At 69.7% G+C, this 53,068-nt stretch carries 60 protein-coding genes, 1 tRNA gene and 1 pseudogene (1 of these 62 cut by a window edge); 31 read left to right on the forward strand and 31 right to left on the reverse strand.

Annotation, left to right across the window (positions count from 1 at the left end; all coding sequences use genetic code 11):
* Window positions 1-938 (reverse strand): annotated as a pseudogene (locus ACHZD8_RS00785) (DNA-directed RNA polymerase subunit beta); the annotation flags it as partial.
* Window positions 939-1,676: 738 nt separating this feature from the next.
* The gene (locus tag ACHZD8_RS00790; RefSeq protein ID WP_394768180.1) at window positions 1,677-2,039 is read right to left on the reverse strand and encodes a group 1 truncated hemoglobin; all 363 of its coding nucleotides are present in this window, start codon (window positions 2,037-2,039) and stop codon (window positions 1,677-1,679) included.
* A 130-nt stretch (window positions 2,040-2,169) separates the two neighbouring features.
* Here ACHZD8_RS00790 and ACHZD8_RS00795 point away from each other — a divergent pair, with 130 nt between their 5' ends.
* Genes ACHZD8_RS00795 through ACHZD8_RS00810 form a run of 4 tightly spaced genes read left to right on the forward strand, consistent with a single transcriptional unit; the run spans window position 2,170 to window position 5,156 of the window.
* Window positions 2,170-3,036: a spermidine synthase gene (locus ACHZD8_RS00795; protein ID WP_394768181.1), complete on the forward strand. Its 867-nt coding sequence runs from the start codon at window positions 2,170-2,172 to the stop codon at window positions 3,034-3,036.
* A 3-nt stretch (window positions 3,037-3,039) separates the two neighbouring features.
* On the forward strand, window positions 3,040-4,167 hold the full coding sequence (locus tag ACHZD8_RS00800; protein ID WP_394768182.1) for a PQQ-dependent sugar dehydrogenase: 1,128 nt from the start codon (window positions 3,040-3,042) through the stop codon (window positions 4,165-4,167).
* A gap of 10 nt (window positions 4,168-4,177) precedes the next feature.
* The gene (locus ACHZD8_RS00805; RefSeq protein WP_394768183.1) at window positions 4,178-4,690 is read left to right on the forward strand and encodes a tetratricopeptide repeat protein; all 513 of its coding nucleotides are present in this window, start codon (window positions 4,178-4,180) and stop codon (window positions 4,688-4,690) included.
* Window positions 4,683-5,156 carry a SprT-like domain-containing protein gene (locus ACHZD8_RS00810; protein WP_394768184.1) on the forward strand — a complete coding sequence of 158 codons (474 nt, stop codon included), beginning with the start codon at window positions 4,683-4,685 and terminating at the stop codon, window positions 5,154-5,156. The genes ACHZD8_RS00805 and ACHZD8_RS00810 overlap by 8 nt, the downstream gene beginning before the upstream one ends.
* 10 nt (window positions 5,157-5,166) lie before the next feature.
* On the opposite strand, the gene ACHZD8_RS00815 is transcribed toward ACHZD8_RS00810, so the two are convergent.
* The gene (locus tag ACHZD8_RS00815; protein ID WP_394768185.1) at window positions 5,167-5,619 is read right to left on the reverse strand and encodes an SRPBCC domain-containing protein; all 453 of its coding nucleotides are present in this window, start codon (window positions 5,617-5,619) and stop codon (window positions 5,167-5,169) included.
* A 92-nt stretch (window positions 5,620-5,711) separates the two neighbouring features.
* Between ACHZD8_RS00815 and ACHZD8_RS00820 the strand changes: the two genes are divergently transcribed.
* On the forward strand, window positions 5,712-6,302 hold the full coding sequence (locus ACHZD8_RS00820) for a CGNR zinc finger domain-containing protein (RefSeq protein WP_394768186.1): 591 nt from the start codon (window positions 5,712-5,714) through the stop codon (window positions 6,300-6,302).
* Here the strand turns inward: ACHZD8_RS00820 and ACHZD8_RS00825 are convergent.
* Both ACHZD8_RS00825 and ACHZD8_RS00830 read right to left on the reverse strand, forming a co-directional pair.
* On the reverse strand, window positions 6,293-6,553 hold the full coding sequence (locus ACHZD8_RS00825) for a hypothetical protein (RefSeq protein ID WP_394768187.1): 261 nt from the start codon (window positions 6,551-6,553) through the stop codon (window positions 6,293-6,295). The genes ACHZD8_RS00820 and ACHZD8_RS00825 overlap by 10 nt on opposite strands.
* 203 nt (window positions 6,554-6,756) lie before the next feature.
* Window positions 6,757-7,059: a DUF427 domain-containing protein gene (locus ACHZD8_RS00830; protein WP_394768188.1), complete on the reverse strand. Its 303-nt coding sequence runs from the start codon at window positions 7,057-7,059 to the stop codon at window positions 6,757-6,759.
* 105 nt (window positions 7,060-7,164) lie between these two features.
* Between ACHZD8_RS00830 and ACHZD8_RS00835 the strand changes: the two genes are divergently transcribed.
* From ACHZD8_RS00835 to ACHZD8_RS00850, 4 genes are all read left to right on the forward strand, one after another.
* Window positions 7,165-7,632, forward strand: a complete 468-nt coding sequence (locus ACHZD8_RS00835; RefSeq protein ID WP_394768189.1) for a hypothetical protein — start codon at window positions 7,165-7,167, stop codon at window positions 7,630-7,632.
* 94 nt (window positions 7,633-7,726) lie between these two features.
* Window positions 7,727-8,563 (forward strand): SDR family NAD(P)-dependent oxidoreductase, encoded by an 837-nt coding sequence (locus ACHZD8_RS00840; protein ID WP_394768190.1) that lies wholly within the window; start codon window positions 7,727-7,729, stop codon window positions 8,561-8,563.
* Window positions 8,560-9,174 (forward strand): DUF1684 domain-containing protein, encoded by a 615-nt coding sequence (locus tag ACHZD8_RS00845; protein ID WP_394768191.1) that lies wholly within the window; start codon window positions 8,560-8,562, stop codon window positions 9,172-9,174. Before ACHZD8_RS00840 ends, ACHZD8_RS00845 begins: the two co-directional genes overlap by 4 nt.
* Window positions 9,175-9,421: 247 nt before the next feature.
* Entirely contained in the window at window positions 9,422-10,936 is a 1,515-nt protein-coding gene (locus ACHZD8_RS00850) for a DEAD/DEAH box helicase (RefSeq protein ID WP_394768193.1), read from the forward strand.
* A 501-nt stretch (window positions 10,937-11,437) separates the two neighbouring features.
* Here ACHZD8_RS00850 and ACHZD8_RS00855 read toward each other — a convergent pair.
* Window positions 11,438-11,977, reverse strand: a complete 540-nt coding sequence (locus ACHZD8_RS00855; protein ID WP_394768194.1) for an NUDIX hydrolase family protein — start codon at window positions 11,975-11,977, stop codon at window positions 11,438-11,440.
* 61 nt (window positions 11,978-12,038) lie between these two features.
* On the opposite strand from ACHZD8_RS00855, the gene ACHZD8_RS00860 reads away from it, so the two are divergent.
* The 4 genes from ACHZD8_RS00860 to ACHZD8_RS00875 all read left to right on the forward strand — a co-directional run bounded on the left by ACHZD8_RS00860 (window position 12,039) and on the right by ACHZD8_RS00875 (window position 18,277).
* On the forward strand, window positions 12,039-12,215 hold the full coding sequence (locus tag ACHZD8_RS00860) for a hypothetical protein (protein WP_394768195.1): 177 nt from the start codon (window positions 12,039-12,041) through the stop codon (window positions 12,213-12,215).
* Between the two features lie 75 nt (window positions 12,216-12,290).
* Complete coding sequence (locus ACHZD8_RS00865) at window positions 12,291-16,895, forward strand: ATP-dependent helicase (RefSeq protein WP_394768196.1); 4,605 nt, start codon at window positions 12,291-12,293, stop codon at window positions 16,893-16,895.
* Entirely contained in the window at window positions 16,888-17,664 is a 777-nt protein-coding gene (locus ACHZD8_RS00870; RefSeq protein WP_394768197.1) for a DNA-formamidopyrimidine glycosylase family protein, read from the forward strand. The genes ACHZD8_RS00865 and ACHZD8_RS00870 overlap by 8 nt, the downstream gene beginning before the upstream one ends.
* A gap of 58 nt (window positions 17,665-17,722) precedes the next feature.
* Entirely contained in the window at window positions 17,723-18,277 is a 555-nt protein-coding gene (locus tag ACHZD8_RS00875; protein ID WP_394768199.1) for a hypothetical protein, read from the forward strand.
* On the opposite strand, the gene ACHZD8_RS00880 is transcribed toward ACHZD8_RS00875, so the two are convergent.
* The gene (locus ACHZD8_RS00880; RefSeq protein WP_394768200.1) at window positions 18,274-18,741 is read right to left on the reverse strand and encodes a hypothetical protein; all 468 of its coding nucleotides are present in this window, start codon (window positions 18,739-18,741) and stop codon (window positions 18,274-18,276) included. The genes ACHZD8_RS00875 and ACHZD8_RS00880 overlap by 4 nt on opposite strands.
* Window positions 18,738-19,385 carry a Pr6Pr family membrane protein gene (locus tag ACHZD8_RS00885; protein WP_394768201.1) on the reverse strand — a complete coding sequence of 216 codons (648 nt, stop codon included), beginning with the start codon at window positions 19,383-19,385 and terminating at the stop codon, window positions 18,738-18,740. The genes ACHZD8_RS00880 and ACHZD8_RS00885 overlap by 4 nt, the downstream gene beginning before the upstream one ends.
* 223 nt (window positions 19,386-19,608) lie before the next feature.
* Between ACHZD8_RS00885 and ACHZD8_RS00890 the strand changes: the two genes are divergently transcribed.
* Complete coding sequence (locus tag ACHZD8_RS00890) at window positions 19,609-20,385, forward strand: hypothetical protein (protein ID WP_394768202.1); 777 nt, start codon at window positions 19,609-19,611, stop codon at window positions 20,383-20,385.
* 3 nt (window positions 20,386-20,388) lie between these two features.
* On the forward strand, window positions 20,389-21,021 hold the full coding sequence (locus tag ACHZD8_RS00895; protein ID WP_394768203.1) for a DedA family protein: 633 nt from the start codon (window positions 20,389-20,391) through the stop codon (window positions 21,019-21,021).
* 345 nt (window positions 21,022-21,366) lie between these two features.
* On the opposite strand, the gene ACHZD8_RS00900 is transcribed toward ACHZD8_RS00895, so the two are convergent.
* Window positions 21,367-22,065 (reverse strand): LysR family substrate-binding domain-containing protein, encoded by a 699-nt coding sequence (locus tag ACHZD8_RS00900; protein WP_394768204.1) that lies wholly within the window; start codon window positions 22,063-22,065, stop codon window positions 21,367-21,369.
* A 28-nt stretch (window positions 22,066-22,093) separates the two neighbouring features.
* On the opposite strand from ACHZD8_RS00900, the gene ACHZD8_RS00905 reads away from it, so the two are divergent.
* On the forward strand, window positions 22,094-22,552 hold the full coding sequence (locus tag ACHZD8_RS00905) for a DUF5997 family protein (RefSeq protein WP_394768205.1): 459 nt from the start codon (window positions 22,094-22,096) through the stop codon (window positions 22,550-22,552).
* Here ACHZD8_RS00905 and ACHZD8_RS00910 read toward each other — a convergent pair.
* The 5 genes from ACHZD8_RS00910 to ACHZD8_RS00930 form a co-directional block, all read right to left on the reverse strand.
* Window positions 22,549-22,911, reverse strand: a complete 363-nt coding sequence (locus ACHZD8_RS00910) for a hypothetical protein (RefSeq protein WP_394768206.1) — start codon at window positions 22,909-22,911, stop codon at window positions 22,549-22,551. The genes ACHZD8_RS00905 and ACHZD8_RS00910 overlap by 4 nt on opposite strands.
* Window positions 22,912-23,108: 197 nt before the next feature.
* The gene (locus ACHZD8_RS00915) at window positions 23,109-24,137 is read right to left on the reverse strand and encodes a sugar phosphate isomerase/epimerase family protein (protein WP_394768207.1); all 1,029 of its coding nucleotides are present in this window, start codon (window positions 24,135-24,137) and stop codon (window positions 23,109-23,111) included.
* Window positions 24,134-25,231 (reverse strand): Gfo/Idh/MocA family protein, encoded by a 1,098-nt coding sequence (locus ACHZD8_RS00920; protein ID WP_394768209.1) that lies wholly within the window; start codon window positions 25,229-25,231, stop codon window positions 24,134-24,136. Before ACHZD8_RS00920 ends, ACHZD8_RS00915 begins: the two co-directional genes overlap by 4 nt.
* Window positions 25,232-25,241: 10 nt before the next feature.
* Window positions 25,242-26,348: a Gfo/Idh/MocA family protein gene (locus ACHZD8_RS00925; protein WP_394768210.1), complete on the reverse strand. Its 1,107-nt coding sequence runs from the start codon at window positions 26,346-26,348 to the stop codon at window positions 25,242-25,244.
* Complete coding sequence (locus ACHZD8_RS00930) at window positions 26,345-27,091, reverse strand: sugar phosphate isomerase/epimerase family protein (protein ID WP_394768211.1); 747 nt, start codon at window positions 27,089-27,091, stop codon at window positions 26,345-26,347. Before ACHZD8_RS00930 ends, ACHZD8_RS00925 begins: the two co-directional genes overlap by 4 nt.
* A 163-nt stretch (window positions 27,092-27,254) precedes the next feature.
* On the opposite strand from ACHZD8_RS00930, the gene ACHZD8_RS00935 reads away from it, so the two are divergent.
* The gene (locus ACHZD8_RS00935) at window positions 27,255-28,442 is read left to right on the forward strand and encodes an ROK family protein (protein WP_394768212.1); all 1,188 of its coding nucleotides are present in this window, start codon (window positions 27,255-27,257) and stop codon (window positions 28,440-28,442) included.
* 302 nt (window positions 28,443-28,744) lie between these two features.
* On the opposite strand, the gene ACHZD8_RS00940 is transcribed toward ACHZD8_RS00935, so the two are convergent.
* Both ACHZD8_RS00940 and ACHZD8_RS00945 read right to left on the reverse strand, forming a co-directional pair.
* On the reverse strand, window positions 28,745-29,959 hold the full coding sequence (locus tag ACHZD8_RS00940; protein ID WP_394768213.1) for a trans-sulfuration enzyme family protein: 1,215 nt from the start codon (window positions 29,957-29,959) through the stop codon (window positions 28,745-28,747).
* Window positions 29,960-30,009: 50 nt separating this feature from the next.
* Window positions 30,010-30,489 (reverse strand): PPOX class F420-dependent oxidoreductase, encoded by a 480-nt coding sequence (locus ACHZD8_RS00945; RefSeq protein WP_394768214.1) that lies wholly within the window; start codon window positions 30,487-30,489, stop codon window positions 30,010-30,012.
* Between the two features lie 135 nt (window positions 30,490-30,624).
* Here ACHZD8_RS00945 and lhgO point away from each other — a divergent pair, with 135 nt between their 5' ends.
* Together lhgO and ACHZD8_RS00955 are read left to right on the forward strand one after the other, a co-directional pair.
* Entirely contained in the window at window positions 30,625-31,860 is a 1,236-nt protein-coding gene (gene lhgO / locus ACHZD8_RS00950; protein WP_394768215.1) for an L-2-hydroxyglutarate oxidase, read from the forward strand.
* Window positions 31,857-32,681: an MBL fold metallo-hydrolase gene (locus ACHZD8_RS00955; protein WP_394768216.1), complete on the forward strand. Its 825-nt coding sequence runs from the start codon at window positions 31,857-31,859 to the stop codon at window positions 32,679-32,681. Before lhgO ends, ACHZD8_RS00955 begins: the two co-directional genes overlap by 4 nt.
* Before the next feature lie 8 nt (window positions 32,682-32,689).
* Here the strand turns inward: ACHZD8_RS00955 and pdxH are convergent, their stop codons facing one another.
* From pdxH to ACHZD8_RS00980, 5 genes are all read right to left on the reverse strand, one after another.
* Window positions 32,690-33,334, reverse strand: a complete 645-nt coding sequence (gene pdxH / locus ACHZD8_RS00960; RefSeq protein WP_394768217.1) for a pyridoxamine 5'-phosphate oxidase — start codon at window positions 33,332-33,334, stop codon at window positions 32,690-32,692.
* 211 nt (window positions 33,335-33,545) lie between these two features.
* On the reverse strand, window positions 33,546-33,884 hold the full coding sequence (locus ACHZD8_RS00965; RefSeq protein ID WP_394768219.1) for a hypothetical protein: 339 nt from the start codon (window positions 33,882-33,884) through the stop codon (window positions 33,546-33,548).
* 129 nt (window positions 33,885-34,013) lie between these two features.
* Complete coding sequence (locus tag ACHZD8_RS00970; protein ID WP_394768220.1) at window positions 34,014-34,721, reverse strand: spermidine synthase; 708 nt, start codon at window positions 34,719-34,721, stop codon at window positions 34,014-34,016.
* A gap of 140 nt (window positions 34,722-34,861) precedes the next feature.
* Window positions 34,862-36,004: a glycosyltransferase gene (locus tag ACHZD8_RS00975; protein WP_394768221.1), complete on the reverse strand. Its 1,143-nt coding sequence runs from the start codon at window positions 36,002-36,004 to the stop codon at window positions 34,862-34,864.
* A gap of 1 nt (window position 36,005) precedes the next feature.
* Window positions 36,006-36,587 (reverse strand): TetR/AcrR family transcriptional regulator, encoded by a 582-nt coding sequence (locus ACHZD8_RS00980; protein WP_394768222.1) that lies wholly within the window; start codon window positions 36,585-36,587, stop codon window positions 36,006-36,008.
* 82 nt (window positions 36,588-36,669) lie between these two features.
* Between ACHZD8_RS00980 and ACHZD8_RS00985 the strand changes: the two genes are divergently transcribed.
* The 3 genes from ACHZD8_RS00985 to ACHZD8_RS00995 are packed head-to-tail and all read left to right on the forward strand — an operon-like array spanning window position 36,670 to window position 37,999.
* A complete protein-coding gene (locus tag ACHZD8_RS00985) occupies window positions 36,670-37,200 on the forward strand; it encodes a SixA phosphatase family protein (RefSeq protein WP_394768223.1) in 531 nt (176 codons plus the stop codon).
* On the forward strand, window positions 37,200-37,439 hold the full coding sequence (locus ACHZD8_RS00990; RefSeq protein ID WP_394768224.1) for a cupin domain-containing protein: 240 nt from the start codon (window positions 37,200-37,202) through the stop codon (window positions 37,437-37,439). Before ACHZD8_RS00985 ends, ACHZD8_RS00990 begins: the two co-directional genes overlap by 1 nt.
* Window positions 37,436-37,999, forward strand: coding sequence for a DUF2306 domain-containing protein (locus tag ACHZD8_RS00995; protein WP_394768225.1), 564 nt, complete (start codon window positions 37,436-37,438; stop codon window positions 37,997-37,999). The genes ACHZD8_RS00990 and ACHZD8_RS00995 overlap by 4 nt, the downstream gene beginning before the upstream one ends.
* 41 nt (window positions 38,000-38,040) lie before the next feature.
* Here the strand turns inward: ACHZD8_RS00995 and ACHZD8_RS01000 are convergent, their stop codons facing one another.
* The 6 genes from ACHZD8_RS01000 to ACHZD8_RS01025 all read right to left on the reverse strand — a co-directional run bounded on the left by ACHZD8_RS01000 (window position 38,041) and on the right by ACHZD8_RS01025 (window position 43,732).
* Window positions 38,041-38,448 carry a hypothetical protein gene (locus tag ACHZD8_RS01000; RefSeq protein ID WP_394768226.1) on the reverse strand — a complete coding sequence of 136 codons (408 nt, stop codon included), beginning with the start codon at window positions 38,446-38,448 and terminating at the stop codon, window positions 38,041-38,043.
* A gap of 47 nt (window positions 38,449-38,495) precedes the next feature.
* The gene (locus ACHZD8_RS01005) at window positions 38,496-38,762 is read right to left on the reverse strand and encodes an SAP domain-containing protein (protein WP_394768227.1); all 267 of its coding nucleotides are present in this window, start codon (window positions 38,760-38,762) and stop codon (window positions 38,496-38,498) included.
* A gap of 181 nt (window positions 38,763-38,943) precedes the next feature.
* Window positions 38,944-40,557, reverse strand: coding sequence for a phospholipase D family protein (locus ACHZD8_RS01010; RefSeq protein WP_394768228.1), 1,614 nt, complete (start codon window positions 40,555-40,557; stop codon window positions 38,944-38,946).
* Window positions 40,558-40,617: 60 nt separating this feature from the next.
* Window positions 40,618-41,349, reverse strand: a complete 732-nt coding sequence (locus tag ACHZD8_RS01015) for a glycosyltransferase (protein ID WP_394768229.1) — start codon at window positions 41,347-41,349, stop codon at window positions 40,618-40,620.
* Window positions 41,346-42,686 (reverse strand): PIG-L family deacetylase, encoded by a 1,341-nt coding sequence (locus tag ACHZD8_RS01020; protein ID WP_394768231.1) that lies wholly within the window; start codon window positions 42,684-42,686, stop codon window positions 41,346-41,348. The genes ACHZD8_RS01015 and ACHZD8_RS01020 overlap by 4 nt, the downstream gene beginning before the upstream one ends.
* Window positions 42,680-43,732 carry an acyl-CoA dehydrogenase gene (locus tag ACHZD8_RS01025; RefSeq protein WP_394768233.1) on the reverse strand — a complete coding sequence of 351 codons (1,053 nt, stop codon included), beginning with the start codon at window positions 43,730-43,732 and terminating at the stop codon, window positions 42,680-42,682. Before ACHZD8_RS01025 ends, ACHZD8_RS01020 begins: the two co-directional genes overlap by 7 nt.
* Before the next feature lie 201 nt (window positions 43,733-43,933).
* Here ACHZD8_RS01025 and ACHZD8_RS01030 point away from each other — a divergent pair, with 201 nt between their 5' ends.
* The 6 genes from ACHZD8_RS01030 to ACHZD8_RS01055 all read left to right on the forward strand — a co-directional run bounded on the left by ACHZD8_RS01030 (window position 43,934) and on the right by ACHZD8_RS01055 (window position 47,007).
* Entirely contained in the window at window positions 43,934-44,587 is a 654-nt protein-coding gene (locus ACHZD8_RS01030; RefSeq protein ID WP_394768235.1) for an HAD family hydrolase, read from the forward strand.
* Window positions 44,588-44,708: 121 nt separating this feature from the next.
* Complete coding sequence (locus ACHZD8_RS01035) at window positions 44,709-45,194, forward strand: pyridoxamine 5'-phosphate oxidase family protein (RefSeq protein WP_394768237.1); 486 nt, start codon at window positions 44,709-44,711, stop codon at window positions 45,192-45,194.
* A 53-nt stretch (window positions 45,195-45,247) separates the two neighbouring features.
* A complete protein-coding gene (locus ACHZD8_RS01040) occupies window positions 45,248-45,601 on the forward strand; it encodes a VOC family protein (protein ID WP_394768239.1) in 354 nt (117 codons plus the stop codon).
* Between the two features lie 134 nt (window positions 45,602-45,735).
* A complete protein-coding gene (locus tag ACHZD8_RS01045) occupies window positions 45,736-46,098 on the forward strand; it encodes an ArsR/SmtB family transcription factor (RefSeq protein WP_394768240.1) in 363 nt (120 codons plus the stop codon).
* Window positions 46,095-46,565: an SRPBCC domain-containing protein gene (locus ACHZD8_RS01050; protein WP_394768242.1), complete on the forward strand. Its 471-nt coding sequence runs from the start codon at window positions 46,095-46,097 to the stop codon at window positions 46,563-46,565. The genes ACHZD8_RS01045 and ACHZD8_RS01050 overlap by 4 nt, the downstream gene beginning before the upstream one ends.
* Before the next feature lie 4 nt (window positions 46,566-46,569).
* Window positions 46,570-47,007 (forward strand): VOC family protein, encoded by a 438-nt coding sequence (locus ACHZD8_RS01055; protein ID WP_394768243.1) that lies wholly within the window; start codon window positions 46,570-46,572, stop codon window positions 47,005-47,007.
* 100 nt (window positions 47,008-47,107) lie between these two features.
* On the opposite strand, the gene ACHZD8_RS01060 is transcribed toward ACHZD8_RS01055, so the two are convergent.
* Window positions 47,108-47,197: transfer RNA gene (locus ACHZD8_RS01060), tRNA-Ser, on the reverse strand.
* Between the two features lie 78 nt (window positions 47,198-47,275).
* On the opposite strand from ACHZD8_RS01060, the gene ACHZD8_RS01065 reads away from it, so the two are divergent.
* Together ACHZD8_RS01065 and radA are read left to right on the forward strand one after the other, a co-directional pair.
* Complete coding sequence (locus ACHZD8_RS01065) at window positions 47,276-48,040, forward strand: SGNH/GDSL hydrolase family protein (RefSeq protein WP_394768245.1); 765 nt, start codon at window positions 47,276-47,278, stop codon at window positions 48,038-48,040.
* A 25-nt stretch (window positions 48,041-48,065) separates the two neighbouring features.
* Window positions 48,066-49,430 carry a DNA repair protein RadA gene (gene radA, locus ACHZD8_RS01070; protein WP_394768246.1) on the forward strand — a complete coding sequence of 455 codons (1,365 nt, stop codon included), beginning with the start codon at window positions 48,066-48,068 and terminating at the stop codon, window positions 49,428-49,430.
* On the opposite strand, the gene mmuM is transcribed toward radA, so the two are convergent.
* On the reverse strand, window positions 49,427-50,335 hold the full coding sequence (mmuM, locus tag ACHZD8_RS01075; protein ID WP_394768248.1) for a homocysteine S-methyltransferase: 909 nt from the start codon (window positions 50,333-50,335) through the stop codon (window positions 49,427-49,429). The genes radA and mmuM overlap by 4 nt on opposite strands.
* 176 nt (window positions 50,336-50,511) lie before the next feature.
* Between mmuM and ACHZD8_RS01080 the strand changes: the two genes are divergently transcribed.
* Window positions 50,512-50,919 (forward strand): hypothetical protein, encoded by a 408-nt coding sequence (locus ACHZD8_RS01080; protein ID WP_394768250.1) that lies wholly within the window; start codon window positions 50,512-50,514, stop codon window positions 50,917-50,919.
* Between the two features lie 131 nt (window positions 50,920-51,050).
* On the opposite strand, the gene ACHZD8_RS01085 is transcribed toward ACHZD8_RS01080, so the two are convergent.
* Together ACHZD8_RS01085 and ACHZD8_RS01090 are read right to left on the reverse strand one after the other, a co-directional pair.
* Window positions 51,051-51,665, reverse strand: a complete 615-nt coding sequence (locus ACHZD8_RS01085) for a hypothetical protein (RefSeq protein WP_394768252.1) — start codon at window positions 51,663-51,665, stop codon at window positions 51,051-51,053.
* 87 nt (window positions 51,666-51,752) lie between these two features.
* Window positions 51,753-53,068 carry the 3' portion of an ExeM/NucH family extracellular endonuclease gene (locus tag ACHZD8_RS01090; RefSeq protein ID WP_394768254.1) on the reverse strand. It continues 1,219 nt past the right edge of the window, so 1,316 of the gene's 2,535 nt are visible here — the last part of the coding sequence; the start codon falls outside the window, past its right edge; the stop codon is at window positions 51,753-51,755.

The raw sequence follows: 53,068 nt of genomic DNA on the forward strand, positions 1-53,068 counted from the left end.
AGCTTGCGGTTGATCTTGTAACGACCAACCTTCGCGAGGTCGTAGCGCTTCGAGTTGAAGTAGAAGTTGTCGAGGAGCGCGCGGGCGGCCTCGGCGGCAACCTGCTCTCCCGGGCGGAGCTTGCGGTAGATGTCCTTGAGCGCCTCATCCTTGGTGAGGATGTTGTCCTTCTCGAGGGTGAGCTCGATCGAGGCGTAACCCTTGAACTCCTCGAGGATCTCCTCGCTGGTGAGTCCGAGTGCCTTGAGGAACACGGTCACCGACTGCTTGCGCTTGCGGTCGATGCGCACGCCGACCTGGTCGCGCTTGTCGATCTCGAACTCGAGCCACGCACCGCGACTCGGAATGATGCGGGCGGAGTAGATGTCCTTGTCGGAGGTCTTCTCCTGCTGGCGCTCGAAGTACACACCCGGGGAACGGACGAGCTGCGACACGACGACGCGCTCGGTTCCGTTGATGACGAACGTGCCCTTGGGGGTCATCAGGGGGAAGTCGCCCATGAACACCGTCTGGGTCTTGATCTCGCCCGTGAGGTGGTTCATGAACTCGGCCTCGACGTAGAGAGGAGCGGAGTAGGTCTTGCCCTTCTCCTTGCACTCGTCGATCGAGTACTTCTTCTCTTCGAGGAAGGGATTGGTGAACGACAGCTGCATCGTCGCGCCGAGGTCCTCGATGGGGGAGATCTCCTCGAAGATCTCCTCGAGGCCGGTGAGCGACGGAAGGTCCTGGCGGCCGGAGGCTTTGGCCTCTGCAGCGCGTTCCTTCCAGATGTCGTTTCCGACGAGCCAGTCGAAGCTCTCGGTCTGCAAAGCGAGCAGATCGGGAACTGTCAGGGTGTCCGTGATCTTCGCGAACGAGAGACGCTCAGCTGAGCGACCGTTCTTGGGAGATCCGTTTTTCGATGAGTTCGAGGTGGATGCGTTGCGCGCAACAGCCAAGGAAATAACCTCCGGTGGCCTTACAGGGGCCAGTTACAGTCGGTGATGGATCGCCCCAGAGAACCCGAAAGGGCTTGAGCCTCGGGCACGCGCAGCCGACCGCAATATGAAGGCAGAGAAATTCTGGGAGCGCAAAGAACAACTATAGTACGCAACTCGGCAAAATGTCCACTATGTTCTTGACCAGTTTCGAAGTTTCCTGTATAACCGGCGATTTCGGCCCGGAAGCGCCCGTAGCCGGCCGGTGGCTGCTCGTCGCGTCGGTGGCTTGGCGCGGTCGCGCGGTGGCTTGGCGCGCGGGCGCGGTGGCTTGGCGCGCGGGCGCGGTGGCGGCGCGCAACTGCGTGCCCGGGTGGTGCGGCGCTCCACCCCGCGGACGAGGTGCCGTGGCGCGCCGCGGTGTCGTGCCGCGGTGTCGTGCCGCAAACCGGGCGCTTGCGGCCAACAGGGCGTCTGCGGACAATCGGGGCCGGCGCGCTGGCCCCGATTGTCCGCGTTGGCCCCGGTTGAGCGCGGGCGGGGCGCGTCGTGCTGCCGTCCTCGCGGAGGGAGCTGTGTCCCTTCGCGGCGGGGAAACTGCATCGCGGAGGGAGGCGTAACCCCCGCCGCGATGCGGTTTCCCCGCCGCGAGGGTGCGCCGTGCGTGGGGCCGGGGCCGTAACTCCCGCCGCGACGTCGCAACTCCCGCCGTGAGCGAGCGCCCACGAGCTCCGGCGAGTTCCGGTGGCTCTGGCGGGCCTAGACGCCCGGCGGCGCAACCACGATGGCGCGAAGGGAGCGAAGCTGCTTGGTGACCTTGCGGGCCACATCGGGATCCGCCTCCACCGCGAGGAGCGCGGCGGAGAGATGGTCGATCACCGTGTCGAACGCCGCCCGCGAGATGCCCATGCCGCCGTGCACCGTGCGCAGGTCGCCGCCTCGGTACTCTTCCGGACCGCCGAGCGAGACGGCGAAGTAGGCCCGAAGCTGGGCGCGATACCTGGTGTGGTCCGCGTGGGCAAACCACCGGTCGAGCCCGGGGTCGGAGCTGATGCGGTCATAGAAGTCGGCGACAAGCCGCCTGATTCCGGGCTTGCCACCGAGCTGGTCGTACAAACTCATCTCGCCCCCGCGAACACTCAAATTTTCCTCAGCGTCGATTGTGCCCGAATGCGCGTTTCATGACAAATCCCCACTAAAGGGGCCACCCGTCCGGGGTGCCGGGCCCGGAGTTCTGTGGCAGGGTCGAAGGGTGACAGAACCGGCATCCGTGATCCTCGCGCTCAGCGGCTATCGCGCGGTCATCGAGGCCGACCGCTGGGTGCCCGGCAGCTACACCCTCGTCGTGGACGGTACACCCCAGTCCCACGTGAATCTCGATGACCCGAGCCAGCTGTTCTTCGAATACATCCAACGCATCGGCCACGTGATCGACCAGCTCGGGCTCCCGGGCGAGCCGATCACGGCTGTGCACCTCGGGGCGGGAGCCTTCACGCTGCCGCGCTACATCGAGGCGACGCGCCCCGGGTCGCGCCAGCAGGTGATCGAGATCGAGACCGACCTCGTCGACCTCGTTCGCGAGACCCTGCCGCTGCCCCGCGGCGCATCGATCCGCGTGCGCCACGGCGACGCGCGGGAGGTGCTTGGTCGCCTGCCCGGCGGCCTGCGCGGCCAGGTCGACCTCGTGGTGGTCGACGTCTTCAGCGGCGCCCGCACCCCGGCCCACGTGACGAGCCTCGAGTTCTACCGGGAGGCCGTGTCCCTCCTGAAGCCGGGCGGCGTGATCGTCGTCAACGTCGCCGACGGGCCCGGGCTCGCCTTTGCCCGAGGCCAGGCGGCCACGGTGCTCGCCGCGACCGGGCACGCCGCCGCACTCGCCGAGACGCAGATCCTCAAGGGTCGGCGGTTCGGAAACGTCGTGCTGGTGGGGTCGCGCGAGAAGCTCCCCCTCGAGTGGATGCCGCGCCTCCTCGCCGGCGGGCCGCATCCGTCAAAGGTCGTCGAGGGGTCTGAGCTGCGCAACTGGATCGCCGGCGCGGCGATCGTGACCGACGACACGGCCGTGCAGTCCCCTCCCCCCTCGAAGAACATCTTCCAGGTCGGCACCCGCGGGGACTAGCCGATGAGTCGCCGAGTGCCCCTGCTGGCCGCCGCGGCGGCCGGGTGCCTGGTGCTCGCCGCCTGCACGGCCCCGTCGCCCTCGCCGACTCCCCTGCCGCCCGCCCCCACGGCCACGAGCAGCGTCAAGACCGGGCCGGTACAGCCGGTGGGGGAACCGCGGATCCTCGCGCAGGGACTCGCCGCCCCGTGGTCGATCCTGAGACTCGGCGACTCCGACTCCACCCTGATCAGCGAGCGGGACAGCGGCACCGTGAGGGAGCTCACCGCCGCGGGCGAGCTGCGCGACGTCGGGGTCGTGGCCGGGGTGGTGCACCAGGGCGAGGGCGGCCTTCTCGGGCTCGAGGTGTTGCGCACCTCCGACCGCACCTGGCTCTACGCGTACCTCACCACGGCATCCGACAACCGCATCGAGAGGATGCCCCTCACCGGCTCGCCCGGCGGCTACGCGCTGGGCAGCCCCCAGACCGTGCTCGACGGACTCGCCAAGGCCGGCAACCACGACGGTGGGCGAATCAAGTTCGGGCCGGACGCCATGCTCTACGCCACTGTCGGCGACGCCGGACAGCCGTCGCGCGCGCAGGACCCGTCGTCGCTGAACGGCAAGATCCTGCGGATGACGGCCACCGGCGGCGTGCCGGCCGACAATCCCACGCGCGGTTCGCTCGTCTACTCGATGGGGCACCGCAATCCGCAGGGCCTCGCCTGGGACGCCTCCGGGCAACTCTGGGCGGCGGAGTTCGGGCAGAACACCTGGGACGAGCTCAACCGCATCGAGCCGGGGGCCAACTACGGCTGGCCCGTGGTGGAGGGCATCGGCGGGAGGTCGGGCTTCGTCGATCCGCTCTACCAGTGGCCCACCTCCGACGCGAGTCCGAGCGGACTCGCCTTCGTCGACGGCACCTTCTTCCTGGCCGCACTGCGCGGCGAGAGGCTCTGGGCGATCTCCCCCGCCACCGCCGCGCCGCCTGTGGCCTTTCTCGGTGGCACCTTCGGTCGCCTTCGGGATGCCGTGCCGGGTCCGAGCGGCACCCTCTGGCTACTCACCAACAACACCGACGGCCGGGGAACTCCGCACCAGGGTGACGACAAGCTCGTCGAGCTGCGCCTCGCACCGGTGTCCTCGGGTTAACCTCGAAGGGATGATCACCCCCTTTGACCCAGAAACCCTCCGCGAGATCGTGGACGAGAACGCCGCGCTCGCGCGGCTGAGCGAACTCGGCGACAGCCGCAGCACCGCTGCCCTGGGCGAGAAGGCCGAGCTCTACCGCCAGCTGGGTCGGCTCGACGAGGCGCTCCAGGCCGCTGAGCAGTGCTTTCGGCTCGCCCACTTCACCGGCGACCGCGAACAACTCACCCGGGCCAGGCTGCGCCGGGCGATCGTGTTCCAGTACCGCGGCGACCTCGAACGAGCGCTCGCCGAGATGGCGTCCTGCCGCGCGTCGTCCCGCATCGAGAGCTGGGATGCACTGGAGGCGACGGCCGCGCAGCACGAGGGCACCGTGCTGTTCGAGCTCGGCCGCTACGAGGAGGCCAAGGACTCCGTGGCGCACGCCCTCGACATCCGCCAGCGCACCGAGGCCCCGCGGGACCAGATCGAGGCCTCTCGTTTCGCCGTCGAGGTGATCATGCGCCGGAGCCTCAAGAATGGCTGACCTGGCCAGGGTGCGCACCTGGGCCAACGCCCTCATCGCCCTGCACCTCGACCCGAGCTGGTCGTTCGCCTTCGACTCGGCCAAGACGCGGGCTGGCCTCTGCAACTACACCTCGAAGAACATCTCGGTGTCGCGCTACCTCGCGTCACGGTACGACGACGACGAGGTGCACCAGGTGCTGCTGCACGAGGTTGCGCACGCGATGGCCGGCACGCGGGCCGGTCACGGCCCCCGCTGGAAGGCCGTCGCCGCCGACCTCGGCTACGAGGGCAAGAGACTGCACGACGGCGAGATCGCCAACGAACTCGCGCCCTGGGTGGGCCAGTGCCCCGCCGGGCACCTGCACTACCGCTACCGCAAGCCCACCCGAGCGCTCGCCTGCGGCCGGTGCTCGCGGCGATTCGACCCGGCCAACGCCATCAGCTGGACGCAGCGGGTGGTCGCCCGGCAGCGCCGCGCCGGGTAGGGCGCTCCGCTCAGGACAGGGTCGACGACTTCACGAACGGTGCGGTCAGCTGCCAGATCACGTTCTTCCAGTGGCCGAGCATCATGCGGCGCTCGTCGCGGTCGGCCAGCTGTTCGTGGTGGATGCCGATGGTGGTCCCGGTCGCCGCCTCGCGCACCGTCACCTGCAGCGTGGTTTCGTGCGGCCAGTCGTCGGGGCGCCAGGTGAGGCGGATCTTGGCGTTCGGCGTGTATGACCGCACCTCGCCGACCACGGCATCCCGCGTCTCGTACCGCGCACCCTTTTCCCGGGTGAGCGTGGTCTCGCCGAGCCAGACCGCGAGGCCATCGCCGAGCAGGTAGTCCCAGACGACCGCGAGGGGTGCGGTGACCGTCTCCCGAACACCCACCTCCCAGCCGGCATCCTTCGTCTTGCCGGTCGAGTCCTTGCCCTGGTCGCCCGTCGTGCCCTTGTCGCCTGTCATGCCTCAAGCCTCTCGCACTTTGCGCGCCCCGGTCGTCTGTGCAGGCAGAATTCGCCCCTCGCCGCTAGATGGTAACCGACTATATTGGTTACGTGAATACTGGTCAATGGTTCCTCTCGACCGACGGATCCCGGTGGTGGTTCGACTCTGGATCGCTCAGTCTCGACTTCGCGTACACCGGATCGATGGGCGCGAACCCCGAGTGGGAGAAGTTCCGGGCGCCGGGCGACCTCGGCGACTGGCTCGCCGGTCGGTTCGACCGGGTCACGGCCGAGGCGACCGAGGGCGACCTGGTTGACGCGCTCGCCCTCCGCTCCGCCATCGCGAACCTCGCGCACGCGGTGAGCGACGGTCGGCCGGCGAGCAGCGACGACATCGACACGGTCAATCTCTACGCGGCCACCCCCAACATCCCGCCCGCACTTGCCGGGGGCAGCCGACAGGCCGGGCGGAGCTCGGTGCGCGTCGGCCAGGCCCTGTCGAGCATCGCCCGCGATTCCGTCGAACTGTTCGGCGAGGTCGCCCACGGGCGCATTCGGCGGTGTGCGGCCGACGAGTGCGGGCTGATCTTCTTCGACGAGTCGAGATCCAACAACCGCCGCTGGTGCTCGATGCAGCGCTGCGGCAACCGTTCCAAGGTGCGCGCGCACCGGGCGCGGGCCGCGGCCGGCGACTATTCGTAGACCCGGATCAGCCGCCAGACCCGCGACTCGGGGTCGAGCCGCACGTCGAAGACGAGGGTTGTCCCCGTGTCGTCCGACCCCTGGAAGCGCCAGCCGTCGAGCGAGGGGGCCGGATGGGTGAGCGCGGAATAGTCCGGTTCCAGCCGCGTCGGGGTGTCGGTGACGCGACACCGGGTGCCGTTCCAGACCAGGCGCTGCGGGACTCCGCGCGGCGTGGTCCACACGGCCACCTCCTGCAGGGTGAATGCCATGGTCGCCTCCTCAGACCTTCGAACCTATGTTCGAATAATCTAACGCCGGCGACGGCGACACGCCAAGAGCCGTCTCCACGCATCCCTCCCGGAAGACGCAGGAGTTCCGGCTGAGAAACGACGTCACCACCCGAATTGGCGTACCGCGGCGCCGAATCTCCTGCGTTTTCAGCGACCGCGGCTGCGTTTCAGCAACCGGGGGGCTACTCGGTGACCCGCACTTCTTTCCAGAACGCCACGTAGTTGCTGTAGTCCTTGCCGACGCGCTCGAACGAGGTCGGATACGGGGTCGGGTAGCTCCAGGCGCGGTCCTGCAGAACCGTGTCGCCATCCTTCACTCCGAAGTACTGGCACTCGCCCTTCCACGGGCAGGTGTACGGGGTGGCGCTCTCCACGAGGTACTCGCTCTTCACGCTCTGCGGCGGAAAGTACCAGTTGCCCTCGATCTTGATCAGATCGTCCTGGGCCGCTTCGGCGATGACGATGTCTCCGAGTACTGCCTTCATGTGGTCCTCCAGTTGTGCGAAAACTTGCCTTTCGTGAGTAACGCGTCGCGTCGAATCTGCATTCCCGTGGCCGCGGATGTCCCCGGACGATGACAGACTGACGCGATGAGAGTGCTCCTCAAACTCGTTCTCGACTGCCCACCGGATGCCGCCTGGGCTGCCATCAGAAGCCCGCGAGGGCTGCGAGACGTGTCGGCCCCATTCACCACCTTCGAGTCGCTCGAGCCGGCCGGATTCCCCGACGCCTGGGAGGCGGGCGACCACCCGGTGCTCGTCAAGGCGTTCGGGCTCGTGCCGATCGGCGAGCAGATCATCGGGATCTCGTTCCCGGAACGCGAGGACGGGGTCCGCGTGATGCGCGACACCGGCCGGGGCCTCAGCGGGCCGCTCGCCCTCGTGACCTCGTGGCAGCATTCCATCGCGATCGCCCCGACCGCCGACGGGCGCACCCTGTACCGCGACCAACTCGTCTTCACCGCCGGCCCGGTCACCCCGCTGCTCTGGGTCGCGTATTGGGCGTTCTGGCAGTGGCGTGCCTTCGGCCTGCGCCGATTCGCCCCCACCTGGCGGTGAGAGCGGCCGGATCTGAGAACGGCCGGATCCGAACACGGCCGAACGTGAACACCGCGGGGTCGCGCCGTTCACCGAGCGGGGATATCCTCCGGGGATGACAATCACACTCATCACGGGAACCTCCACCGGCATCGGTTTGCAGGTGGCCGTTCAGGCCGCCCAGGCCGGCCACACGGTGGTCGCGACGATGCGCGACCTCGGCAAGGCCGACGCCCTGCGCTCCGCGGCGTCCGACGCGGGAGTGACCGTCGACATCCGCCAGCTTGATGTGACGGATGCCGCCTCGATCGCCTCCTGCATCGAGGCGACGGTCGCCACGCACGGGGCGATCGACGCCCTGATCAACAACGCCGGATCCGGTCATGTCGGCACGATCGAGCAGGAGGGCCTCGACGCCGTGCGGGACGTGATGGAGGTCAACTTCTTCGGCGTCGTCGCCACGACCAGGGCGGCGATGCCGCACCTGCGCGCGTCGAAGGGACGCGTGCTCACGGTGAGCAGCGTCGGCGGCATCGTCGGGCAGCCCTTCAACGAGGCGTACTGCGCCGCCAAGTTCGCCGTCGAGGGGTTCATGGAGGCTTTCGCCCCCGTGGCCGCGACCGTCGGCGTGCGGGTGAGCCTCGTGGAGCCGGGCGCCGTGAGCAGCGACTTCGTCGCCAACGTCGGTGTGGACGTGCCGGCGATGGTCGCCGCGGCGGGGGCCTACGGTCCGGCGCTGGCCAGCTACATCGCGCGAACTACCGCCGCCTTCTCCCCGGCAGCCGCCCAGACGCCGGCCGGTGCCGCCGCCGCCATCGTGGAGCTTCTGTTGGCCGAGACTCCGGCCGTGCGCATCCAGACCTCGGATGGGGCGCGCGCGTTCGTCGGACGCAAGCTCGCCGACCTCGACGGCTCGGCCGTGTTCAGCGAGACGATCGGATGGGTGTCATGACCCCCTTCGACGTCGCCGACTGGCGCCGACGGATCTTCGCCCTCTACGCCGAGGTGCGTTCCTCCACCGACCTGTTCGCCGCGCACGACCTGTGGCGGCGGGAACGGGACCGGATGTTCGCCGAGCATCCGGCCTCCCCGCTTCTGCCGGAGGACCTCGCCGCGTTCACCGGACTTCCAGTGACCCCGTACGACCCGGCCTGGCGGTTCGAGGTGGAGGTGCGCCCCGCGGAGCCGAAGCACATGGACTTCGAGACGGGAACCGACGGGATCGTGCCGTTCGACCTCATCGGCATCGCCGATGTGCCCGGCGTCGGCCCGCTCGACGTCTGGAAGCTCGGCAGCTATGGCGGCGGGATCTTCCTGCCGGTGAAGGACGCCCTCGCGGGCACGGTCGGCGGCACCTACGGCGGCGGTCGCTACCTCATCGACACGATCAAGGGCGCGGATCTCGGCCGCGGCGGCAGCCCGGACTCGCTCGTGCTCGACTTCAACTTCGCCTACAACCCGAGCTGTGCATACGACCCGGAGTGGGCCTGCCCGCTGGCCCAGGCCGGCAACCGCGTGCCCGTGGAGATTCCGGCCGGCGAGCGCTACAGCGGCAACTATTAGCCGCGCGGTGTCGCCTGAGGGCCCGAAATCACGTGGGTGCTATGCTGGGGATACCTGTGAAACCACGACGGTTTCCCTGCGTCGTTGAACGCTCCCTCTTCTCGTCCGCCTCGGCAGACTCGTAGATACTTCTCCGGCGAACGGATGTGGCCATCGCCACCTTCGCCATTCACACCGATGCGCCGTGCCAATCGACACGACCGCATCCCGGTGTGCACCGATGCCCGAAAGGCACCACACCATCACCATGTCTGAAACCATCACCTCCTTCGGCGCGCTCGGCGTGCCGCAGCCGCTCGTCGCGAAGCTCGCGGCGGCCGGAATCGAGTCCCCGTTCCCCATCCAGGTCGACACGCTTCCCGACACGCTCGCCGGTCGCGACGTGCTCGGCCGCGGCAAGACCGGCTCGGGCAAGACCCTCGCCTTCGCCCTGCCGATGATCGCCCGCCTCGGCGGCAAGCTCGCCGGCGGCCAGCGCCGCCCGGGCCGTCCGCTCGGCCTCATCCTCGCGCCGACCCGCGAGCTCGCCACCCAGATCACCACGGCCATGGAGCCGCTCGCCTCGGCGTACGGCCTCAAGCTCACCACGATCTTCGGCGGCGTCTCGCAGCAGCGACAGGTCGCCGCGCTCAAGGGCGGCATCGACATCGTCGTGGCCTGCCCCGGCCGCCTCGAGGACCTCATGAAGCAGGGCTTCGTCTCGCTCGACGCGATCGAGATCACCGTGCTCGACGAGGCCGACCACATGGCCGACCTCGGCTTCCTGCCGGTCGTCACGCGCATCATGGACAAGACCCCGAACAGTGGACAGCGGATGCTCTTCAGCGCCACGCTGGACAACGGCGTCGACCGCCTCGTGAAGAAGTACCTCCACAACGAGGTGCTGCACTCCGTGGACGAGGCCACCTCCCACGTCTCCGCGATGACCCATCACGTGTTCGAGGTCGACTCGGTGGAGGCCAAGCGCCTGCTCATCGAGAAGCTCGCCTCGGGCACCGGCCGCCGCATCCTCTTCATGCGCACCAAGCACCACGCCAAGAAGCTGGCCAAGCAGCTGACCGACGCCGGCATCCCGGCCGTCGACCTGCACGGCAACCTCTCGCAGGTGCAGCGTGACCGCAACCTCGCCGCCTTCTCCGCCGGCACCTCCCGCGTTCTCGTGGCCACGGATGTCGCTGCCCGCGGCGTGCACGTGGACGACATCGAGCTCGTGATCCACGTCGACCCGCCGGCCGAGCACAAGGCGTACCTGCACCGCTCCGGACGCACCGCGCGCGCCGGCAAGGAGGGCGAGGTCGTCACGATCGTGCTGCCCACCCAGCGCAAGGACACCGCGGCTCTGCTCCGCAAGGCCGAGATCACCGTGACCCCGCAGCACGTCACCGCCGATTCGGCCGCCGTCGCCGCCCTCGTGGGCGACGTCGCGGCCTGGGTCAAGCCCGCCCCGCGGGCCGCCGTGCAGCCGCAGGGCCAGCCGCGCCAGTCGCAGGGTGGACGCTCGCAGGGCCAGGGCCGCTCGCAGGGCGCGAACGCCCAGCGCAAGCGTGCCAACCGGGACGGATCATCGGCAGCCCCGCGCTCCGACCGCGCCACCGGCGGCTCGCGCAACTTCTACAGCACCGGCAGCGGTGACGCGCCGTCCAGCGCGCCCCGCTCGGGCGGCAGCGGAGCGGGCGCCGGTCGCGCCGGTTCCGGCGGCGGACTCGTCGGGATGTCGCAGGGCGGCGGCGCCGGACGTCGTCGCAGCGCCGGCGGCCGCTAGCCAGCAGCATTCGAAGAGGGGCCCTCGCACTCGTGCGGGGGCCCTTTCGCGTCCCCGCCTCGTGCGCAACTCCGGCAATATTCCGCCCGGAGGCCGAAAACCCGGTGTTCAGGGGTCCGGAGCGGCGGATTGCAGGAGTTATGCACGCCGGGCTTCGGGGAGCCGGCACGAGGAGCCGGGCAGAGCTGCGCACGAGGAGCTGGGCAGAGCCGGGCACGAGGCCGCCGCGTGGAGCCGGGGGGTGGAGCCGTGGGGTGGAGCCGCGGCGCCGTGCGTGTGTGCATAACTCCTGCAATTCGACGCCGAAAGGCCGGAACAGGGGCAGTCTCGGCACTGAGGCAGGCGATTTGCAGGAGTTATGCACGCTGGCACGGGATGCCGGGAAGGCCGTGAGGCCGTGAGGCCGTGAGGCCGTGAGGCAGCGAGGGCGCGAGGGCGAGGCGCCGCGCGAGTCGGGCGCGCGGCCGCGAGGCAGCGCGACCGTGGCGCCGAAGACCCGCGCTAGTAGAGGGCGCCGAGCGACGCGAGTGCCGCCCGCACGAGGGAGCCGCGGCCGCCCTCCATCTCGGCGGAGACGGCATCCGATGCGGCCTCGGAGGGCGTCATCCAGGTGAGTTCGAGGGCGTCCTGGCGCGGGTCGCAGGTGCCGGTCACCGGTACGACGTAGGCGAGGGAGACGGCGTGCTGGCGGTCATCGGTGAACTGGGCCCCGGGGAACGGAAAGTACTCCGCCACCGAGAACGGCACCGGGCTCGCCGGCAGCAGCGGGAACGCCATCGGGCCGAGATCCTTCTCGAGGTGCCGGAACAGCGCCGTGCGCAGGCTCTCCCCGTACATCACGCGTCCGGAGACGAGCGTGCGGGTGATCGCCCCGGCCGCGTTGGCGCGAAGCAGGATGCCGACCTCGGTCACCTGGCCGACGCCATCCACGCGCACCGGCACTGCCTCCACGTAGAGCAGGGGCAGTCGCCGCCGGGTCTCGGCGAGCTCCTCATCGGACAACCAGCCGGAGTTCGGATCGGGGGTGCCTACGGAGCTCATGCTCCATTCTCACTTAAAGCCGGCACGTGACGCGCACCGGCGACCTGTGCCACGATCAGCCATGGATTACTCACAATTTCAGGGCCTCGGCATCGTGGCCATCATCATCGGCGTCGTCCTGTACGCGGCGGGCATCGCGCTCGGCATCTTCATCAGCTATCTCGTGATCCGGGCCGGGGTGCGACGCGGGATGCGGGACCACTACGAGTGGGTGCAGCGCCAGAACCGTCCGCTCTAGCCGCCGACGGGTGGCGGAGGAACGCTGTCAGCGAAGAGCGTCCGCAATGTCGGCCCGCCGGGGCAGGATAGACGGATGAGCACCGTGCTCGAGCGTTTCTCGCCGGCCACCCGCGAGTGGTTCGCCGGCGCCTTCAGCGCGCCGACACCGGCCCAGCTCGGCGCCTGGGACGCGATCACGGGCGGCTCGAACGCGCTCGTCGTCGCGCCGACCGGATCGGGCAAGACGCTCGCCGCCTTCCTCTGGGCCATCGACCGGCTCGCGACCACGCCGGCCCCCGACGACCCGAACCACCGCACCCGGGTGCTCTACATCAGCCCGCTCAAGGCCCTCGCGGTGGACGTGGAGCGCAACCTGCGCTCCCCGCTGGTGGGCGTCACGCAGACCGCGAAGCGGCTCGGGATGACGCCCCCCGAGGTGACCGTCGGCGTGCGATCGGGCGACACCACCTCGTCAGACCGGCGGCTGCTGCAGCGGCGCCCGCCGGACATCCTGATCACCACTCCGGAGTCCCTCTACCTCATGCTCACGGCCTCGGCGCGGGACACCCTGCGCGGCGTGACGACGGTGATCGTGGACGAGGTGCACGCGGTGGCGTCGACGAAGCGGGGCGCCCACCTGGCCCTCTCGCTCGAACGCCTCGACCTGCTGCTCGACCGGCCGGCCCAGCGGATCGGCCTCTCTGCCACCGTGCGCCCGAAGGAGGAGGTGGCGCGGTTTCTCTCCGGCGGCGCACCGGTGACGATCGTCGCCCCGAAGTCGACGAAGAAGTTCGACCTCACCGTGGTCGTGCCGGTGGAGGACATGACGGAGCTCGGCACCTCGGCGGTTTCCGAGGGCTCGGCGGCGGGGGCGACGACGACCCAGGGCTCGATCTGGCCGCACGTGGAGGAACAGATCGTGGACCGCATCCTCGAGCACCGGTCCACGATCGTCTTCGCCAACTCCCGTCGGCTCGCCGAGCGGCTCACGGCGAGACTCAACGAGATCTACTCCGACCGCCTCGCCGAGGCGGCCGATCGGCAGCTCGTGGCGGTGGGCGCCGAGGCCCCGTCTTCGAGCGCCCCGGCGCATCCGCCTGCCCAGCTGATGGCGCAGGCCGGCCAGACCTCGGGGGCCGCCCCGTTGCTCGCCCGCGCGCACCACGGCTCGGTGTCGAAGGACCAGCGGGCCCTGATCGAGGACGACCTCAAGTCCGGTCGGCTGCGCTGCGTCGTGGCGACCAGCTCGCTCGAGCTGGGCATCGACATGGGCGCCGTCGATCTGGTGATCCAGGTCGAGTCGCCTCCGTCCGTGGCGAGCGGCCTGCAGCGGGTGGGCCGCGCCGGACACCAGGTGGGAGAGGTATCGCGCGGAATCATCTTTCCCAAGCACCGCGCCGACCTCATCCACTCCGCCGTGGCGAGCGAGCGGATGTCCGCCGGGCTGATCGAGGCGATGCGGATCCCGCAGAATCCCCTCGACGTGCTCGCCCAACAGACCGTGGCCGCCGTGGCGCTCGACTCGATCGACGTGGACGACTGGTTCGAGACCGTGCGGCGCAGCGCGCCGTTCGCCACCCTTCCCCGCTCGGCCTACGACGCGACGCTCGACCTGCTGAGCGGGCTCTACCCGTCTGACGAGTTCGCCGAGCTTCGACCGCGCATCGTCTGGGACCGGGTGGGCGGCCGGCTCACCGGGCGACCGGGAGCGCAGCGCCTTGCCGTGACCTCGGGCGGCACGATCCCCGACCGCGGCCTCTTCGGGGTGTTCATGGTCGGTTCCGCGGCCGACGGCGCGGCGCGCGGTTCGGGCAGCGAATCGAAACGGGTGGGCGAACTCGACGAGGAGATGGTCTACGAGTCGCGCGTCGGGGACGTGTTCGCGCTCGGGGCCACGAGCTGGCGCATCGAGGACATCACTCACGACCGGGTGATCGTCTCCCCCGCCTTCGGGCAGCCAGGCAAGGTGCCGTTCTGGAAGGGCGACGGCATCGGGCGACCCGCCGAGCTCGGCAGGGCCATCGGCGAGTTCACCCGGGAGATCTCCTCCGCGACGGATGAGGTGGCCAGGGCCCGCGCCCTCACCGGCGGGCTCGACCCGCGCGCAGTCAACAATCTGGTGGCGTTCATCGACGACCAGCGCCGGGCGACCGGCCACGTGCCCACCGATCGCACCCTCGTGGTGGAGCGCTTCCGCGACGAGCTCGGCGACTGGCGCGTGGTGCTGCATTCCCCGTACGGCATGCAGGTGCACGCGCCGTGGGCGCTCGCCGTCGGAGCCCGCATCCGGGAGCGATTCGGGCTCGAGGGCGCCGCGATGGCGAGCGACGACGGCGTCATCCTGCGCATCCCGGACACCGAGAGCGAACCGCCGGGCGCCGACCTCTTCGTCTTCGACCCGGCCGAACTCCGCGACATCGTCACCGAGGAGGTGGGCGGCTCGGCCCTCTTCGCCTCGCGCTTCCGGGAGTGCGCGGCGCGGGCGCTGCTGCTGCCGCGCTACAACCCGGGGCGCCGTTCGCCGCTCTGGCAGCAACGCCAACGCGCGTCGCAGCTGCTGGATGTCGCGCGCAAGTACCCGAGCTTTCCGATCGTGCTCGAGGCCGTGCGGGAGGTTCTGCAGGACGTCTACGACCTGCCGGCCCTCACCGCGCTCGCCGAACAGATCGAGAACCGCCGCATCCGGATCGTGGAGACCGAGACCCAGCAGGCCAGCCCCTTCGCGCGCTCCCTGCTCTTCGGCTACGTCGCCGCGTTCATGTATGAGGGCGACTCGCCGCTGGCCGAACGCCGGGCCGCCGCCCTGTCCCTCGACCCGACCCTGCTCGCCGAGCTGCTCGGCCGTGCCGAGTTGCGCGAGCTGCTCGACCCGGCGGTGATCGAGCAGACCGAGCTCGAACTGCAGCGGCTGGCCCCCGACCGACGCGCCCGCGGGCTGGAGGGGGTCGTCGACCTGCTTCGACTGCTCGGGCCGCTCTCGGTGTCCGAGATCGTGGAGAGGCTGGAGCCGGCGGCCGAGGTCGTGGCGGGGGGCACCCTCGACACGGGCCTGCGCGAGCTCGAGCGGGCCAACCGCATCTGGCGGGCCGGCGGCGAGCGCTGGGCGATCATCGAGGATGCCGCGCGGTTGCGTGACGCCCTCGGCACCCCGCTGCCGATCGGCATCCCCACCGCGTTCATCGAACCGGTGGAGGACCCGTTGGGCGACCTGGTGAGCCGCTTCGCCCGCACCCACGCGCCGTTCACCGTCGCCGCCGTCGCCGAACGCTTCGGCCTCGGCACGGCGGTGGTGCAGGATGCCCTGCGCCGGCTGGCCGCCCAGCGACGCGTGGCGGAGGGCGAGTTCCGCCCCGGCGCGACCGGAAGCGAGTGGTGCGACGTGGAGGTTCTGCGCCGCCTGCGCAGCCGGTCCCTCGCGGCGCTCCGGCACGAGGTGGAGCCGGTGGATGCGGCGACCCTCGCCCGGTTCCTGCCGGCCTGGCAGCACGTCGACGAGCCGCTGCGCGGGGTCGACGGCCTCGCCGCGGTCATCGACCAGCTCGCCGGTGTCGCGCTGCCGGCATCCGCCTGGGAGACGCTCGTGCTTCCGTCCCGCGTGCAGGGCTACTCCCCCGTGATGCTCGACGAGCTGACCGCGAGCGGCGAGGTGATCTGGTCGGGCGGCGGGGCGCTGGCCGGCAACGACGGCTGGATGAGCCTGCACCTCGCCGAGACGGCCGGCCTCACCCTGCCGGAGCCGACCGGCGCCGAGACCACCGAACTCCAGCGCAGCATCCTCGCGAGCCTGGCCGGTGGCGGAGCCTACTTCTTCCGGCAGTTGTCCAACGCGGTCGGCAGCACCGACGACGGCGAACTCGTCGCCGCGCTCTGGGACCTGGTCTGGTCCGGGCTCGTCACCAACGACACTCTCGCGCCGCTGCGCGCGTACCTCGGCGCGACGACCACCCGGCCGAGGGCGGTCCCGCGATCCCGCGCCTACCGCGGGCGGGCGAGGGCTGCACTGCCGAGCCAGGCCGGCCCGCCGAGCGCCGCCGGGCGCTGGTCGCTCCTGCCCCTCGCCGAGCCGGACGCGACGGTGCGCGGCGTGGCGACCGCGGAGCAACTGCTCGAACGGTACGGCGTCGTCACCCGGGGATCGGTCGTGAGCGAGGGTCTGCGGGGCGGCTTTGCGCTCGCCTATCGCGTGCTCAGCGGATTCGAGCAGACCGGTCGGGCCCGACGCGGTTACTTCGTGGAGGGTCTCGGCGCCGCGCAGTTCGCCACCGGCGCCACGGTCGACCGGCTTCGCGCCTTCTCCCGCGAACCGGACCCGGACCGCCCGCTCGCCGCACTGACGCTGGCCGCGACCGACCCGGCGAACGCCTACGGCGCCGCCCTGCCCTGGCCGGTGAGCCCGTCCGACGACGATGAACGGCGCGGTCACCGGCCGGGACGCAAGGCCGGCGCCCTCGTCGTGCTCGTGGACGGCGAGCTCGCCCTCTATGTGGAGCGCGGCGGCAAGACCATGCTCACCTTCGGGGCGTCGGAGCCGGCCATCGCCGCCGCCGCCGAGTCGCTGGCGCGCACCGTGCTGCGCTTGCGCGGGCGGCTCAAGGTGGAGCGTGTCGACGGCAGTTTCGTGATCGGAACCCCGGTCGGCACTGCCCTCGCCGCCGCGGGGTTCAGCGTCACACCGCAGGGACTACGGTTGCGTGCCTGAGGGCGACACCGTCTACCGCACGGCGAAGAACCTCGACGCCGCACTGCGCGGGGACACGCTCACCCGGTGCGACATCCGGGTTCCCGCCTTCGCGACGGTGGATCTCACCGGAGACACCGTGGAGAGCGTCGTCAGCCGCGGCAAACACCTGCTGATCCGCGTTGGGGAGCACAGCATCCACAGCCACCTCAAGATGGAGGGCTCCTGGCACCTCTACCGGCACGGCACGAAGTGGCGTCGTCCGGCGTGGCAGGCCCGGGCGATCCTCGAAACCGATGACTGGGTGGCCGTGGGCTTCGAGCTCGGAGTGCTCGACGTCGTGGCGCGCGACGACGAGTCGAGCGTCGTCGGGTATCTCGGACCGGATCTGCTCGGGCCCGACTGGGACGCGGACGAGGCCCTCCGGCGCCTCACCGCCGACCCGTCCCGCGCGGTCGGCCTCGCCCTGCTCGACCAGCGGGTGATGGCGGGCCTGGGCAACGTCTACCGCAACGAGCTCTGTTTTCTGCGGGGCATCCTGCCCACCCGCCCGGTCGAAGACGTCGACAGGCCGGAGCGACTCGTCGATCTCGCCCAACGCCTCATCGACGCCAACAAGGATCGGGTGGAGCGCACGACGACGGGCTCGCTTCGTGGCGAGACCGCCTGGGTCTACCGCCGGGAGGGCAAGCCGTGTCTGCGCTGCGGAACCCGGATCGAACACGGTGAACTGGGCGACACGGCTCTGGAGCTGCGGGACGTCTATTGGTGTCCTCGGTGCCAAAGCTGATAATCCCTCTGCTGTGGGGCTATGGTGTGGATCACACAACTTCTTGGGGGAAATTTCTGTGACCACGCCTGCCCTGTCCGAATCGAACCAACCGGCCGTACTGGAGAACGTCGTGCGGGGCGCCATCTTCGCCCTGCTCGCCCTGCCTGTCGGGGTGATCCTCTGGGTCGTGATCTGGAACCTCGGTGTCGTCTCGGCCATCGTCGCCTTCGTCGTCGCGGCCGCGGCCGCCTGGCTCTATCGGAAGGGTTCCGGCGGACGGGTCGGCTTCAGCGGCGCCCTCGTCATCTCCGGGGTCGTGCTCGCGACGCCCCTGCTGAGCTTCTACTGCGGACTCGTCTCCGACTGGGTTCGGGCGGTCGTCGACCAAACCGGCCTCAACCCGATCCAGGCTCTCGCGGCCCCGGGCTTCTGGCCGTCCTTCAACTCGGTGTTCGGCGAACTGCTCAAGTCCGACCTGCCCAACCTCGGGCTCGCGCTGCTCTTCGGAGCGCTCGGCGCATTCACGGTGCTGCGCCGCGCGTTCGCGTCGGCCCGTGCGCAGTCGACTCCGGTGCCCCTCGAGCCGCTCTTCCCCCGCCCCGAACAGCCGAAGGCCGATCCGGAAGGCTAGCGACGGCCGCGCGGCGACCGCGCCGCAAAGAGGAACAGCGTGCCCGTCGCCGTGGCGAGACCGAGGACGATGAGCATCGGCGCGCCGATCGTGTACGCCTGCAGCAGGTAGTAGTCGGAGCTGCCCCCGCCGCCGGACGTGTTGAGGGTGTCCAGGCGGTCGCTGATGAAGCGCAGCAGGTAGAGTCCGATGCCGATGAAGACCGCGCTGAGCACCCAGAGCGCAAGGAGAAACACATTCGGCCGAAGGGAGATGGTCTCCGGCTCGGCGTCGGCGGCCGGCTCCTCCTCGACCGCGATCGGCTGTGCGGGCTCGACGATCGGCACGGCCCGATCGCTCCGCTCGACCTTCGATTCCGCGGGAGGCCGCTGCTCTCGCCCGTGCACCGTCGGGTCGTAGCCGGGCTGGAACGCCGGGTCGAATCGTGGATCGAATCCCGGCTCATCCCTCGACGCACCGGTCATGGTTGCTCCGCCGCGATGTCGGTCGAGGTCTCGAACCGGATGCGAAGAGACGTGGTCCAGGACTGGAGCCACGCGAAGAGGAACGCGCCCACGGCTATGCCGATGCTCGTGACGATCACCGGACCGTACCCCGCGGTCCTCGGGTCGAGGAACGGGTACGGATACCAGTCGGCGATGGGGCCGCGGATGAGGCTGTAGGCCAGGTAGACGATCGGAAAGATGAGCCACACCATGGCTTGACGCAGGTGGATGCGGAACTTCGGCAGGTCGATGAGCCAGTCGACCACCATGGCCACCGGGATCACGAAGTGCAGCACCGTGTTCACCCACGGCACCGCGGTATCCACCTCCACGTTCCGCAGCAGCAGCCCATAGACGATGCCGGTGATGGTCATGTAGATGGTGGCCGCCCCGCGCAGGTACTCCACCCAGCGGGGATGCGCCCCGCGCAGAATGTAGGCGCCCGAGACCGCGAGCGAGACCACCGCGATGATGTTCGACTCCACGGTGAAGAAACTGAAGAAGTTGACCGGCTTGTAGTCGGGGATGTTCTGCAGGTTGTAGAGGTACTGGGCGAGCAGGCCGGCAAGGCCGAGGGCGGCGAAAAAGAATCGGTAGACGCCGAGGCCCTGTTCTCTGCTCATGGGCTGATCCTATTGTCCGCACGGGACTTTGTCAGGCCACCACGGGACCTTCGGCCCGCCGCGGCCGACCGCTGCCGCCTAGCGTCGCTCGAGGTGCCCAGCGCGCCGAATTCGAAACCCCCGTCGCCCCGGAATCCCCACGAGAATCGCGGAACCGTGCTGTTAGGGTTGCCTAAGTTGGGCTAGTTAAAACGTGCTAGTTCTCTTACCTGAAAGGGCTCACATGAGCTACGTCAAATCCGCCCTGCTCGAAGAGAAGGGCTTCGTGATCCTGGACCGATACGACCAGGGCAGCGACCCCCAGGAGTGGCTGGACCTCGAATACGTCGACTGGAAGTCATCCGGTGACACCCGCTTCGCGCCTCTCGCCAGCGCCTTCGGCGAGATCGAGGTGAACGGATTCTGGAACCACACCCCGCCCCGGACCGACAAGGACGGCGTGTGGATCGACTCCCAGGTCGCCAAGGCGCCTCACCTCGTGCGGCGGGCCACCGAGCCGGGCGCGAACGTGGGTCGGTGCCGCGTGATCGAGTTGCAGCCCAACGACTACGCCAACACGCTCTACAACCTGCACCAGGACGACAACAACCGGCTCAACCCGGACGGCAGCGGCTGGATCGTGCGTGGGTTCTTCAACCTCACGGATGACGCCGAGTCCTTCCTGACCCTGCGCGAAGACCGCTTCAACCCGTCATCCGAGATCCGCATCGCGCTTCCGGCGGGCGCCCAGCTCATCGTGGACACCCAGCGTTTCTGGCACGCCGTCTGGCACAAGGGGCCGGAGCCCCGCTACTGCCTGATCACGTCGTGGGAGTCGGGCCCCGCGCTCGACGCCTACATCGAGAAGCACCACGGCACCAACGAGCACGAGAATCCGTACCTCGACCCCCAGGTGATCGCGGATGCCCAGGCCGATGTGCAGCGCCGCCTCTCCGAGCGCTCGGCCTCACTCGCGTCCCGCGGTCGGCCAGACGATAACCCGGTCGACCCAGAGGCCTAGACCATGCCCGTTCACGCGGCAGCGCTCGACGGGCAGGTGTCGAGCTGGCTCACGACCTTCGGGCCGATCCTCTTCTACGCCATCGTCTTCGGCCTCGTGTTCGCCGGCACCGGACTCTTCATCGGCGTGTTCATCCCCTTCGTCACGGGCGACTCACTGCTCTTCGCGGCCGGCCTGCTCGCCGCCGGCTCTGACGCACTCAACATCTGGGTGCTCGCCATCGGCGTCGGGGTCGCCGCGTTCCTCGGCGACCAGGTCGGCTTCCTGCTCGGGCGGCACTACGGCCGCCCCTACCTCGATCGGCGCAGCGGGGCGTGGGTGCGCCGCGGTGTCGTGCGCGCGGAGAAGTTCTACACCGACCTGGGCTGGTGGGCCGTCGTGGTGGCCCGCTTCATCCCGTGGGGCCGGGTGCTCGTTCCGCCGGTGGCCGGCATCGCCCGCATGGACTACCTCAAGTTCGTCGCGGCGAACCTCGTCGGCGCGCTCGCCTGGGGTGTGCTGCTCGTGGTCACCGGGTACTTTGCGGCCAGCATCCCCGCCGTCAGGTCCGCCGCCTATGCGGTGGGCGGGTTCTTCATCCTCGCCTCGATCGTCGCGGGCGTCGTCGCGTGGAGGCGCAACCGCGCCTCGGCCTGACCCTGGCGCCCCGCCCACTTCCGAAATCCATGCATTTCTTCGGCCCACTCGGCGTGTTGGCACCACCGAGCGGCGTGTCCGGCAGGAATGCATGGATTTCGGAAGGGGTGGGACGGATGTTCCGGCTGAGAGGCCCGTGGGCGCGGCACCACCTGGACCGTCATCGCGTCGCAGAGAAACCGCACCCCGCCGACCCTGACTCCCCAGCCAGTTCCGAAATCCATGCATCTCTTCGGCCCACTCGGCGTGTTGGCTCCACCGAGCGGCGTGTCTGGCAGGAATGCATGGATTTCGGAAGTGGGCGGAAGGGAGCCGGGCGGCGGGGTACGGCGGCGGATGCCGGGCTCAGCGGCCGGACCGGCGCCGGCGGTTCGCGGCCGCACGGGCCTGGGCCTGCGACTGCTGTTTGGGGCGGGGCTTGGCCTCGCGCGGCGGCTTCGGCTCGGCCGGCGGCGTCGGCGTAGCCCGGGAGCTCGCGGCGGTGCGGCCGCGCACGATTCCCACGAACTCCTCCACCCGCTCGGTCGTGTTGGCCGCGAGCCAGGCGATCGCGATGCGCGTCTCCGGCGCGTCGACCACGGGGCGGGCGACCACGTCCTTGCGACCGTGCATCCGCGCGATCGATTGGGGCAGGATCACCACTCCTCCGCCGGCAGCCACGAGCTCGACCGCGTCCCCCGGCGAGAGGGTCGGCGGAGTGATGGTCTCCTCCGCGAGGTCGGCGAGGGTCACGGTCTCGAACAGCGAGACGGGGTGATCCTTCGGCACGACGACGACGGCCACCTCGGAGTAGAGGGGAATCACGCTCAGGTCGGTGCCGTCCACCGGAAACCGCACGAAACTCACGTCGGCCCGGCCCTCGTGCAGAACCTCCGCCTGCTCGGCGGTTCCCCCGGGAAGGAAGGCGAGCGGGATGCCCGGCCGGCGGTCTTCCCACGCCGACGTCCAGCGGGTGAGGGTCACCCCGGCGACGAACGCGATGGTGAACGGCGCGACATCCTCGTTCACGGTCATCCCCTCGCTGAGTCCACGCGCTGATGGCACGGGAGGCCTCTCAGGCTACGCTGACCTGATGACCTCCGCGCAATCCAACCAGACCATGAAGCCGGCCACGGCGGCCCAGAAGCTGGGCATCTACCTTCCGGCGACCCCCGAGTCGTTCCAGCAGTCGACAGTGTCCAGGGCCGAACTGAACGAACTGATCGCCAACCCTCCGGTCTGGCTCGTCGAGCTGCGCAAGACCGGCCCACACCCGCGGCCCGAGGTCGCCCGCAAACTCGGCGTGTCGATTGCCGGGCTCGCCCGTGGCGAGGTGACCGAGCCGCTCACAACCGAGGAGATCAGCGCCCTGCTCAAGCAGCCCCCGGCCTGGCTCGTGCGCGAGCGCGCCGTGCACGCCGAGGTGCAGGACGAGAACGCCCGGGTGAAGTCGCTGCACGCGCACCAGCGGCTGCTCGCCGAGAACCGGAGCGCGGCGGAGAAGAAGGACGCGAAGTCCCAGGACGGATCGCGGGACAAGCGCTCGCGCTAGCGGCGGGCCGCCAGGCCTTCCGCGTCGTCCAGGTTCTGGATGAGATTGCCGTGCCGCCACCACAGCGCGGGGAACACGAGCACGGCCGGCAGCGCCGTGAACACGCCGATTCCCGGCAGGAACGCGAGTGCCACCGAGTACAACGTGAGCGCGACGGCGAGCGGCCAGTAGCGTCCCAGCGTCGCGATGACGCCGGCGAGAACGAAGAAGCCGACGACGACGCAGGCGTTGACGATCATCCCCTGCTCCGTGGTCGGCGACGGTCCGCCGATCGACAGCAGCAGCGAAAACACCCAGACCTCGAGTGCGTGGCCCACCACCACGAGCGCCATTGCGACGTTTACCGCGAGCCGGCTCATTCGCCGCTCGCCCGTCGAAAGGGTGTTCAACCGCATGCGGCACAGTCCGCGTCCCGCGCATCCGGCACGCGGCACAGCGAACCGCGATCTCCGTCGATGCCCATGAAACAAACCTGACAGGTTCTCGCGTGCAGCGATAGCCCCCGTGCAAGGGGACCTCCCCGACCCCTCCCTCGCGATTCCGCCGCGTGTGCGGCTCAGTCCTGGTTGCTGAACGCGGCGTCGAAGGATGCCGTCGGCAGGTCCCAGAGCAGCGACCGGATGAAGCCGATGGCCTCCTTCGCGCCGTGCAGCCGGTCCATGCCGGCATCCTCCCACTCGATCGAGATCGGGCCGCTGTAGCCGATCGACTCGAGGGCGCGGAACGCGTCCTCCCACGGCACGTCCCCGTGCCCGGTGGAGACGAAGTCCCAGCCGCGTCGCGGGTCGCCCCACGGCAGGTGCGAGCCGAGCACCCCGGCCCGGCCGTTCTTCGGGCGCAGGCGGGTGTCCTTGCAGTCCACGTGGTAGATGCGGTCCTTGAAGTCCACGATGAAGCCGACCGGGTCGATGTCCTGCCACATCATGTGGGACGGATCCCAGTTAATCCCGAACGCCTCCCGGTGCCCGATCGCCTCGAGCGACCGCACCGTGGACCAGTAGTCGTAGGCGATCTCCGACGGGTGCACCTCGTGCGCGAACCGCACGCCCTCGTCGTCGAACACGTCGAGGATGGGGTTCCAGCGATCGGCGAAGTCCTGGTAGCCCGCGTCGATCACCGAGGCCGGCACCGGGGGAAACTGGGCGACGTATGGCCAGATCTTCGAGCCGGTGAATCCCACCACGGTGTCCACGCCGAGCTTGCGGGCGACCGTGGCCGTGAGCTTCAGCTCCTCCGCTGCCCGCTGCCGCACTCCCTCCGCCTCGCCGTCGCCCCACACGCGGGAGCCGACGATCGCCTGGTGCCGGAAGTCGATCGGGTCGTCGCACACCGCCTGGCCCTTGAGGTGGTTCGAGATCGCGAACACCTTCAGCCCGTAGCGATCGAGCAGGTCGAGACGGCCCTGCAGGTATGCCGGGTCCTCGGCGGCGCGCCAGACGTCCAGGTGCTCGCCGGAGCACGCGATCTCGAGGCCGTCGTAGCCCCAGCCGGCGGCGAGCTTCGCCACCTCTTCGAGCGGCAGATCCGCCCACTGGCCGGTGAACAGGGTCACCGGATGCGTTGACGAGACTGGCGTTTCGGTCATGGGTTCGTTCCTTCGATGTCGATCCAGCTGGAGGTGTGCGCCGACTCGAGCACGGCGTCCGTGAGCGTCACCGCTCGGAGGCCGTCCTCGAAGGTGGGGAGGCCGTCGCGCGACTCCCCGCCGATCGCGGCGTAGGTGTCGGCGACGAATGCCGAGAAGGCGTCCTGGTAGCCGAGCGGATGCCCGGGCGGCAGCACGGCGAGGCGCTCGGCGTCCGCGCTCAGCCCCGGCTGGCGGGTGAGCAGTTGCGACCCGGCCTGCCTGCCGAGCCAGAGCACCTCGGGGTTCTCCTGATCGAACGCGATCGACTCCTCGCTGCCGTGGAACTCCACGTGCAGGCGGTTCTTGCGCCCGGGAGCGACCTGGGAGACCAGGAGGGTGCCGAGCGCGCCGGCCCGGGTGGTGAAGAGCACCGCGGCAAGATCCTCGGTGGTCACCGGGCGCGATGACCGCTCGTCGAACACCGTGCGGGTGATCGCCTGCAGGCGAGTTATCCGGTCACCGGTGACGAACTCGACGAGGTCGCACAGGTGCGATCCGATGTCGGCGAACGCGCGAGAGGGGCCGCCGAGGGACTCGTCGACCCGCCAGTTGTCGTCGCTCGCCGCCAGCAGCCAGTCCTGCAGGTATGAGCCCTGGATGCTGAGCAGGCTGCCGGCCTCGCCCGCGGCGACCCGGGCGCGGGCCTCGCGCACCATCGGGTGGAACCGGTAGACGAAGGGAACCGTGGCCGTGACCCCGGCCTCCTCGGCCGCCGTCGCGAGCAGTGCGGCGTGCGCGGTGGAGGTGGTCAGCGGCTTTTCGCACACGACGTGCTTGCCCGCCTTCACCGCGCCCAGGGCGAGGTCGAAGTGGGTGGCGTTGGGCGTGACGATGTGCACAACGTCGATGGTCTGGTCGGCCAGCAGCGCATCGGCTGACGGATAGGCGCGCTCGAAGCCGAGCAGGTCGGCCGCCCGCTCCGACGAGGCGGCGCTGGAGGAGACGATGCCGACGAGCGAGGCGCGGGCCGCCCGCGCCGCGCGGCTGTGCACGGCGGCCATGAAGCCGCCGCCGCCGAAGCCGACGCGGAGCGGGGCGGACGCGGAAGTCACTGGCGATCGCTCACAGGGTGGCGACCGTCGGGTTCCAGTCGGCCGGCACGAGGGAGGCCTTCTCGAAGCTGCTCTCCACCGTCACCGTCTCGCCGCGCTCCGCCGACTCGGCGATGGACACCATGACGTCGAGCACGTGGAACCCCTGCGCCCCGGACGCGCGCTCCGGTCCACCGGAGCGGATGGCCTGCGCGAGTTCGGCGACGCCGGTACCCCGGCTGGCGAAGGAGCCGGTGGCCGGCACGGCACGGCCGTCGTTATCCGTTCCGTCGAAGATGACCGAGTCGCCGTTGAACGTGTTCGGGTCCGGAAACTGGATCGTCGCCTTCGTGCCCGAGACCTCGACGAATCCCGCCCGCGAGCGGTGCGATTCGAAGCTGAAGATCGTCTGCGCCGAGCCACCGTTCTCGAACTCGATGAGCGCGCCGTGGTGCGACGGCACCGTGACGGGGAACTCGGTGCCGGCACGCGGGCCGGAGCCGATCACCCGCACGGGGCGCGAGGTGGAACCCACCGCGGTGACGCGGCGCACCGGTCCGAAGACCTGCACCAGCGTGGTGAGGTAGTACGGGCCGATGTCGAAGAGCGGCCCGCCGCCCGTCTGGAAGAGGAACTCCGGGTTCGGATGCCACGACTCCGGTCCGGGCGACTGCATGAGCGCCAGGGCCGTGAGCGGCGTTCCGACCGTACCGTCGGCGATGAGGCGGAGCGCGCTCTGCAGCCCGGCGCCCAGGAAGGTGTCCGGCGCGGTGGCGACGCGAAGGCCGAGCCGCTCCGCCTCGTCGAGCAGACGACGGCCGCTCTCCCGGTCGAGGGCGAACGGCTTCTCGGTCCACACGTTCTTGCCGGCCGCGAGCGCGGCGAGAGCCACATCCACGTGGTTGGCGGGCAGGGTGAGGTTGACGACGATCTCGATGTCGGGGTGGGCGAGCAGCTCGGCGACAGTGCCGCTGGCCGCGACGCCGTACTTCTCCGCCTGCGCCCTGGCCCGGTCGAGGTCGATGTCCGCGACGAAGAGCACCTCGAGGTCGGGGAACGTGGTGAGGTTGTCGAGGTATTCGCTGCTGATGACGCCGGCGCCGATGACGCCGACTCCGACGCGGCCGGTGCGGGTCATGCCTGCACCCCGTTCGCGGTGAGGTAGGCGAAGCTGTCCCGCAGGGCGTCGAAGACGTCGCCGGCGAAACCGTCGAGCTCCACGACCCGCAGCGCCTGAGGTGCCGCGGCGAGGATCGCCGGGATGTCGAGGCGGCCCGAGCCGACCGCGACCTGATCCTGGTCGTCCTGGGTGACAGCGCCATCCTTCACGTGGATCAGCTGCACGCGATCGCCGAGCCTGGTGAGCAGCTCGGCGGCGGAGACTCCGCCGACCTCTGCCCAGTAGGTGTCAACCTCGAGGATCACGGCCGGGTCGAGCAGGTCAGCGAAGACCTCGAGCGCGGGGGTGCCGTCGATGCGGTTCTCGGTCTCCCACCAGTGGTTGTGGTAGCCGATGGTGAGGCCGTGGTCGGCGCCCTTGAGCGCGATGGCGTTGAGCTGGGTCGCCGACGCGGCGACGTCCTCACGACTGCTCCAAAGGCTGCGGTCGATGTGCGGGTCGATGAGCGTCGTCACGCCGATCTTCGTGGCCGCGGCGAAGATGCCGTCGAGGTTCGCACCGAGCAGGCTGCCATGCGCGGAGGGGGCGCTGAGGCCCGCCGCGGGCAGGAGCTCGCTGTACTGGTCGGCCAGGTCGACGAATCCGAAGAGTTCGACGTTGGTATAGCCGAGGTCGGCGACGCGGCGAAGCGTGCCGGGGAGATCCGCGGCGAGGGCATCGCGCACGGAGTAGAGCTGCACGGAAAGTTGGCTTGTAGACACGTGGTCTCCTCGTTGAGTTCATTCGGCTCGCGGTGCGTGGTTGGATACGCCCCGAGCACGCCTGTCGAGTGTACGACCGACTTGTGTCGAAAATCAAACAAAAGTCGGATGTTTGTCAGCCGTATCCATTCTGTCCATCGACGGGGTGTGCTTTACTTGCGAAATGGTCGCCCCGAAGAAGCCAGTACCCGCCGGGCTGTCCGGGGCGAGCGAACTCTTCCAGCTTCTGCGCGACGGCAGGCCGAGGACTCGGGCCGAACTGGCCGACACCACCGGCCTGGCCCGTTCCACCGTCGGCCTGCGTCTCGACGCCCTGCTCGAACTCGGTCTGATCCGCCCGATCGGCGAGGGCGCGTCGAGCGGCGGGCGGCCGCCCTCCCAGTTCGCCCTCGATCCCTCCGCCCGGGTCGTGGTGGGGGCCGACCTCGGCGCCACCCACGCGACCATCGCCGTTGCCGACCTGAGCGGCGCCATCCTGCTCACCCATCGCGAGGCGCTCGCCATCGCCGACGGGCCGGAGAAGGTGCTCACCTGGGTCGTCGACGAGACCCGCAGCCTGCTGGCCGAGGCGGGCCGCTCGCCCGCCGACCTGCTCGCCGTGGGAGTGGGCCTGCCCGGGCCGGTCGAGCACGACACCGGCCGACCAGTGAACCCGCCCATCATGCCGGGCTGGGACGGCTTCGACGTACCCGGCTGGATCTTCGACGCGCTCGGGGTGCCCGCACTCGTGGACAACGACGTCAACATCATGGCGATCGGGGAACAGTCCCGGTCGTTCCCCGAGGTCTCCGACCTGCTCTTCGTCAAGGTCGCGACGGGAATCGGTTCCGGCATCATCTCCGGCGGTCTCCTCCAGCGCGGCGCGCAGGGCTCCGCCGGCGACATCGGCCACGTGCGGATCGAGCGGGGCAAGGGCGTGGCCTGTCACTGCGGAAACTTCGGCTGCCTCGAGGCCATGGCCTCTGGCCCCGCCATCGCCAGGCAGGTGCGCGCCGAGGGGGCGGATGTCGAGACCATGGCCGACGTGATCGACCTTCTGCGTCGCAACGACCTGCGCGCGATCCGTGCGGTGCGGCAGGCCGGGCGCGACATCGGTGAGGTGCTCACCACCTGCGTGAGCCTCGTCAACCCCTCCGTGATCGTTCTCGGCGGTTCGGTCACGCGGGCGGGCGAACACCTGCTCGCCGGCGTGCGGGAGGTCGTGTACCAGAGCTCCACCCCGCTCGCCACCGAACACCTCTCGATCGTGCAGTCCCGCACGGCGGAGAACGCGGCCGTGATCGGGGCGTGCATCCTTGCGCTGCAGTTCGCGCTCTCGCCCCAGGCGATCGAGCGGATGTCCGCGCGCTGAGGTTGTCGCGCCGGCGGTTCGCGGCGCTGCTGCTCGCCGCGCGGTTCTCGCCGCGACGGTTCACGGCGCGACGGTTCACGGCGCGATGGTTCACGGCGGGATGCCCTCTCGGCGGGAGACGTTACCCCGCGGCGGGAGACGTTCGCGGCCCGGGCTGCTCGCGGACGGAGAAATGGCCTCGCGGCGGGGGGCCCGCGTCCCTCCGCCGCGCAGTATCTCCGCCGCAGCGGGTGATTTCCCCCGCCGCGAGACCGGGGCCCGCGACAACCCTCGCCGCGACACCGCGCCGAAACCGGTGACCGTTACGCGAAGGTGTCGTCGAGCGCGGCGGAGAGGTCGGCGATGAGGTCGTCCACGTCCTCCAGCCCCACCGAGAACCGCAGGTGGCCGAACTCGCGGAACTCGGCCGGGTAGGCGGGCACGCGGGGGCCGGAGTTGTCCACGTGCACGATCAGGGACTCGTCGTGGCCGAGCGACACGGCGGAGGTGATCACCCGCAGGTTCGAGACGAACCGGTTCTGTGCGGCCTTGTCACCCTTCACCGCGAAGGCCATCATGCCGCCGAATCCGTTCGGCAACTGCCGCACCGCGGTGTCGTGCTGCGGATGCGACGCCAGTCCCGGGTAGGCCACGTACGCCACGCGGTCGTCGCCGGCCAGGAACTCGGCGATCGCGAGGGCCGACTCGCAGTGCTGCCTCATCCGCAGCGGGAGGGTGACCGAGCCACGCATGATGAGCCAGGCGTTGAACGGGCTGATGACGCCGCCGACATCGACCATGGCGTCCAGTTTGATGCGCCGGATGAGCTCCGCGCTGCCGATCACCGCCCCGCCGATCGCGTCCCCGTGCCCGTTGATGTACTTGGTGAGCGAGTGCACCACGAGGTCAACGCCGTGCTCGAGCGGCCGGAACAGCGGCGGCGGGGTGAAGGTGTTGTCGATCGAGACGAGCGCGCCCGCCTCGTGGGCGATGCGCGCGACAGCGGCGACATCCGTGACCTTCGTGGTGGGGTTGGCGACCGTCTCGATGTGCACGAGCCTGGTCTCCGGCCTCACGGCTGCGCGCACCGCGTCGAGGTCCGCGGCGTCGACGAAGGTGGCGCGGATGCCGTACTTCTGCGGCAACAGCTCGCTGAAGAGGCGGAAGACGGCCTCGTACGTGACGTCGGCCACCACCACGTGGTCCCCGGCCTTGAGCACGGTGAAGAAGATGGCGTGCAGGGCGGCCACTCCGCTCGCGAGCGCCACGGCATCCTCCCCCCGCTCCAGCGCGGCGAGCTTGCGCTGCAGCCCGAGCTGGTTGGTGCCGCTGTTGCGGGTGTAGAGCGGAACATCCGTTCCCGACCAGCTGAGCGTCGACGGGTCGTCGGGCAGCGCGTACGAATTGGCCATCACGATGGGGGTGCGCAGGGCGCCGCTGCCCGCGTCGATCTCGTTGCCCGCGTGCACCGACTGGGTGCCGAAGGCGAGGGAGGCCGGGTCGTGCTTGTCCGGGCGGGGACGGGATGAGGGGCTCATCCCTCCAACCTATGCCGCGGGGAGACCCGGCGCGCCCGTGTGACGGCCGACTACCGCTCGTCGAGGCGAGCGGCGACGTCCGCGGGGAAGCCGCCGGTGCAGATCGGGCTCCACCGGGTGGGCGTGATGCGGATCAGAGACTTGTCCTGGAGGGCCATCGCGTCGCGGTACTCCTGCCAGTCCGGATGCTCGCCGGCAATGCAGCGGAAGTAGTCGACGAGGCCGTCGGCGGCCTCGGGCATGTGCAGAACCTCGGCGTCGCCGTCCACCTGGATCCAGCCGCCGTCCCAGTCGTCGGAGAGCACGAGCACCGAGGCCCGGGTGTCCCGCTCGGCGTTACGCGTCTTCGCCCTGGCCGGGTAGGACGAGATGACGATCCGGCCCTCGGAGTCGACTCCTCCCGAGACCGGCGAGATCTGCGGGCGACCGTCCGTGCGGGCTGTCGCGAGCAGCATGCGGTGCCGGGGACGCACGAAGTCGAGCATCCCGGAGCGGTCGACGACGGTGTTGGTTGCGATGCTTCTAGCCATGCGCCCAAGGCTAAGGGAGCAGGCTGGCAGCGCACGGATTCGAGACCGCTACCCTGAACCGGCGATCTCGTGTGAAAATCTCAACACGAGTCGCGACACCCGAAGCGCGGCACGAGCGATCGAGACGAGGCTTTAGTGAACGACAGTGCAACCCAGCCCGAGCCGTCCGAGCGCGTCGACGTCGTCGTCGTCGGTGGCGGCATCATCGGACTCGCCACGGCGTGGCAGATGCTCACCCGGCGACCGGGGTTGCAGCTGGTGGTGGTGGATGCCGAACCCACGATCGCCGCCCACCAGACGAGCCACAACTCCGGCGTCGTGCACGCCGGCATCTACTACGCTCCCGGTTCTCTCAAGGCGAGCCTGTGCAGCCGCGGCCGCGGCCTGCTCAAGGAGTTCTGCGCGGAGCACGGCATTCCGATCGACCACAACGGAAAGCTGGTGGTGGCCAAGTCGGAGAGCGAGCTGGACGGCTTGGCGAACCTCTTCGATCGGGCCTCGCAGAACGGGGTGCCCGGGTTGCGGCGGGTCGATCGGGCGGAGTTGCGGCGCATCGAGCCGGTCGCCGACGGGGTGGCCGCCATCCATTCTCCCGACACCGCCGTGGTGAATTTCGCCGAGGTCGCGCGCACTCTGGCGACGGAGATCCAGCGGCTCGGCGGCAGCATCCGCACCTCCTGGCCGGTGAGCCGGGTGCGCAGCGTGGCCGACGGCAGCACCGTCGACGGCCCGGGCGGGCAGGCCATCCAGGGTCGCATCACCATCGTCTGCGGTGGGTTGCAGGCCGATCGCCTCGCGGGCGACGTGGCGCGCGACGTGCGGATCCTGCCGTTCCGAGGCACCTGGTACCGCGTCACCGGGGAGATTGCCGACGGGGTGCGCGGAAGCATCTACCCGGTGCCGGACCCGAGCCTGCCGTTCCTCGGGGTTCATGTCACGCGGCGAATCGACGGGGAGGTCTGGGCCGGGCCGAACGCCTTCCTCGCCTTCAGCCGGCACGACTACAAGCAGTGGGCCGTCGACCCGCGGGACGCGGTCTCCTCCCTCGGCTACGCCGGCTTCTGGAAGTTCGCGGTGAAGAACCTGCCGACCGCCTGGACGGAGTTCTCGCATGAGGTGTCGGCGAGGGCGTATGCGGCCTCGCTGAAGGAGTACGTGCCAGACGTGCTTCCGGGCAACCTCGAGCGCGGGCCGATGGGCATCCGAGCGCAGGCGATGAACGCGCAGGGCCAGCTTCTCGACGACTTCCTCGTGCGCGAGGCCGACAACGTGCTGCACGTCCTCAACGCGCCGTCCCCCGCCGCCACCTCCTCGTTCGCCATCGGTGAGTACCTCGCCGACGCGGTGGACCGAATGCGAACCACGACATGACCCAATGGATCTGCTCCACCTGCGCCGTCGAATACCCGGACACCGAGGCACCTCCCGCCCTGTGCGCGATCTGCACCGACGAGCGCCAGTTCGTGCCGCGCACGGGGCAGGCCTGGACCTCGCTCGAGGAGATGAGTGACTCCGGCTTCGAGCTCGAGGTGCATCAGGTGGAGCCCGACCTGTACGGCATCCGATCCGCCCCGCCGATCGGGCTCGGACAGCAGTCCCTGCTTCTCTGCACCGAGGAGGGCAACCTGCTGTGGGACCCGACCGGATTCGTGGATGAGGCGAGCACCCAGCTCGTGCGGGACTTGGGCGGGGCATCCATCATCGTGGCCAGTCATCCGCACATGTACGGCGCCCAGGTCGCGTGGTCGCGCGCCCTCGGCAACGTGCCGGTCATGGTGGCCGAGGCCGATCGGTCCTGGGTGCAGCGACCAGACCCGTCGATCATCCACTTCTCCGGAGACCTCGAGGTGCTGCCGGGGGTCACGATCAGCACGGTGGGAGGGCACTTCCCCGGCAGTCTCGTCGCGCGCTGGGCGCGCGGGGCGAGCGGTCGCGGCGTCCTGCTCGCCGGTGACACGATCTTCCCGGGCCCGGACGGCAACTGGGTCACCTTCATGCGCAGCTTCGCCAACACCATCCCGCTCTCCGCGGCGGTCGTCGACCGTGTCACGAACGCAGTGAACCGCGTTCCGTTCGACCGCCTCTACGGCAACTTCGGCGGAGTGATCCCGGCCGGTGCGAGCGAGGTCGTGCGGCGCTCGGCCGACCGCTACATGGGCTGGGTGCGGGGCGACTTCGACCACCTCACCTGAGGGCCCGCCTAAGGCTGCAGGCGCTCGAGGGTCCAGCCGTCCGCGGCGGCGCCCGTCGAGGTGAAGCGAAGCCGGTCGTGGAATCGCGCGCTTCTGCCCTGCCAGAACTCGATGCTGCGCGGGGTCACGCGAAACGCGCCCCACTTCTCCGGGCGCGGGATCTCGCTGCCCTCCGGATACCGCTCGAGAAGGTCGCGCATCCGCTGCTCGAGCAGATCGCGCGACGCGATCGGCTCCGACTGGTCGCTTGCGATCGAGGCCAGCTTCGACTCGCGCGGCCTCGCATCGAAGTAGGCGTCGGACACACCGGGCTCGGCGGGGCGCGCGTAGCCCGAGACGATCACCTGCCGCCGCAGCGAGTACCACGGGAACAGCAGCGAGACGGCCGGATTGGCGAGCAACGCGCGGCCCTTGCTCGACCGGTAGTTGGTGACGAAATCGAAGCCGCTCGCGCCGAACCCCTTGAGCAGCACCGTTCGGCTGCTGGGCCGCTCCCCCTCGACCGTGCTCACGACCATCGCGTTGGGTTCGTAGATCTCGGCCTCCTCGGCCGCCCGAAGCCAGTCGCCGAACACGGCGATGGGGTCCGATCCGAGGTCCGCCGCGGAGAGCGGGGTCGAGCCGTAGTCTGTGTGCCGCTCGAGCGATGACATGACGTTCCTCCTGGCCAGACGGATGCGTGCCGCCAGTCTTTCACGCGAACCGGGGAGCCGCGCGGCGCGGCCGGGCTGCACACCCCGTGCGACCCCTCGCGGCGGGAGTCCTGCGTCCCTCCGGCGGGGAAACCGCATCGCGGAGGGAGGCGTGTTCCCCGCCACCACGCGGTATCCCCGCCGCGACGGGGGGGCTGGGGGCTGGAGCGCTCTAGCCGGCGAGCGGCTCGGCCACGGCCTCGAGCGTCGGCTCGACGGGAAGTTCGTCTGGCCTGGCGACCCGGCGTCCGGCGGACGGGGAGTTCTCCACCGCCCCGAGGCCGAGCTCGAGCAGCTGGGCCTCTGTCCAGCCCGCCGCGATCGCGGCGTGCCGAGCGGTATCCACCGCGGTGATGGTGGCCTCGAGCGCGCTCAGGCGCACGGCGAGCTGGTGCACGAGGTCCATCCGGTGAGCCATCTCGGACTCGATGATGGCCTTCGCGGCCACCGCCGCGTCGCTCGGGTCGAAGGTATGGCGGGAAAGGTAGTGAACCTGTGCTTCGGGTCGCATCGGTCTTCCTTGTCTTTCAGACCCTCCATCCAAGAAGGGTCTCTCTACCCCTAAAGATGGTACATTCGGCGCCGCCAGCCCAGTCCCCAGTAGGGGGGACGCGTTTTGTACCCCGATTGGCCCGCCCGGTCAGCCGGCGTGCCGCGCGACGTAAACGGTGTTCGAGGAGGTGCCGCCGGTGAGCCGGTTGTCGAAGTCGACGATGTGCGCCACCGGCGAGGGGAACATCGAGGCGAGGATCGTCATGAACTCGTCGTCCGGCGGGTCGTCCGACCAGAGCGCGAAGACGCCGCCGTCGCGCAGGTGGCGCGCGAGCGCGCGCAGCCCAGGGGCCGTGTACAGGTCGGCGTGGCTCGGGTCCAGCTGGTGGCGAGGCGAGTGGTCGACGTCGAGCAGGATGGCGTCGTAGCGCGGGGAGTCCGGCGCGAGGTCGCGGCGCATGAGGTCGAAGAAGTCGTCGCGCACGAGGCTCGTCCTCGAATCTCCGACGAGCGACTCCGAGACGGGGAGCAGGCCCCGCCGGTGCCAGTCGATCACGGCCGGCAGGGCGTCGATCACGGTGAGGGTGCCCACGCGGGAATCGGCCAGCGCGGCCACGGCGGTGTAGCCGAGTCCGAGGCCGCCGACCAGCACATCCAGCCGTTCACCCTCGACGGCGGCGAGGCCGAGGTGGGCGAGTTCCTCCTCCGCGACGGTGAACAGGCTCGACATGAGGAACTCCTCGCCGAGCTTCACCTCGAACACATCCACGTCGAGAGTCGGTTCACGGCGTCTGCGGAGCGTGAGGTCGCCCATCGCGGTCGGCTGGAAGTCCAGTTCTTCGAAACGCATGCTCATCGGGTTGCCCGGGGCTCTCCCCCGGCTGACGGTCCGGGATGCAGGTCTGGTGGTCGCCCGGGGCGAAGACGCGTCGGGGCAACCACCATGTTCCCAGACTCCGACGCCGAGGCCGAGCGCCGCAGCGCTCCCGCGATGGGTCAGTCGCGTTCGAGCGGAAGGGCGCCGATCGCCGGACCTGGGGCGGCCGCGGCCCGAAGAAGCAGGTCCGCAGCGACCCGGGCGCCGCCCGCCGCCCGCAACCGGGCGCCGATCACGGCAGCCGCTTCGGCGTATCCCTCCGTGGCCAGCAGGGTCGTTACCGCTCGCCGGATGTCGCCCGGCGACGCGGTCCGGCTGAGGCGAATGCACGCCCCGGCATCCACGACCGCGCGGGCGATCATCGGCTGGTCGATCAGGGGGTGCATCGGCATGATGATCAGGGGAAGGTCGTGCGCGAGCGCGGCCATGGTTGTCGAGTGGCCGCCGTGGCCGATCACCGCCGACACCCTCGGCAGGATCGCGTCGTGGGGCGCGAATGCCAGCACCTCGACATTCGCCGGCGCCCACAGCGCGTCGGGACTCACTGCCGGTCCGGTCGTGACGATCGCTCTTACCGGGAGCTCCGCGAGGGCGGCCAGGATGTGGCGGTAGGCGTCGTCCTGCCCGGGGAACCAGGTGGTGCTCAGGCTCACCAGCACGAGAGGCGGTTCGGCGGGATCGGCGACTCGGCGCGCACCCGTCTCGACGACCCCGCTCCACAGCCGCGTCGGGGTCTCGGTATCGCCGGCCGGGTCGAGCATTCGGTCGCAGACGACCAGCTCGAGGTCCGCCCTCGCCCAGAGTGCGCGGGCATCGAGCCCTCTCAGTCTGGCGAGTCCGCCCACCGGACCCCTCATCCACTCCCTGTTCCAGAACCGGTAGAAGGTATGGAAGAGCACGGCATGCCGAAGACCGCTGGCGCCGGCAGCCTCGAGTACGGAGAGGAGCATGCAGTCCACGACGACCAGATCCGCCGGGCTTTCCGTGACGAGGTCGATGAGGTCCCGACCGAGTCCGGCATGAGTGCTGAGGCGCAGCAGGTCGGCGATGGCGCGGGGAACCGACTTGGCCCTGGTGGGCTCCCAGCGCGGCATCCGCGAGTACGCGGTGAATTCGAACCCGGCGGCCTCAAGCGAGGCGCGCTGGGGCTCGTGCCCGAGGATGCGCACGCGGTGGCCCCGCGCGATGAGCTCGCGCCCGATCGCGACCACCGGGGGCACGTTTCCGCCCGCGTCCACGGTCGCAAAGAGAAAACTGGACATGTCAGATCCCCTCCAGGATGTTGCCGATCAGGCGAAGCATTCGCGCCTCGGCCTCCGGTCGACCGAGGCGCCTGTCCCGGCGCCACAGCTTCCAGGTGTAGACGTCGCTGGCGGCGACGAGCAGGTCGACGGATGCGTCACGGTCGCCGTCCTGAGCCAGGAAGGGGGCAAAGGCCCCCTCGACCCATTCGCGGTGGAGCCGGCGCCCGGCCGACGTGATCTCGGCGGCGCGGGGCTCCCAGCGCTCCTGGCCGAGAAGAAGCAGTACGCCGTCTCCGCGCAGCTCGTAGTGGTCGAAGAGCGTGCCGACCGCCGCCGCGACATCACCGGGCACCACGTCGCGCTCGGCGCGCACGCTCGCCATCGCGGACTCCGTCGCGGCGTCGAGCAGGCCGTCGCGGCTGCCGAACAACCGGAGCACCGTCTGCACGGACACCCCAGCCCTCGTCGCGACGTCGGGCAGCACCAGGGCGTTGATCGGCTTCTCGTTGGCGAGTTCGATCGCCGCCGCCATGATGCGGTCCCTCGTCTGCGCGGCGGCATCAGCGCGGGCTCGCATCTCATAGGGTCGTGTGCTTTTCATGTCACTTGCTATTAACGCCAAATTTGCGCACCGTGTCAAGACCGTCGCCCAGAAATCGCGCCGACGGTGGCACACTGGCGGAATGGCGAAGCATCCCGAGCACATCCTCATCCTGCTGCGGCACGCCAAGTCCGACTGGACGGGCGGCGAAGCGGATGTCGACCGGCCGCTGAGCGGGCGCGGGCTGCGGCAGGCTCCGCTCGCCGGTCGCTGGCTGGCAGAGCAGTGGGTGGCGGACGGCATCCGCCGCATCGATCTCGCCGTCGTCTCGCCGGCCCGGCGAGCTCGGCAGACCTGGAATCTCGTGTGCGCGGAGCTCGACGACGAACCGGCCACCCTCATCGACGAGCGTGCATACGCGGCCTCCGCCGACGAACTGCTCGGGATCGTGCGCGGCCTGCCCGAGGATGCCGGCACCGCCGTGTTGGTCGGCCACAATCCGGGAATGGAGGACCTCGCCTCCCTGCTCGCGGACGAACAGGTGCCCCTGCCCACCTCCGCGATCGCCGTGCTGGCCCTCCCCGGGCCGTGGTCGACGGCCGGGCAGTCGCCCGCGAGGCTCGTGGCATCGGGTCGGCCGCCGACAGGGATCGATGCGCCGACGCGGCACTGATGGGGCCCGCCGCGGACCGGCAGCCCGAACCGCGAACCCACACGGGCTACGAGTGGATCTACGTGCTCTCTGGGCGACTCCGGCTGATTCTCGGTGAGCACGACGTGGTGCTCGGAGCGGGCGAGGCCGCGGAATGTTCGGAAAGCAGGGCGAGCGGATCCACCTGCGCGCACGATCCACCCCGGCGGAATCGAGCTAGGCGACACCGTCGCGCCGGCCCCCGCGACTCACCGAGGTGACGGGCCGAGCCGGGATCACCGCGGAAAACGCGCGGTTCCTCGACTCCCCCGTCGCCGTGGTCACGCACATCGTGAGCGCCACCGTCTTCAGCCTGATCGGCGCGTTCCAGTTCGTTCCCGCCCTGCGCCGACGGGGCGGCTGGCACCGCATCGCGGGACTCGTGCTCATCCCCGCAGGGCTGCTCGCCGCCCTCTCGGGGCTGTGGATGGCGGTCTTCTACCCGCACCCGCCCGGGGACGGCCTCGCGCTCGTGGTGCTGCGCCTCATCTTCGGCACCGCCATGGTGGCGAGCATCGTCCTCGGAATCCGCGCGGTCCGGCGTCGGGACTTCGTGCGGCACGGCGAGTGGATGACCCGCGCCTACGCGATCGGGGTCGGGGCCGGAACCCAGGCCATCGTGCTCATCCCGGAATCGTTAGGCTTCGGCTCCACCAATGAGCTCTTTCGAGCCGTGTTCATGGGGGCGGCCTGGGTGATCAACCTGGCGGTTGCCGAGCTCGTGATCCGTGGGGGTGCCCGGTCCGGTCGCACCTCACGCCCGACGGCGGGCCGGAGATGAGCACGTCGGCATCGCGCGGTCGGGCGTCGCGCAGACCCGACTCAGTCGATGGGCGGCCGGGTGCCTTCCTGACCGTCGACGACCGCTTCGCGAGCGGGGGCAACCCCGTCCCGCCGGGACACGTCAGGGTCGATGCGGTCCGCCTCGTCGAGCCGCTCGACGGCGTGCTCCCGGGCGGCCCTCGCCTCCTCGTCCCGGGCAGCGGCCTCTCGCCGCAGACGCTCGGCATCGACCTCCGCCTGCTTCGCGTCGGCGGCGGCCCGTGCGGCCTTCGCGTCGACCTCACGGGCCGCGAGCACGTCTTCTTCTGCGCCCTGCCGGATCTCGGTCGCCCTGACCCGATTGGCTTCGACCCTTCTCCGTCGCGCGACGGCCATTCCGATCACGACGAGTGCGATGACGACGACAACTGCAATGACGATGATTCCGGTGGTGAGTGCTGCATCCATGGTGTGCCTCTTCCTTTGTCTTAGTGAGCCGCTGTCGCGGCGGGCGCCTAGTGGTCGCGCAAGGCGTCGATGAGTTGCGCCTTCGTCTTGCCCGAATACCCGCGCAGCCCGAGCTCCCTTGCCCGAACCTTCAGGTCGGCGACCGTCCAGTCGTCGTACGAACCGGACTCGCCGCCCTTCCTGGCGACCTCGGAGATGCCGCGGGCGGCCGCCGCGTTGGAGATGCGGGCAGCCTTCTCCTTCGAGGCGCCATCCCTTCGGAGCTCCTCGTAGAGTTTTGGATTCTTCAGACTGTCCGCGCGGGATCGTGGCATGGTCTGTCCCTTCGGTGTCGATCAGGGGCTCCCGTCGGTGCGAAGCCCCGTTACGCCGGCCGCTCGTTCGACCGGGCAACCCACACAGTCAATCTCGGCCGAAGTGCCGATTCCAGTGGTTGACAAACGCGAGATCGGGGTGTCGCGACGCAGAAACGGTCCCCATTCCCGCCGGGGGAGGCTAGAACTGGGCCGTTCCGCGCAGCCGACGGGGGCGGCCGTCCGGGTCGAGGATGAGTCGGTTGACCGGGGCCGCCCAGAGCCGTTGGAGGGGCGTGAGGGGTTCCGGGGTATGCCGACGAACGCGTCCGGTGGGTCGGGGGCCGCGGCGGCCGCTGTCGTGCCAGTGGTCGAGAGCGTCGGCACTGGCCTTCCAGAGCGCGAGCCCGTCCGCCGGGTCCAGGAGTTGGTGATCGTCGGCGTCGAGGCCCAGGTGTTCGGCCCAGAGCCCGAGGCGCAGGTCGCGGGCCAGCCGGCGGGGAGTGTCGTGACCGGTCTCGGTGCCGGGCGGTTCGCCGTCGGCGGCAGTGCTGTCGAGCACGGCGCAGGTGAGTTCGCTGTCGGTGGTCCAGGATCGGCGGTTGAAATTGTCCGAGCCGCAGGTGATCCAGGTGTCGTCGACGATGCAGATCTTGGCGTGGACATAGATCGGGGTTCCGGCGTCGTTCTCCAGGTCGAACACGCCGACCCGGTCTGGCGCGACCCGGCGAAGCATTCCGATGGCGCGCAGCTGCCCGATTCGGCTGGGCGGCCCGCCGAGGGGACCATCGGAGCTGGGGTAGCGGGGCACGACGGCGATCACGTTCAGCTCGGGGTTTGCTTGGAGCGCCTCGGCGAGCGCGGACGCGACCTCCGTCGACCACAGGTACTGGTCTTCGATGTAGATCAGCGAGCGCGCGCGGGCGAAGGCCTTCGCGTAGGCCCTCGCGACGCTGCGCTCCCCGAACGGCGCGAACGGGAACGGCGGGCGTTTCACCCCGTAGGTGCGCAGCAACTGCACGGCGTGCGGGCCCGCGGGTGGTGGCGGCGGCGCGGTTTCGGGGAGCGGCCTGGGGTGCCGGGGCATGCGGGCTAGACGCTGCTGCAGCATCCGGTAGGGAGTTCGTCGGTCCAGGGGATGGGGATCGTTCCATCGTTCGGCGAATACCGCCAGGAGGTCGGCCACCACGGGACCGCGCAGTTCGAGGGCGGCATCGTGCCACGGTGGGCGTGGGCCGTAGCGAGGGTCCATGGCCAGCGCCTGCGGGTCGCCCGCATGGTCGGCGTCGTCCCGACGGCTGTGGCAGAGGTCGATCCCGCCGACGAACGCGATGTCCCGTGACGGATCGTCGCGACGCCGGATGACGAAGAATTTCTGGTGATGAGAGCCGAACAGGCGCACGCGCTGGTCCAGCAGCACCTCGCCGCCCGCCTCGTTGATCTCTCGGCCCAGGAGCTCGTTGGAGCGGCCGCTGATGGGCGACGACACCCGCTCGCCGTGGGACCTCCAGACGAGGCCCCGCACCTCCACGCCACGGCGGGCCAGGCCCGCGAGCAGATCGCCGATCGACGGGCCGTTCGGCAGCAGTCGTTCGTCGGCGTCGCCGCGCCAGTCGGTGAACCAGACGCGGTCTCCCGGCTGCAGCGCAGTCAGCTCCTCGTACAGCCGGGCGAAGTAGGTCGCTCCATGGATCAGGGGCTTCACGAGGTTGCCCTCGGACCACGACAGCGTGCCGGCGCCACCCGAGTGCACCTCGGTGGCGAGATTTCCGCGCTCGGCCCGACTCAGGAACCACCCACCAGGATCAATGCCCACCCGAGGCACATTACGGCACCGGCAGACCGGTGATCGAGTAGACGAGGGAAGTGATCGTGCTCAGCCGGTCAGATCCTCATACAGCGCGGCGCTCCGCAGCAGTCCGTCGTGCAGGTACGCCCCGTAGCCCCCGGCGACCCGATTGGACTTTCGGCCCGAGGTCTCGACGTCGATGTCGAGCGAACTGCAGACCGCGGCGAACACCGCGCGGAAGCGGGCCACCAGGCCGACGTCCTCGTGCAGCCCCTCGGAGCTGAATCCGCCGGCGAGGAGATAGCTGCTCGCTCGAAAGCCGAGGTTCGCGCCGTGAACATGCCCGGCGGGACTTCGATGCCGGCGCACCCGGTGCCAGGCATCGGCGAGATCCTTCGTCAGGTCGGTCATCACCGGGGACACGGTGCCGACCACGACATCCGCTCCCGCGTTCGCCAGTCGCACCTGCTCCACGAGCCACTGGGGAGGCACGGCGGAGTCGGCGTCGGTGTTTGCGATCCAGGCCGCCTCGCTGGCAACACCCATGCGCGCGAGGGCGGAGGCCACCCCCACCGACCGCGCCACCCCCACGGAGCCGGCATCGATCTCGATGATCTCCACTGACCCGAAGCACGACACGAGATCGCGGGTGTCGTCACTGCAGCTGTCGAGCACGACGACGATGCGCACCGTCGGCGGGGAGGGCGCGTGCTCAGACCGCAATTGATCGACGGCGCGGTGCACCGAGTGCAGGCACCGGGAGATCAGCGCGGACTCATTCCGAGCCGGGATCACCACCGAGAGCGCCTCGATCGTCACGGTGCGAGCCCCTCCCGTTGCGCGACCGAGGCTCCGTCGTGGCTGTAGAGCTCGAGCAGGAAGTCGGCCTCGTCGTGACGCACCGTGCGGGTCAGCGTGGTGGTGCCCCGCATGATCTCGTGCACCTCGTCCCCGAGCAGCGGGTAGTCCGACACGGGATGACGCCAATGGCAGAGCACCACGGTGCCTCCCGGCTCGAGGTGGGCGGCGACGGAGGCGAACAGGTCGACGAGGTCGCGACGAGACAGGTAGTAGCCGACCTCGCTGACCACGATGAGGTCGAACTGGCCGGGCGGGAATTCCCTGGTGACGTCGATCTTGGCGAAGGAGACGTGCCGCAGCCCGCGGAGTCGCTCCCGCGCGGCGTCGAGGGCGCCGTCGGCGAGATCCACGGCGAGCAGGGCGTCGCAGCGTGACGCGAGTTCGAGCGTGAGCGTGCCGATCGAGCATCCGATCTCCAGGCCGTGTCGATACCGCGGTGCCGGAAGGGATGCCACGGTGATGGCTCGCTTTCGGGTCTCGTACCAGCGGGTGGAGAGTCGCCACGGGTCGGCGCGACGGGCATACAGGTCATCGAAGTACCCGGCGCCGATCGACGCGCGCCGCGAGTCGATCAGCACCTCGACCGGGCGCCGAAAGTGCCGCAGGAAGTCGGGGCGGAGCATCGCCGGCCGGTCCGCGGTCGGCTCGACCTGCGAGCGGAATTCGTCGATCGCGCGGCGTTTGCGGCCTACGGCGGCCTCGGAGAGCTCCACCGCGGTCATCCGCGGCCAGGGGATGCCCTCGGCCTCGGGAGTACCCCAGTGCCACATCCAGATCGGGTACTCCACGAAGTCCAGACCGACCTCGGTTGCCACGTCGACGGCAACTTCGCCGACCACCCGATGGTCCCGGTGACCGTCTCCCCGCCACGGCACCACCGCCAAGGATCCGGCGGCTGCGCCGGCCAGAGCGGGGCGTAGGAGTGTCCGAAGCCGTTCGCGATGCGCCGGCGTCTGCCCGTCCGGAAGGTCGAGAAGCACCAGGTGCGCGGAGGGGTTGAGGATCTGGAGTGCGGAGCGGATCTCCGCGGCCCGGTCCCGCCGGAGGCCGACCGCGAGTTCGGGAGCGAGCGACGCCGCACCGTCCGTGGCCACGATCACCGTGACGGGAATGCGACGGTCGTTCGCGAGGGCGATGAGCCCGCCGACGCCGAGGGTCTCGTCATCGGGGTGCGCGGCGACCACCACGAGGGCCGTGACATCCGTGAGCTCGAGGGGCGGCAGGGACTGCAGGCGAGGATCGTCACCCCACACCTCCACGCCGGTTCCCGCCTCCGCGGCGTCGAAGGTCACCATGGCACGACCCCGCGGGAGAGAAGCGCGGACCCCAGCGAGGCCTGATCGCGCTCGGCGTGATGCTGTCGGATGTAGAGCTGCAGGTCTGCGACCCGCTTGGCGTGCACCGGGTCGAGGGCCAGCGGCGCCGGGCCGAGGGCGTGCCCGGAGCGAAGCAGGATCTCCTCGCAGGCCCGCGCCACCGTGGCTCGCACTCGCTTGGCCAGGATCGATGTGGCCTCTCTCGTCGGGGCCGCCTCGTCGTCGGCGATTCGGGCGGCCTCGCCCAGGGCGAGCCTGGCGCCGTCGATCAGCTCGTCCACCGCCCCGAGGTGAGCGAGTTGCAGGGGGCTCGGATCGCCAGAGGCGAGTGCGTCGAACAGCGATCTGGCGACCCCGACGGCTCCGCCGAACCAGCAGGCCGCGACGCCGATGCCACCCCAGGCGAAACCGACCCGCTGCAGATACCACCCGGGGGGTCCCACCGGCTCGGCGGGAACCGCCGAGAAGTGCACCGGTCCGCTCGGGATCTCCGCGAGCCCGCGGGCGTGCCACGCTCCCGGCTGCACCGTGATGCCCGGATGGCGAAGATCGATGGCGAAGAGTTGGCCGGTGCCGTCCGGGCGCGACGCCGTCACGAGCGCGCGGTCGATCCTGTCGGCCAGGGAGCACCAGGGCTTGGTGCCCCGCAGGCTCCAGCCCGACTCCGTGAGGGTGGCCGTCAGCCGATCGGCGCCGCCCTCCGCGGCGAACACGCCCCAGACCGCCGTCGAATCGGGCGGGGTGTCGAAGCCGTTCTCCCTCGCGTCGCGGAGGATGGACCGCGCATCGACGTGAGGTTCGATCGCCCGGGCAGCCCCGAGGTCCGCGCAGGCCAGGGTGGCCAGCAACTCCCAGCGCTCCCGGGTGCGCCCGGCCGCAGGGTGGTCGGCCTGCGAGTCGTTGGACCGCGCGAAGTCGAGGGCGTCGGCCACCGTGAGCGGCGTCTCGAGGGTCACCGGCACGGAATCCGGCGCTCCGAGCCGCACCCATCGTGTGGCGAGACCCTCACGATTCAGTGCCTTCATGCGAGGTCTCCCGGGATGGTCGGACGGTCGTACCGTTCAAAATACTCGCCGAATCATTCTCCGGTAGGGGCTTGACGGGGCGCTGCCGCGGCCTTCCGGCTCGAACACTCGCCACCCCTTACACCTCTCTGTGGCGCTGTCTATGGCTGGCGAGGCACAGAGGAGGCGCCTACCGTTCGGCGTGATTGAGGAGGTGGTCCCATGACGACTCGCGCTGTGCTGTTCGATGTCGACGGCACCCTGGTGGACTCGAACTACCGGCACGTGCACGCGTGGTCGCAGGCTTTCGCACTGGTCGGCCGGCCGGTCGACGCGTGGCGGATTCACGCGGCGATCGGGATGGATTCCGGCCTGCTGTTGAACGAGCTGTTGGGCGAGGAGGCGGCCGAGTTGGGCCCCCGCGCCCAGGAACTCCACGGCCGCTTCTACGCCGAGGCGAGCCGGGACCTGCGGCCGCTCAACGGCGCGAGGGAACTCGTGAAGGAGGTGGCCCGTCGCGGCCATGCCGTCGTGCTTGCGACCTCGGCGCCGGAGGATGAGTTGGCCACCCTTCGAGACGCGCTGCAGGTTGACGAATTCGTCTCGTTATCTACCTCCTCCGAGGATGTCGGCACGGCCAAGCCCGAACCGGACATCGTGCGGGTGGCGTTGACGCGAGCGGGTGTCGATGCCTGTGAGGCCGTGTTCATCGGCGATTCGCGCTGGGATGTCGAGGCCGCGGCACGCGCGGGAGTCAAGTGCGTCGCGCTGCGCTCTGGTGGCACCGGAGCACTGGAACTCTTCAACGCCGGGGCCTTCTTCGTCTGGGATGACCCAGCCGACCTGCTCGCCCACTACAGCGAGACCCTCGAGTGATCCGGTCGTGCGCCTGGGACGCCGGCGGGGTCTCGCTAGGCCCACTCGCCCCCATCGGCAAGCCCTGGAAAATGCTCACCAGCGCGCCCAGGCTCGAAGAACCGAACCGAGAGGAGCAGTAATGACTGACACCCGCACGGATGTTTCGACGTTGACGGACCTGATCGAGGGCATCCGCTTTGCAACGCTCACGACGATTGACGACGTGGGCAAGATGGTCGCCCGGCCCATGACGCTGCAGCGCACCGAGTGCAACGGCGACCTGTGGTTCCTCTCCGCCCGCGACGCGACGGCGGTGACCCAGCTCGCGATCAACCCGGGATGCGGCGTCACGTTGGCCTCGGGCGACACGTGGATCTCACTCTCCGGTACCGGCGAGATGGTGGACGATCCCGCGCTCGTGAAGGAAATGTGGAACCCGTGGGTCGAGGCGTGGTTCCCCGAGGGTCCGGACGACCCGAACGTGGTGCTCATCAAGTTCTCCAGCGATAGCGCCGAATACTGGGACACCCCCGGCGGACGGCTCGCAACGGTGATCAGTCTGCTCAAGTCGAAGGTGACCGGAGAACGGTACGACGGCGGGGAGAACGCGAAGATCGAGCTCTAGGGTCACCCATTCCCCAGGTGCCTCGCCGCGCGGTGCCGTGGCAGGCTACTGGCATGGAACACGTTCTCGGAATCGGAGGCTACTTCCTCCGCGCGGCCGATCCCGACGCGCTGGCCGCCTGGTATCGCGACTGTCTTGGACTGGACCTCGACGAACACGGGCTGTGGAATCCGGATGCCGGTCCCACCGTGTTCGCCGCGTTCGATCCGGATACCGACTACGTCGGCTCGCCAAGCCAACAGAGCATGCTCAACTTCCGAGTGCGCGACCTCGACGCCATGCTCGCGCAGTTGAGAGCCGCGGGAGCGGCTGTGGTCGAGGAGACGCAGGACATGCACGGCGTGGGGCGATTCGGCTGGGTCACCGATCCCGAGGGCAATCGCATCGAACTCTGGCAGCCCGCCTGAGCCGTCGGCTCATCCCCTCCCCGGGTCTTCCGACGGACTTGTCGACCCCCGTCGAGGATGAGCGAGCTGACGGGTTGACGTGGCTGCCGACCCGTGTCTTAATGAAGTTATTCATTAATTAAGGATTCGCCGAAATGACCGCTTCGGACCACCTAAGCCTCGTGTTCGCCGCGCTGGCCGATCCGACGCGCCGCGCGATCCTCTCGAGGCTCGCGCGGGGACCGGCCACCGTGGGTGAGGTCGCCGCACCGTTCGCGATGAGCGCGCCCGCGATCTCCCAGCACCTGAAGGTGCTGGAGCGCGCGGGGCTCATCACCCGAACCACACAGGCTCAGTGGCGCACCCTGACCATGGAGGCGGAGCCCCTCGACCAGGCGTCGGCCTGGGTGGAGAAGCACCGCCGTGAGTGGGACTTGCGCCTCGACTCCCTCGAAGCGCATCTGAAGACCATGAAGACCCAACCGAAAAACACCAACTCCCAGGAGGCAGGATCATGAATGCACCGGACCCGTCGGCAACGGACGCCCCTCAGTTTTCGATCACCCGCATCTTCGATGCGCCGCGCGAACTCGTCTGGCGGGCCTGGACCGAGGAGGCCGAGTTGGCCAACTGGCTGCACCCCTTCGGCGTGTCCACCGACAGCGTCGCATTCGACGTTCGCGTGGGCGGTCGATACCGGTACACGATGACGAACGACGAGACGAACGAACAGTTCCCGACCGGTGGAGAGTATCTCGAGGTGGAGCCGATCGAACGGCTCGTCTTCACCTGGGGCGAGCCCGATGCGCCCGTCGACGGGGCTCCGGTCATCACCCTCACCCTCATTCCGCGAGACGAGCGCACCGAACTCGTGTTCCATCTGCGCGGGTACGACGGCAAGCCCGGTGACGGGTTTGTCTACGACGGCTGGGACGAGGCCCTCACCAACTTCGGCCGGCATCTCGCCGGTGAGACGCTGGACTGACCTCATGGCGATCAGAATGGATAACGTCGGCATCGTGGTGCAGGACCTGACGCCGGTCATCGAGTTCTTTCGCGACCTCGGGCTGGAGCTTGAAGGACGCGCCATGGCAGAGGGTGAGTGGGCCGGGCGCTGCACCGGCCTCGGCGACCAGCGCGTCGAGGTGGCCATGATGCGCACCCCAGACGGTCACGGCCGGGTGGAGCTCTCCCGCTTCATCGAACCGGAGATCATCGAGGACCACCGCAATGCACCGGTCAACGCCCTGGGCTACCTTCGCGTGATGTTCGAGGTGGACGACATCGAAGACACTCTCGCGCGTCTCTCCAAGCACGGCGCGCGACTCGTCAGCGACGAGGTGGTGCAGTACGAAGACGTGTACAAGCTCTGCTACCTCCGTGGACCCGAGGACATCCTCGTCGGGCTCGCACAGAGCCTACGCTGACCGCCCCGCGTGCGGCCGGCTCTCGGCCGACACGATGCCTTCGCGGCAGTCACGGCAACGAAAAAGCCCCGCAATCACTGGGATGTACGGGGCTTTCACGTGGCGGAACCGGTGGGATTTGAACCCACGGTGGGCTCTCACCCACACAACTTTTCGAGAGTTGCACCTTCGGCCGCTCGGACACGGTTCCGTCGTCGATCTTAGTACACCGCCGGCGACCGCCGGGCATGCCGCCCGGGCACCCATCGGCCGGGCGTAAAGTTCTGCCGTGACCACTCCCCTGCTGATCGCGCTGATCGCTGTGCCGGTGCTCGTGGCCCTCGCCGCGATCGTCGCCTGGGCCCTCGGCCGCCGTCGGCACCGGGCGGGATCGGCCCGGCTCGCCAACACCCTTCACCTCAACGCGCGGTGGTGGAAGGACGAGGGGAAGAAGCCCGGCGACCTGCTCTACGTGGCCCTCGGAGACTCCGCGGCCCAGGGCGTCGGCGCGAGCAAACCCGGCCGCAGCTACGTCGGCCTCCTTGCGCGGCATCTGCGCGAGCGAACCGGGCGCACGGTGCGGGTGATCAACCTCAGCATGTCGGGGGCACGGCTGCGCGAGGCGCTCGCCATCCAGCTGCCCGCCCTCCGGAGGATGCCGACGCCGCCGGACGTGCTCACCGTCGCCATCGGCGCCAACGACATCGCCTCCTTCGACCCGGCGCGCTTCGAGAACGAGTTGCGCGAGCTCTATGCCGCCCTGCCCGCCGGCGCGATCGTCGCCGACCTTCCGTCGTTCTACCTCGGCTCCTCCGGACGGAGGGCGCGCGAGGCGAACGCGATCGTGCGCCGGCTCGCCGCCGAGCGCGGCTTCGACGTGGCCCCGCTGCACGCGGCAACCCGGCGCCAGGGGGCGGCCCGGTACGCGCTCAACCAGGTGGCGGCAGACTTCTTCCACCCCAACGATCGGGGCTACCGGGTGTGGGCATCCGCGTTCCTTCCCCTCCTCGACAGGGTCGCCACCGAGACTCGCTCCACCGCAGACACGGAGTGACGGGGGCCTCGCCTAGGCTGGCGAGGTGGCCAAAGTCCAGTCGAATTTCCGATGCTCCGAGTGCGGCTGGACCACCCTCAAGTGGGCCGGCCGCTGCGGCGAGTGCCAAGCGTGGGGCACCGTGGTCGACGTGATGGATGCCGCGCCGAGCCGATTCGTTCGGCCCGCCACGGTGAGCGAGGCCCGAGCGGCCAGGCCCATCACGGCGATCAGCGCCGACGAGGTAGCACACTGGCCGAGCGGCATCGGCGAGTTCGACCGCGTGCTCGGCGGCGGCATCGTGCCGGGCGCCACAATCCTGCTGAGCGGCGAGCCCGGGGTGGGAAAGTCCACCCTGCTGCTCGAGGTGGCGTCGAAGGCCGCGGCCGGCGGCATGCGCGTGCTCTACGTGACCGCCGAGGAGTCGGTGAGCCAGGTGCGCCTGCGAGCCCAGCGCACCGGGGCGCTGCAGCCCGAGCTCTTCCTCGCCGCGGAGACCGACCTGGCCACCATCCTCGGCCACATCGACCAGGTGCAACCCCACCTGCTCATCGTCGACTCGGTGCAGACCGTCTCCAGTTCGCTCACCGACGGCCTCGCCGGCGGGCCGGCTCAGGTGCGGGAGGTGGCCTCCACGCTCATCCGCGTCTCGAAGGACCGCAACCTGCCGGTGCTGCTCGTGGGCCACGTCACCAAGGACGGCTCGATCGCCGGCCCGCGCCTGCTCGAACACCTCGTGGATGTCGTGTGCCAGTTCGAGGGCGACCGGCAGACCGCCCTGCGCTTCGTGCGCGCGCACAAGAACCGATTCGGATCCACGGATGAGGTGGGCTGCTTCGAGATGACCGGGGACGGCATCGCCGAGGTGGCCGACCCCAGCGGGCTGTTCCTCTCCCGGGGCACGGGCGCGCTCTTCGGACCGGTGAGCGGAACCTGCGTCACGGTGGCCGCCGACGGACGGCGGGCGCTGCCGGTCGAGGTGCAGGCGCTGATCGTGAAGACCTCGGCGCCCAACCCGCGCCGGGTCACCAACGGTGTCGACTCGTCCCGGGTGGCCATGCTGCTCGCCGTTCTCGAGCGGCGTGCGGGAATGAAGCTGAGCGAACACGACGTGTACGTGTCCACCGTCGGTGGCATCCGCCTGACGGAGCCCGGCGCCGACCTCGCGATCGCGCTCGCCATCGCCAGCGCGTACAGCAACAAGGCCTTCCCGCCCACCCTCGTCGCCGTGGGCGAGATCAGCCTCGCCGGGGAGATCCGGCCGGTCTCCCAGGCCAAGCAGCGCATCGCCGAGGCGCGCCGGCTCGGCTTCACGACCGTGATCGACGCGGACCTCGGCCATTTGCGGGAGGCGATGCGCAAGGCGTTCGCGAGCGCGGTGGTCGAGCAGGCGGACGTGCCGGCCTTCTAGCCGCGAACCGTCGCGGCGATCGCCGCGACCTGCGTGGGCCCCACCCGGCAGCATCCGCCCACCGCCGCCGCGCCGGCCTCGATCCACTCTCGCACGAGTTCGTGCGGGAACTCGGCCGAGCCCATCCAGCGCCGGTTCTTGGCGTCCCACTGTTCGCCCGAGTTCGGGTAGACGATCACGGGCTTGTCTGTAACCCGGCGGGCGGCGGAGATGGCCTCCGCCACGTCGTGCGGGTCCGTGCAGTTGACGCCGACCGGCACCACCTCGTCGGGGCCGGCGGCGATGGTGTAGGCCTCGGCGAGCGACTCCCCGGAGCGCAACGCCCCGAACGCCGACGTCAGCGAGATCCATGCGGGCCTGCCCGTGCCCGCGATCTCCAGCGCGACTGCCTCGGTCTCCGCCAACGAGGGGATCGTCTCGACCGCGATCAGGTCGGCGGCCGACGCGGCGAGCACCTCGATGCGGCGCCGATGCCACGACCTCAGTTGCGACACGGTGAGGCCGTAGTCGCCGCTGTACTCCGATCCGTCGGCGAGCATCGCGCCGTACGGACCGACGGAGGCCGCGACCCAGGCGTGCCTGCCGTGAGCCTCCTCCCGGGTGGCGTCCCGCGCCTCGATCGCGAGGTCGGCGCTGCTGCGCAGCACCGCGTCTGCCGCCGCACCGACGACACCTCGACGGGCGAGCGCCTCGTAGCTCACCTGGTACGACGCCGTGATCGCCACATCCGCGCCGGCCCGGAAGTACTCCGCGTGCGCGTCCCGGATCTCCGCCGGGTTCTCGAGCAGCAGGCGCGCCGACCAGAGCGACGACGACAGGTCGTTGCCTCGCGACTCCAGCAGGGTGCCGAGTCCGCCATCGAGCACGACGCGGCCCCGGGAGAGGGCGTCGGCGAAGGTGGTCATGCACCGAGCCTATTGAGCCGTGGGAGGGTCGGGAAGCGCTAGTTCAGGATGAGGTGGCCCGGATTCGTTGGGATCTGGGCTTGTGTCGTATTGGGGGTGCACGTATCTGTGACGTGCGTAACGCGCAAAGGTGTTACGGGCAGGGAGCGTCGGTAGCGGGCCATAGAGTTTCGCTCATGGACACATGGATATCGCCCGTAGTCGTCGTTGCATTGGCAGGTCTTGCAAGTGCGCTCATCACGAATTGGATCAACAGGCGGGCTGAACTCAAGCTGCGCAAGATCGATCATCTGCATGACGACAGATCGCGGCTGCTCAACGAGAAGCAGGCTGCGTACTCAAGGCTCTTGGACCTGGGGCGTGGTGTCCAGGAGCGGGCGGTAAAGGGCGTTGAGAATCGGAATTCGACCACTTTTTTCTCTGATTTCTGGTCGGCCGCCAGTCAAGCGAAGTTGGTTTCGAGTGTGGGCACGCGTGAGGCAATCGATGCCTATGCGGGATCTATTGTCCAGTCGTCTGGGTCGTCGGTGGGTCCGGCTGAAACGACCTTGATTCCGATCCTGAGTACGGAACTCAGCGTGTAGCGTTCGTCAGAAATTCGTCAGCGCAACTGATTTAGACCGTTTCTGACCGTCGCAGCTATCGCTCGGATGGGGCTAGATCCCATATATTCTGGCGTTCTTGTCGCCATCTATCGTTGGCTGTCGCTGGATTGTTAGTTCAGGATGAACTGCACGGTCTGCTTCGACGCGAGCGGGCCCATCTTCACACTGAGGTGGTAGCTGGCGCCCGCCGCCGTCACGGGCGGCCGGGTCTTCTGGCAGGTGGAGGCGGCCGAACGGGTGCGGTCCCACGGAATGGGCGGGGTGGTAATCGCCACGTTCGGCTTGAGGGTGGATGGCGCGTCGACCGGGGCCGACTGGCAGTCCTTGGAGTCCCAGATCTGCTCGGAGCCGCTCGTGATGATCAGCTCCTGCTGGGTCGAGCCGAGGTTCATGGTGCAGTCGGCCTGCCCGGTGTTGGTGATCGACATGCTGATCTGGGGCTGCTCGCCCGCGCCGTAGATGGTCTTGTCTGTCACGGCGACGAGCTTGAGCTTGGCGGGCACGCAGGCCGCGCCGGCTGCGGCGGCCGGGGCGCTCGGGGACGGGGACGCCGCGCTGGTGCTCTTGACGCCCGTGGCGTCTGACTTGGGGGCCGTCGCGCCGGAACCGGGCCGGAACACGATGAGGAACACGATCACGGCGAGCGCGCCGAGACCGACAATGAGCCTGCGGCGCCAGTACACCTTGGGCGGCTGGGGGCCGACAGGATTTCTAAACGTCGACATGCGCTAAGGCTAAGCTCGCGTGTTCGATTTGCCCGGTATTTGCGGGGGCGTGTACTGTCCGCCCCCGCAATTCGCGGTTCGAGCCTCTCAGTGCCCTCGAGCGGAGAGCGCGAGCCCCAGGATCACGGGGTCGTGGTCGCTCGAGCGGTACGGCGTCGGCTCGTAGAGGTTCACCGCGTTGTAGTTGAAGCGGCTGTATTCGAGGCCCACGGACTCGACGGAGTTGATGTTCCAGACATCCGCTCCCCGCACCACGCAGTCGGCGGCCGGCGACGCGAACACGTGGTCGAGCGAACCGATCATCCCGTCGAAGGCGTACGTCTGCTTGCCCGTCTTCGCCACCTGGTCGAGATAGCCCGCGCCCACGATCGCGGTGACCGGGTCTTCCTTCTCATAGGAGTTGAAGTCGCCGACGAGGAACACCCTGTCGGTCCTGGCCCGAGTCTTCTGCTGGTCGGCGAAGGAGAGCAGCGCCTGGGCCTGCCGCACGCGGTCCGCGTTGAAGGCGCCCTGGCCCTGGTCGGTGTTCTCGCCCGTCGCGCCGCCAGGGCTCTTGGACTTGAAGTGGTTGGCGATGATCAGGATGCGGGACGACCGGCCTCCCTCCCGCGGCTCGAAGGCCTGGGCGAGCGGCTCGCGCGCGTTGGCGAAGGCCGACGAGCCGATCAGGATGGCCGACTCCCCCACCGGCTTCACCGCCTTCGTCTTGAAGATGAAGGCGGTGCGGATCACGTCCTCGTCGGCCACTGCCGGGGCAACGGCGGGCGTGCGCACGTAGTCCCAGACCTTGCCCTTCGCGTTGAGTGCGGCGACCAGCGCTGCGACCGCGGCATCCCGGTCCAGCCCCACCTTCGCGGAGTTCTCGATCTCCTCGAGCGAGACGACGTCGGCCCCGAGGGCCGTGATCGCGCTCACGATCTTCGCCTGTTGGCGCTGGAAGCTCGCCTCGGTCGCCGCCCCGCGCACACCACAGCCGGGGGCATCGCTGTTGGCCACGGTGATCGGGTCGCCGTCACGGTCGTTGTAGTAGGTGCAGCCGGTGCGCTCGTCCCCCGTGGTGGGGAAGTAGTTGAGCACGTTGAAGGTGGCGATCCTGAGGGAGCCTCCCACCGGGGCCGGCGCCGCGGTGCGGGTGTTGGCGAAGGTGGCCGGCTGCACCTCGGCCGCGACGGCGGGGGTGAGCTCGGCGGTGGGCTGGAGCTTCCACAGGCCGTAGCGGAAGTCGAGGATCACCGGGCGCGTGAACGTGACCGGCGCACCGATCCGCACCGGCGCGGCGAGAGTGAGCCAGGGCAGCGGCTTCGACTGGTTGGCCGGCGAGAGGTAGTTCGTGCTCGCGCCGTCGTCGACGGTCACCTTGCGCGCCGCGTTGCGCTCCACCACGGCCAGGTACTCGGCACTTC

The organism is Lacisediminihabitans sp., from assembly GCF_043726815.1.
Classification (GTDB): Bacteria; Actinomycetota; Actinomycetes; order Actinomycetales; family Microbacteriaceae; genus Lacisediminihabitans.

Bases quoted from the DNA above. Each gene is read 5' to 3' on its own strand.
- ACHZD8_RS00790 (WP_394768180.1), bottom strand. From the start codon at position 2,039: ATGAGTTTGTACGACCAGCTCGGTGGCAAGCCCGGAATCAGGCGGCTT.
- ACHZD8_RS00800 (WP_394768182.1), top strand. From the start codon at position 3,040: ATGAGTCGCCGAGTGCCCCTGCTGGCCGCCGCGGCGGCCGGGTGCCTG.
- ACHZD8_RS00805 (WP_394768183.1), top strand. From the start codon at position 4,178: ATGATCACCCCCTTTGACCCAGAAACCCTCCGCGAGATCGTGGACGAG.
- ACHZD8_RS00810 (WP_394768184.1), top strand. From the start codon at position 4,683: ATGGCTGACCTGGCCAGGGTGCGCACCTGGGCCAACGCCCTCATCGCC.
- ACHZD8_RS00815 (WP_394768185.1), bottom strand. From the start codon at position 5,619: ATGACAGGCGACAAGGGCACGACGGGCGACCAGGGCAAGGACTCGACC.
- ACHZD8_RS00825 (WP_394768187.1), bottom strand. From the start codon at position 6,553: ATGGCATTCACCCTGCAGGAGGTGGCCGTGTGGACCACGCCGCGCGGA.
- ACHZD8_RS00830 (WP_394768188.1), bottom strand. From the start codon at position 7,059: ATGAAGGCAGTACTCGGAGACATCGTCATCGCCGAAGCGGCCCAGGAC.
- ACHZD8_RS00835 (WP_394768189.1), top strand. From the start codon at position 7,165: ATGAGAGTGCTCCTCAAACTCGTTCTCGACTGCCCACCGGATGCCGCC.
- ACHZD8_RS00840 (WP_394768190.1), top strand. From the start codon at position 7,727: ATGACAATCACACTCATCACGGGAACCTCCACCGGCATCGGTTTGCAG.
- ACHZD8_RS00845 (WP_394768191.1), top strand. From the start codon at position 8,560: ATGACCCCCTTCGACGTCGCCGACTGGCGCCGACGGATCTTCGCCCTC.
- ACHZD8_RS00850 (WP_394768193.1), top strand. From the start codon at position 9,422: ATGTCTGAAACCATCACCTCCTTCGGCGCGCTCGGCGTGCCGCAGCCG.
- ACHZD8_RS00855 (WP_394768194.1), bottom strand. From the start codon at position 11,977: ATGAGCTCCGTAGGCACCCCCGATCCGAACTCCGGCTGGTTGTCCGAT.
- ACHZD8_RS00860 (WP_394768195.1), top strand. From the start codon at position 12,039: ATGGATTACTCACAATTTCAGGGCCTCGGCATCGTGGCCATCATCATC.
- ACHZD8_RS00865 (WP_394768196.1), top strand. From the start codon at position 12,291: ATGAGCACCGTGCTCGAGCGTTTCTCGCCGGCCACCCGCGAGTGGTTC.
- ACHZD8_RS00880 (WP_394768200.1), bottom strand. From the start codon at position 18,741: ATGACCGGTGCGTCGAGGGATGAGCCGGGATTCGATCCACGATTCGAC.
- ACHZD8_RS00885 (WP_394768201.1), bottom strand. From the start codon at position 19,385: ATGAGCAGAGAACAGGGCCTCGGCGTCTACCGATTCTTTTTCGCCGCC.
- ACHZD8_RS00890 (WP_394768202.1), top strand. From the start codon at position 19,609: ATGAGCTACGTCAAATCCGCCCTGCTCGAAGAGAAGGGCTTCGTGATC.
- ACHZD8_RS00895 (WP_394768203.1), top strand. From the start codon at position 20,389: ATGCCCGTTCACGCGGCAGCGCTCGACGGGCAGGTGTCGAGCTGGCTC.
- ACHZD8_RS00905 (WP_394768205.1), top strand. From the start codon at position 22,094: ATGACCTCCGCGCAATCCAACCAGACCATGAAGCCGGCCACGGCGGCC.
- ACHZD8_RS00910 (WP_394768206.1), bottom strand. From the start codon at position 22,911: ATGAGCCGGCTCGCGGTAAACGTCGCAATGGCGCTCGTGGTGGTGGGC.
- ACHZD8_RS00915 (WP_394768207.1), bottom strand. From the start codon at position 24,137: ATGACCGAAACGCCAGTCTCGTCAACGCATCCGGTGACCCTGTTCACC.
- ACHZD8_RS00925 (WP_394768210.1), bottom strand. From the start codon at position 26,348: ATGACCCGCACCGGCCGCGTCGGAGTCGGCGTCATCGGCGCCGGCGTC.
- ACHZD8_RS00935 (WP_394768212.1), top strand. From the start codon at position 27,255: ATGGTCGCCCCGAAGAAGCCAGTACCCGCCGGGCTGTCCGGGGCGAGC.
- ACHZD8_RS00940 (WP_394768213.1), bottom strand. From the start codon at position 29,959: ATGAGCCCCTCATCCCGTCCCCGCCCGGACAAGCACGACCCGGCCTCC.
- ACHZD8_RS00945 (WP_394768214.1), bottom strand. From the start codon at position 30,489: ATGGCTAGAAGCATCGCAACCAACACCGTCGTCGACCGCTCCGGGATG.
- ACHZD8_RS00955 (WP_394768216.1), top strand. From the start codon at position 31,857: ATGACCCAATGGATCTGCTCCACCTGCGCCGTCGAATACCCGGACACC.
- pdxH (WP_394768217.1), bottom strand. From the start codon at position 33,334: ATGTCATCGCTCGAGCGGCACACAGACTACGGCTCGACCCCGCTCTCC.
- ACHZD8_RS00965 (WP_394768219.1), bottom strand. From the start codon at position 33,884: ATGCGACCCGAAGCACAGGTTCACTACCTTTCCCGCCATACCTTCGAC.
- ACHZD8_RS00970 (WP_394768220.1), bottom strand. From the start codon at position 34,721: ATGAGCATGCGTTTCGAAGAACTGGACTTCCAGCCGACCGCGATGGGC.
- ACHZD8_RS00975 (WP_394768221.1), bottom strand. From the start codon at position 36,004: ATGTCCAGTTTTCTCTTTGCGACCGTGGACGCGGGCGGAAACGTGCCC.
- ACHZD8_RS00980 (WP_394768222.1), bottom strand. From the start codon at position 36,587: ATGAAAAGCACACGACCCTATGAGATGCGAGCCCGCGCTGATGCCGCC.
- ACHZD8_RS00985 (WP_394768223.1), top strand. From the start codon at position 36,670: ATGGCGAAGCATCCCGAGCACATCCTCATCCTGCTGCGGCACGCCAAG.
- ACHZD8_RS00990 (WP_394768224.1), top strand. From the start codon at position 37,200: ATGGGGCCCGCCGCGGACCGGCAGCCCGAACCGCGAACCCACACGGGC.
- ACHZD8_RS01000 (WP_394768226.1), bottom strand. From the start codon at position 38,448: ATGGATGCAGCACTCACCACCGGAATCATCGTCATTGCAGTTGTCGTC.
- ACHZD8_RS01005 (WP_394768227.1), bottom strand. From the start codon at position 38,762: ATGCCACGATCCCGCGCGGACAGTCTGAAGAATCCAAAACTCTACGAG.
- ACHZD8_RS01020 (WP_394768231.1), bottom strand. From the start codon at position 42,686: ATGGTGACCTTCGACGCCGCGGAGGCGGGAACCGGCGTGGAGGTGTGG.
- ACHZD8_RS01025 (WP_394768233.1), bottom strand. From the start codon at position 43,732: ATGAAGGCACTGAATCGTGAGGGTCTCGCCACACGATGGGTGCGGCTC.
- ACHZD8_RS01030 (WP_394768235.1), top strand. From the start codon at position 43,934: ATGACGACTCGCGCTGTGCTGTTCGATGTCGACGGCACCCTGGTGGAC.
- ACHZD8_RS01035 (WP_394768237.1), top strand. From the start codon at position 44,709: ATGACTGACACCCGCACGGATGTTTCGACGTTGACGGACCTGATCGAG.
- ACHZD8_RS01040 (WP_394768239.1), top strand. From the start codon at position 45,248: ATGGAACACGTTCTCGGAATCGGAGGCTACTTCCTCCGCGCGGCCGAT.
- ACHZD8_RS01045 (WP_394768240.1), top strand. From the start codon at position 45,736: ATGACCGCTTCGGACCACCTAAGCCTCGTGTTCGCCGCGCTGGCCGAT.
- ACHZD8_RS01050 (WP_394768242.1), top strand. From the start codon at position 46,095: ATGAATGCACCGGACCCGTCGGCAACGGACGCCCCTCAGTTTTCGATC.
- ACHZD8_RS01055 (WP_394768243.1), top strand. From the start codon at position 46,570: ATGGCGATCAGAATGGATAACGTCGGCATCGTGGTGCAGGACCTGACG.
- mmuM (WP_394768248.1), bottom strand. From the start codon at position 50,335: ATGACCACCTTCGCCGACGCCCTCTCCCGGGGCCGCGTCGTGCTCGAT.
- ACHZD8_RS01080 (WP_394768250.1), top strand. From the start codon at position 50,512: ATGGACACATGGATATCGCCCGTAGTCGTCGTTGCATTGGCAGGTCTT.
- ACHZD8_RS01085 (WP_394768252.1), bottom strand. From the start codon at position 51,665: ATGTCGACGTTTAGAAATCCTGTCGGCCCCCAGCCGCCCAAGGTGTAC.